This window comes from Desulfobacterales bacterium (assembly GCA_034003325.1).
In the GTDB taxonomy this organism is placed as follows: domain Bacteria; phylum Desulfobacterota; class Desulfobacteria; order Desulfobacterales; family JAFDDL01; genus JAVEYW01.
The window spans coordinates 264,523-322,193 of record JAVEYW010000001.1 but is presented as its reverse complement, the minus strand read 5'-3'; the positions used below and the strand labels follow the sequence as shown (position 1 = coordinate 322,193).

The following is a 57,671-nucleotide window of genomic DNA, read 5'->3' as shown; positions in this document are numbered from 1 at the left end:
GGGCGCTTGATATTTTCCGATTCCAGCCAACGCAATACGCGGCTCATATCAATGCGCGTTTTTAGATAGTAGTGGGGGATTTCCCGTTTGGAGCGGGTCATGGCGGCGGCAATGGCCCGACGCATGGCAGCCGTATAATCTTTATTGACGGGTTGTTCTGCGATCCGCGGTTGAGGGGCTTTTCCCGCTGTCTGAGACAGGGCCTTTTGAATGTCCGCCGCGCGGATGGCGCCGTCCGGGCCGGTTCCCGCAAGGGCGGCAAGGTCAACGGCACCCGCGGCAGCCAGTTTGCGTGCATAGGGGGAGGCTTTGATTCGCCCGGTGCCTGCGGCCGTGATGGACGGAGGGGTGGTCGCTTTGCGCGGGAGGGGAGGATTTTCTTTCCCTGCCGATAACCGAGGCATATCCGCCACGGACGCCTGATCCGGCGATGGGGCCTGTAACGCGGTCTCTGTTCGAATAATGGCCATGACCGCACCCACGGGGACTTTTTGGCCCGGCTGAATCAGAAGCGTTTCAATGATGCCGTCTTCGTATACCTCGATCTCGATGGCCGCCTTGTCCGTTTCAACGACGGCAACAACATCCCTTCGACGGACGCGATCACCGGGCTTTACCCGCCATTCTATGAGCGTGCCCGCCATCATGTCCGAGCCCAAACTGGGCATGCGAAATTCAGCCATGGGCGCCTACCATTTTTTGGATGAGGTTCACGATCTGATCGACCTGGGGCAGCATGGCCTCCTCCAGGTGCCTGGCATAGGGCACGGGCGACTCAACACTGCAAAGGCGTTCGACAGGGGCGTCGAGGTCGTAAAAAACGCCCTCCATGATCCGCGCGCTGATTTCGGCTGAAATACCCCCGCTGCGCCACCCCTCATCCACGATGATGGCACGGTGGGTTTTGACGACCGAATCCAGAAAAGTCTTTTCATCCAGCGGGCGCAGCGAGCGAAGGTCGATGACTTCCGCTTCAACCCCCTGTTTGGCGAGGATTTCCGCCGCCGCCAGCGATTTATGGAGGCTTGCCGAGTAGGTGATGAGCGTAATGTCTTTTCCGGGCCTGCGTACACGGGCCTTGTCGATATCCACCGGACCGGCGTCGGCGGCAAGTGTTCCCTCCATGTTATAAAGGCTGCTGTTTTCAAAAATCAGCACCGGGTCCGGGTCCTGCAAAGCGGTCCAAAGCATGCCGCGTGCGTCCTCGATGGTGGCCGGGCTTATGACTTTGATGCCGGGGATATGGGCATACCACCCCTCGAGGGACCGGGAGTGTTGGGCCGCCAGTTGCCGGCCTCCGCCGGTGGCCATGCGGATAACGATGGGGACATTGAACTGTCCGCCGGACATATACAGATAGACGGCAGCATTGTTGATGATCTGGTCGGCGGCGAGCAGGCTGAAGTTGACCGTCATGATTTCCACGATGGGGCGCATGCCGCCCAGGGCCGCGCCGATGCCCGCGCCGACGAAGCCGGATTCGGAAAGCGGGGTATCGCGAATCCTCTCCGGACCGAATGCCTCGAGCAGTCCCTTGGTCACCGCGAAGCAGCCCCCGTAACGGCCCACATCCTCTCCCATGAGGAAAACCCGTTCGTCTTTTTGCAGGGCCTCTCGGATCCCTTCGCGAACAGCTTCACGGTAAGTGATCTTTTGCAGATTCGTTTCATCGCTGCTCATGGCGTCCTCCGTTCCGAATGGACAAAACGGGTCATGTCCTCTATGGGCTCCCAGGTGCATGCCTCGGCAAAAGCCACTGCTTCGTTGATTTCCCGAGCAACGTCGCGCTCGATGGTTTCAATGTCAACATTGCCGATGCACCCTTCGGTTTTCATTTTCCGAGCAAAGGTCGCAATGGGGCAGGACTTTTTCCATTCCTCAACTTCGGATTTGGGGCGATAGAGCTCCGGATCATACATGGAGTGGGCCCGAAAGCGATAGGTGCGGCACTCCAGAAAAAATGGCTTTCCTTGGGTGCGAACCGTCTGTGCCGCCTTTTTTGCGGCCGTCTCGACAGCCAGCACGTCCATGCCGTCCACGGCTGCTGAACTCACGTCGTAGCTTGCGGCCTTGCGGGTGATATCCTGAACGGCCTGCTCGAATTTCAGCGCCGTGCCCATGGCATACAAATTGTTTTCGCATACGAACAGCACCGGCAATTGCCAGAGGGCCGCAAGGTTCAGGCTTTCATGAAACTCCCCCTCGGCCACGGCCCCTTCGCCGAAAAAGCAACAGGTAACCCGCTGTTTGTGCTGCATTTTGTCTGCCAGAGCGAGACCGACGGCAATGGGAAGACCGCCGCCCACGATGGCATTGCCTCCGTAAAACCGAGTTTTGTTATCGAAAAGATGCATGGAACCGCCTCGACCGCGGCTGCACCCCTCCTGTTTGCCGTACATCTCCGCCAGAATAGCGCCGGCCGAAACCCCCCTTATGAGTGCATGGCCGTGCTCCCGATAGGTCGCCACGACGGCGTCGTCCCGGGTCAGCGCTTCGAGGATCCCGACGGCCACCGCCTCTTCGCCATCGTAGAGGTGTAAAAATCCCCGAATTTTCGTGGCGCTGTAAAGCTCTGCGCACTTTTCCTCCAGCCGGCGGATGCGAATCATGGACCTCAGCAGGTGCAATGCGTGATCGCGGTCAACGGTGGCCCCATTTAGGTTAACGGCATCTTGAGTGTTCATCCTGAATCCTCCAATGTGGAAAGATCGCCTTCGGGCAAACCCAACTCACGGGCTTTGAGCAGTCGCCGCATAATTTTTCCCGCCTTGTTTTTGGGAAGGTCCGGCTTAAAATCAATTTCCTTGGGCGCAACGGCCGAACCGAGCTTTTTACGGGCAAAACCGATAAGTTCCAGACGTAGCGCATCGCTGGGGGGGATGCCTGGCTTCAAGGCGACAAACGCCTTTACGATCTCCCCGATGAGCGGGTCCGGTTTTCCGATGACCCCTGCCTCGGCAACGGCGGGGTGTTCCATGAGGGTGCTTTCCACTTCAAAGGGCCCCACCATGTGCCCGGAGGTTTTGATGATGTCATCGGCCCGGCCCACAAACCAGAAATATCCGTCTTCATCACGCCTGGCCAGATCCCCCGTCAAATACCATCCGCCGACGAAGCACTTGCGGTAGCGCGCCTCGTCGTGCAGGTAGCCCCGAAACATGGATGGCCATCCCGGCCTGAGCGCCAGATCGCCTTGAACGCCGGGCGTCTCGATCACCTGGACGGCATCGGGATTCACACGCTGGACGATGGCCGCCTCGATGCCGGGAAGCGGACGCCCCATGGAACCGGGCCGAATTTCCATGGCGGGAAAATTGGCGATCATGATGCCGCCGGTTTCCGTCTGCCACCAATTGTCATGGATCGGCAATCCCATGGCCTTTAAGCCCCACACCACGGCCTCGGGGTTAAGGGGTTCACCAACGCTGTGAATGACACGCAGGTGACGAAGGTCGTACTTTCGGGCCGGATCGAGTCCTAGTCGCATGAATCTGCGAATGGCTGTTGGCGCCGTGTACCAGACGCTGATCTTCTGGGATTCCAAGATATGACACCAGCGCAGGGCGTCGAAATCCCCTTCATCAACCACGTTGGTGATTCCATGCAGGAGCGGCGAAATGATGCCGTAAGAGGTTCCCGTGACCCATCCGGGGTCGGCCGTGCACCAGAAGATATCCTCCGGGTGAAAATCCATCACATATTTGCCGGTCATATAGTGGGTCAGTACGGCGTTGTGCGCATGGAGCGCGCCTTTGGGCATGCCGGTGGTGCCGCTGGTAAAGTGCAGGACCGCGATATCCTCCGGGTCGGTCGGTGGAATGATAAAAGCGTCGGAAGATTGGGCCATGAGCCTGGGCAGCGACAGAAGGCCGTTTCCCGGATGATCTTTGACGTCAATCAAGAGCACCTGCTTGAGCTTGGGCAGGTTGTTCATCAACGGACTTACCTTTTGGCGGTAGTAATGTTCGGTGGTCAGCAGAATTTTGGCATCCCCGCGGCTGAGGCGCTGGTAGATGGGTTCCGGACCGAAAGCCGAAAACAGGGGACAAAAGATGCTGGTGTTTTTGAAAGTCCCCAGAGCTGCGATGTAGAGTTCGGGAATTCGGCCGACCAGTGCGCAAACCGTATCTCCCTTCCCAATGCCGAGTTCCTGGAGAATATTGGCGAAGCGATTGCTTTGCGATCTGAGCTCGGCGTAGGTGAAGGCGCGGATTGTGTCTTCACTGCCAAGCCATTGCAGGGCCACGTGGTCGCGAAGATGTCCCTCCGCATGACGGTCAACCGCTTCGTGCGCAATGTTCAGCCCTCTGTTTTCGGGAAGCCCTTGCAACTCACTGCGAATGGCATTCCAGGAAAAGGCGGCAAAGGTGTCGGCATAATTCAGCAGGTGGGGAATCTTTCGAAAGGATTCCGGATGCTTCTCAATAGGTTCCCAAAGCAAATTCGCACTTCCTTTCCATCTGAAAAAAGGCTGCGTTGTTTCGGTTGGTTAAAATGAACGGAAACTTGCTTATTATTAAGTGGAAGTATGGCCGAGAAGGGGCGTTTTGTCAATTTTCACGGGCATCGAGCGCCGCGAAATCTCGGGTGATTTTAAAATAACAAAGTGTTATCATTGATTCAATGGGGCGTCTGGAAAAAATTCGTCGACCCATTATCAAAGAAAAGGCAATGCCATAGGCAAGACCATAATGGTTCGCTTAGTGAACAACCGCGGCATGAAACCCGGGGATGCTGCGGCCGTTTCCTCTGATAGACCGCTTTGATCGCTGTTTTCCGGCGCAACGAGCACGGAAACGATTGGGCGTGCGCAACCGTGATGAACTCGGGTCGGGAAAATCATTTTTTTCTTGATTTAAAATTGACAAGCAAACACAAACTTGATAGGTACCAACCCGTTTCCGGGGTGCTTTTTTTTAGTCCGGGCCGTTAGCTCAATCAGGCAGAGCAACTGACTCTTAATCAGTAGGTTATTGGTTCGATTCCAATACGGCCCACCATTAATTTCAACCGTTAAAACCTCCAAAAGAGGCAGTACCTTTCACATTCGGAAATCCTCCCGATTTTGCCACCGTTAAATATAGGCGGCTTGATGGCCTTCTCATCGGCAAAGCGGTAATGCGCCATATTGCAACCCACTTGACCAAACAAACTTGCACAGCATACCATCGAAATGCCTACTTGTTTTGGCTGTGTGTTTTTTTTTGCAGCTAAGCCATGCTTTATAAGGGGGTTTTTTATTATGGGATTACTTTTTTACGTTTACGGCATTTTTGGACAAGCGTGTTCATCAATAAAAAATTATTCTACCACCCATACGGTGCAGTTGCGGGCGGTTCTTACTATTTTGTTTGAGACGCTTCCGAAAAGAAATTCTTCTTTTCGCGAAAGACCTTTTCTGCCCACAACCAGCGTGCCGTATTCAAGCTTGTCCCGCTCTGCCAATATACATTCCGCCATAGAAGGACAATAGCGGAGTGTTGAGCGTGTTGAAACATCCTCGGTGGCAAACCCTGCGGCTATAAGTATCTGCCTGTATTCTTCCATCACCTTGTCTATATTTTCCTTGTATTCCTTATACCATTTGTCTTTTTTGGCATCATCGGGGAAATAGTCTTCTTCGGGCTCCCTTATAATATGAAGTACTGTTACCTTAAAGCCTTTCATGCCGCCTAACAGTTTTGCCACATACAAAACGGCTCGTTTCGCATTCTCGGATTCATCTGCGGCGATCAGGATATTTCTATTAATATTCAAATTCATTTCTTACCCCCTTTAAAAAAAGCAGCCCTGAATTCATTCAAATCATCAATAAACTGAAACGTTTTATCATAAAAAATATTGGCGCTTTTTGAAAAATGCATAAGCACACGGTTAAGGCTGTCCGGTATATAGGGATAAATCTTTTTAATATTTGCAACCCGGTTGTTAAATACGATGTTCATGTCTTCTTCACCAAGCGTAGAAAGCGCCGGATGATTTGTCTTGACTATATCTGCGATCAGAATATCTCCCATTCCGGCAAGATAAATCAAAACATTGCCCAAGCCGAACATATCGTAGCCGAACATATTCTCCCGGTGACGAAAATTGTAGTCAAAATCAATCCAGCGCCAGCATCCGGCATCCCTGTCTATCAATATGTGATCCCTGCGTATGTCACCATGTTTTTCTCTGTTTTCGTGAAGGAAACGGATTGCCTGAGCGCATTCCATGAAGTTTTCAAGAATTTCAGGAAAGTGTTTGTAGAAATAAGTTTCATGTTCCATCCCTGATGACAACCCCCTTATATAATCTGCCAGAGTTTTGCCATAAATGAAATCAATTATCCTGACGACATTGTCTTTCTCGTCTTGAACCGAAAAACCGTGCATGAAATTGTCATGGTCCTTAACGATGCTAAGAATGCGGGCCTCTTTACGCGGACTCCTGAAACATTCAAAATCAACACCGCCTACGCGGGCTATAAACTTTTCGAAAAATACAAGTTTAATAATCTTTGTTTCACCGGTATTTAAGTCTATCGCGCGCTTGACCCAGAACTTTTCTTCATCATCAAGACCGAAACGTCCTTCTTTGGCATTATGCCGGATAAGATACGGGACATCATTTAAAACAACAATGTCACCATATTGTATGCGATAAAACTCGCTGGTATCTGAATAAATATTAAAAACATACCCCGGGTTTGGCGGAGTAAACCACGGGTCTGTGAGTTTACGGATTGATTCCTGAGATAAATAGTTGCTCATTTTTCACCGTTACCGATATATGTTATGTTGATTCCTGCTTTCAATCTTCAATCAGTTAAAGGCCCTTTATCAGAAACATGCACAAAAAAGCGTGCATAACTGGAGAAGGTCGTTGGAAGCCCAGCTTTCGGCTTTGCCGGTTTAGAGCCGCTTTTTATAACAATTCGTGCACGGTTAAGCACGCCGGTATTTCCTCCTTGATAGGGGCGTGTTGGCTATGGCACCGGAAATTAACCCGAAACGATGTTTCGGCGGACATTGACGTTTTCGATATCATAGGTTCTGAATACGAGTTTTTCCCGCTCCCGTTTGTTTTCCGGAAAAGCAACCGGCTCGGCGTCTTTTAATAACTGAACTGCCTGCGCTTTGGTGGGCACGGCGTCCATGCCGTCGCTGATCTTTTTGCCGGTTAGGGTATCGAGCACTATGGCCTGCGCGCCGTCCGAGACCACGGCCAGCGGAATTTGGCAGGTATCGATAAGCCGGGCCGCCGCAACGATCTCCCTTTCACGGGACGATAGTGAGCCGGCCGCGCATTTGATGGCCATGATTCGTTGGCCGTTCGTGCTCACCACCAGATCGATTCTGGATTCGTAGGGTTCCCCTGCGATGGTCACTTCGATAGCGGCATCTACTTCAATATCGGATTTAAGAAAGCCTTTTTCCTGCACCAGCACCTTTTCCATTGCCTGGCGATTGGCCTCGGCTCCCACATTCGGGACTTGTTGCCCGGTCACAAAATCTTCTATCAGGGTATATGGCTTTTGAATGGTTGCCATGGTAGCTCTCCATGCTTTTTGATTATACGTCTTCTATTAAGAGGGATGTGCCCGTCATTTCAGAAGGTTGCGATATGCCTAAAATTTCCAGAACGGTCGGAGCGATGTCGCCCAGCACCCCTTCGCGCAACCGCTTGGTTTTCCGCGTATCATCCACCAGGACAAAGGGAACCGGATTTAAGGTGTGAGCGGTGTGAACCGAACCATCGTCCTCCAGCATTTTTTCCGCATTACCATGATCCGCTGTTACCATCACCGCGCCGCCCATGGCTTTGATTTTGGCGACAATTTCTCCCACGCAGGTATCGACCGCCTCGCAGGCCTTGATGGCTGCCGCCATGACACCGGTATGCCCGACCATATCCATATTGGCAAAGTTGAGCACAATAAAGTCGTAGCCTTCATTTAATGCGGATAACAGTTCGGCTTTGATCAAAAACGCGCTCATCTCGGGTTTATGGTCATAGGTCGGTACATCGCGCGGAGAGGCAATGAGGCGCCGGTCTTCATTGGGGAACGGGGTTTCCTCTCCGCCATTGAAAAAATAGGTCACATGGGCGTATTTTTCCGTTTCGGCGATGCGAAGTTGGTGCAGCCCATGGCGGCTGATCACTTCTCCGAGAATATTTTTCATATGACCCGGCGGAAAGGCCACCGGCAAGGGAAAGCTCTCATCATAGAGCGTCATGCAGACCCATCCGCACAGGTTCGGCATGCGGGTTCGCCAGATCTCGCTGAAATCCGGATCCGTCATCGCCCGGGTGATCTGGCGAACCCGATCCGCCCTGAAATTAAATACGATCACGCCGTCATTGTCCCGAATGCATGTGCGGGGCCGCCCGGTGTCCGTTACCAGAATGATTGGTTTAATAAATTCATCGGTTTCTCCCCGGGCATAGGCATGGGTCACTGCCGCGGACGGCTCGGTTTCCGGAATGCCTTTTCCGTTGGTATACAGGTCAAACGCGATGGCCGTTCGATCCCAACGCTTGTCCCGGTCCATGGCGTAGTAACGGCCGCAGATGGTGGCGATTTCACCGATGCCCAGTTCGCGGATGTTGCGCTCTAACGCTCCTATGTACCGGATACCGCTGTCTGGTGGACTGTCCCGTCCGTCCATGATGGGATGCACATGCACCTTGGCTATTTCATTTCGTTTGGCCATTTCCAACAGGGCATAGAGATGATTTAAATGGCTGTGAACCCCGCTATCCGAACACAATCCCATCAGGTGAAGGGCGCCGTTTTTTTCACGAACCTGCTGCATCAGTGTCATCAGCGCCTCGTTGGTAAAGAAGGTGCCGTCTGAAATGCTCCGGTTGATTCGCATCAATTCCTGGTACACGATGCGGCCGGCGCCGATATTTAAGTGTCCGACTTCCGAATTTCCCATATAGCCATCCGGGAGCCCCACCGCCTCGCCGGAACAGCGCAGCCGGGTAACGGGGTACTCAGCCAATAGTGCGTCCAGGGACGGGGTGTTTGCCTGAAAAATCGCATTGCCTCGTGAATTCGGGTTGATGCCCCATCCGTCTAAAATCATCAGCAGCAAGGGTTTAGTCATCGTCATCGCTTGGCTCCATTTCGGGGTGCGTTTCGGCTATGGCCTTAATCATGCTCGGGGTGTTAATTCGTTTGGCATCCGCCCATAATCCTTCGATGTCATAAAAGGTTCGGGTCGGCTCATAAAATACGTGAATGATGACATGCCCATAATCCATCACGACCCAATGCCCCTCTTTTAACCCTTCGACACTCAAGGGGCGAAGTTTGTTTTTTTTCAGTTCTACCTGAATATGCTCGGCAATGGCCGTCACCTGGCGGTTGGATTTCCCGCTGCAAATCAAAAATACGTCCGTCACCGAACTCAATGCATGAACATCGAGCATGACCAGTCCGAAGGCTTTTTTCCCGAGCGCTGCTTTTGCAAACACATCGAGCGAATCAGTGATAGCCTTCCCGGAGGATTGCGTCATCGATAAAGTCCTTTCCGTTTAATATATTCAGCGACCCGCGCCGGGACCAATGGGCCGATATCGGCATTTGAACGAATCCGTTCCCGAACGAAGGTGGCGGACAGTGCCTTAAGCCCGCCGCTCAGCAGATACAGCGGTGGCCGATTCGCACACTCGAACCGCTTGTTTTCAATAGAGAAATCATATGAAGCGGAAATCTTGGATTGAAGATAATGTTGCAGTATATTTTGAGTGTCATTTTGCCGTTTCGGCTGAAAATCGGGCCTTGCCAATACCACGATTGGAATGAGTTGCAGGAGCGTTTGATAAGATTTCCAGGTGTGTATCTCTAAAAAAGCGTCCAGGCCGACCATGAGATAATATCGGGTGTCCGGGGAAGCATCGGCCAGAAAATGGCGCACCGTATCAATCGTATAGCTGGAGCCGCCGGTGCGGGTTAATTCAACCTCCGAGACGGCGAGGCCCGGCACCCCTGAAACGGCCAGACGAAGCATTTCCAACCGGTCCGCCGCCGCAACCACATGTTCCGGGGATTTATGCGGCGGCAGGGCCGCGGGAATAAACAAAACGGTGGTCATCGCGAGCCGGGCCATCGCCGTTTGGGCCGCCAGAATATGGCCCGAATGGACGGGATTGAAGGTGCCGCCAAAAAGTCCGATGCCTTTTTCAGCGCGGCTATTTTCCGCTGGTTCTCCGGACGGTTTCATTCGGCCTCAGGTCCGTATCTGGCCGCTGCCGTACACGATAAATTTCGTCGTGGTCAGCTCTTCAAGACCCATGGGGCCGAATGCATGAAGCTTGCTGGTACTGATGCCGATTTCAGCCCCCAGCCCCAGCTCTCCGCCGTCATTAAATCGGGTCGAGGCATTGACCAGCACGACCGATGAATCCACGTTGCGTAAAAACCGGCGCGCGCGGTCGTAATCCCGGGTGACAATGGTTTCGGTATGGCAGGAGCCATGCGCGCTGATGTGTTCTATGGCGGCTTGCATATCAGGAACGATCTTCACGGCGCATATCAGATCCAAATATTCTGCCGGCCAATCCTGCTCGGTAGCGGGTGTTACATCGGGAAGGATTCGTCGGGTTTCGGCGCATCCGCGTATTTCAACGCCGGCGGCGTCAAAGCAGGCTTTTAGCCGGGGAAGAAAGGCCACGCTGACGGCTGAATGCACCAGAAGCGTTTCCATCGCATTGCAGACACCGGGGCGCTGCACCTTGGCATTAAACGCAATTTTCTCCGCCATGTCCAAATCCGCGCCGTCATCGACATACACATGGCACACCCCTTTATAATGCTTCAAGACCGGTATCTTGGAATTTTCCACCACAAACCGGATCAGGCCTTCGCCGCCGCGGGGAATGATGAGATCGATCGATTCTTCCTGGGCCAGAAGCACATTCACCGCGTTTCTATCCCGAATCGGGACAACCTGGACCGCCGCTTCGGGCAATCCCGATGCCTTTAAAACCGCGCCGATTTTTGCCGCCAGCGCCTGATTGGAGTGAAGGGCCTCCGAGCCTCCCCGCAGAATAACGGCATTTCCGGCTTTTAAGCAAAGGCCTGCGGCATCAACCGTCACATTGGGGCGCGATTCATAAATAATACCAATGACGCCCAAGGGAATTCGCATTTTGGCGACTTCCAGGCCGTTCGGCCGACGCCAGGCTTTAACGATCGCACCTACCGGGTCTTCAAGCCGGGCGACATCCCGAAGTCCCTGCGCCATGGACAGGATGGTCGCATTTGTAATGGTCAACCGGTCGATCATGGCCTCGGAAAGCCCGGCTTCTCTTGCCCGGACCAGATCTTTTTGGTTTTCCACCTTTATTTCATCGGCATCGGCCTCGATGGCATCGGCAATTTTCAGCAGTACCTCGTTTTTAAGCGATGAATCGATTCCGGCAATCTTGAAAGACGCTTTTCTTGCCGCTATCGCCATTGCCTGAATGGTTGTTTCAACGGACATGATCATTTCCCCCATTGAAATTGATTGAAAGGGTTTAAAATTGGCTTGTTGGTCTATTATTCATTGATTTATACACGAAATTGCGGGCCACTCAACCGGAAAACACGAAAGGGCGAAAAAGCGGAAATTGCGTTTCAAGCATCTTGAACGGCCGTGATGGCCAGATTGTCCCGGTGAATGATCTCGTCATAGGGTTTGCTGCCCAGCAGTCTTTTGATCTGGTTCGTTTTCAACCCCTTGATCAAGCGAATATCGGCTGCGCTGTAGTTGACCAATCCGATGCCCAGAACCTCATTTGCCTCTGTTTTGCATTCCACCGCGGCGCCCTCACCGAACTCCCCGTCGACGTTCACGATACCGCTGGGAAGCAGGCTCTTGCCATTGGTTAACAGTGCCCGGGCCGCGCCGCTGTCGACGGTGATACTTCCCGTCGGTTTTATCGAAAAAGCGATCCAGCATTTTCGGCAGGCAAGGCGCCGCGCCTTGGGCGCAAAATAAGTGCCGTGGGTTTCGCCGTTAAAAAGCCGAATCAGGACATCGGGTTTGTTTCCCTTGGCAATGATCATGGGAATGCCGGCGGCGGTGACTTTTTTAGCGGCTTTTATCTTGCTGGACATGCCGCCCGTGCCGAGCGCGCCCGGAATATCACCGGCCCACTTTTCAATGTCCCTGCTGATCGAGGAAATGATGGGGACCAGGCGGGCATCCTGGAATACGCGCGGATCTTTCGTGTACAGGCCGTCGATGTCCGTCAGGTTAATCAGTAGATCGGCATCCATCAACAGCGTAATCATGGCGGAAAGGTTGTCGTTGTCCCCGAATTTAATCGATTCCACCGCCACGGTGTCGTTTTCATTGATGATGGGCACGACCCCCCAGGCGAGCAGGGCATTAAAGGTGTTTCTCGCATTCAGATACCGTTTGCGGTTGGAAAGATCCTCGCCGGTGAGCAGAATCTGGGCCACCTTTTTGCCTTGCTGCCCAAAGGCCGTGTCATAGGCCAGCATCAGCCCCGGTTGGCCTACGGCCGCAATCGCCTGACGTTTGGGAATTTCATCGGGCCGGCCGGGTAATCCGATTTTTCGGACCCCTGCCGCCATGGCGCCCGAAGTCACCAAAAGCACTTCCAGACCCTTGTCCATCAGGGAACAGATCTGGCGGCTGATGGCAAAAATGGTTTCCATGTTAAGCCCGTATTCGGCGGTTAAAACATTGCTGCCGACCTTGACAACGACGCGCTTAATGGAAGTCAGTGCAAGGGCTTCAGACGGATTCATGGGGAACATCCAGCAATTGAACGATTCTTGTCAAAAGCAAATCCAGTCCGTCGCCGCTTTGGGCTGAAATGTGGAGAACGGGCTTATCGCCGAGCGCGTTTTCAAAGACATCAGCGAGTTTGTCGGTACCGGGAATATCCATTTTATTCAGCACAATGAGCTGGGGTTTATCCGCGGTTTGCTCGTTATAGAGTCGCAGTTCGTTTAAAATTGTTTCATATCCTGCCAGCGGCGCGTTGATATTCAAGGCCGACACATCGATCAGATGAACGAGCACCTTTGTTCGCTCAATATGGCGAAGAAATTGAGTGCCGAGCCCGGCCCCCTGATGCGCGCCCGCGATCAACCCTGGAATGTCGGCCACCACAAAGGGCTCCGCCCACTGCAAATGCACAACGCCCAAAACGGGCGAAAGGGTTGTAAACGGATAGTTTCCGATTTTGGAATGGGCGGCGGAAAAGGCGCTGATCAAGGTGGATTTTCCGGCGTTGGGCAGCCCGATAAGGCCGACATCGGCCAGCAGTTTCAGCTCTAAGGCAAGGGTTTTGCTTTCAGCGGGCTCACCCGTCTGCGCGTGCCGGGGGGCGCGATTGGTTGAGGTTTTAAACCGGGCATTGCCGCGACCGCCGCGACCGCCGCATGCCACCAGAAAGCTTTGATCGGGCTGCGTGAAGTCGACCAGCGTTTCTCCCGAGTCCGCATCCTTGACAAGCGTGCCGGGAGGAAGCTCAATGATTAGATCATCGCCGTTTTTGCCGGTTTTCCGGCTTCCCAGGCCGGGTGCGCCGTTTTTTGCCTTGAATTGTTTTTCAAATCTGAATTGTGAAAGCGTACGCCGGCGAAGGGTGGTTTTTAGTAATATATCACCGCCCTTACCGCCGTCACCGCCATCCGGTCCGCCTTTGGGGATAAATTTTTCGCGCCGAAAACTGACGCATCCCCGGCCGCCATGACCGGATTGTACGATGATAATTGCTTCATCAATGAAACTCACGCGCCATATACGCTTACTTTTTTACGGGTTTTGCCAAACCGTTCGTAGGTGACCACGCCATCGACCAGCGAAAAGAGGGTGTAATCCTTACCCATGCCCACATTTTCGCCCGGATGGATTCTGGTCCCGAGTTGGCGAACCAAAATGCTGCCGGCGCTGACACTCTGGCCGCTGTAGCGTTTTACGCCGCGGCGCTGGCCGTTACTATCACGGCCGTTTCTTGAACTACCACCTGCTTTTTTATGTGCCATCTGAAAACTCCCGAAATCTTAATTCTCAAACTTATTGACCCATCGAAAACGCGTTTAGCATTCGATCTGGTCAATTTTGATTGCTGTAAATTGCTGGCGATGACCGTTTTTCCGACGATAGTGTTTCCGGCGTTTATATTTGAACACGATGATTTTTTTTGCCTTGCCCTGCTCAACGATGTGACCGCGTACCGTGACACTCTCCAGAACCGGTGTGCCGACCTGGACGGTTTCGCCATCCGCAACCATCAGCACCTGATCAAAAGAAACGGAAGCGCCGACTTCGCCGTCGAGGTTTTCAACCCGCAAGACCTCGCCTTCCTGGACCTTATATTGTTTACCGCCCGTGGCGACAACAGCATACATGGATTTCGCCCTCCTTCACATGGACTGAATTAACCCCATCATTTGAAAAATGTGAAATATTAACTTTTCATGCTCAATTGTCAAGGAGAAAAATTGGATTTTTAAGGCCGTTGCATGGATAAGGCAATTAATTAAGCGCGCTTTGGTAAAGAATTGACGTAACCGATAAAATAATATAGTAAAAAATCATCTGTCTGTTCAAATGATAAAACACCATGACTAAGGTTTTGTTCATGCAAAACGAGAGTGACAAGGCACCCATCAAGTTTTTTGTGGACAGTCAAAACAAGGCCGCGATCAGATGCCCCAAATGCGGAGCGAGTCGAACCGTTGACACTGCAACGCTCAAAGATGCCGCAAAACAAATCAAAATCACCTGTAAATGCGGCATGGTGTTCAAAGGTGTGATTGAATTTCGCAGGCGCTACCGAAAAGCGGTGAGGTTGCCCGGAAAATACAAAGATCTCAACGGGCCGAAAAGGGGCGCTGTTGTGATCAAAGACTTATCCATGGGGGGGATCGGGTTTACTTGCGATCCCACGCATAAGCTCGAGCCGGGAGACCACCTGGAAGTGGTGTTTCAGCTTGATGATGCCCAAAAATCGGAAATAAGGCTCCTAGTCACGGTCAGAAGTGTTAAGGGCGATTTCGTCGGCGCAGAGCGGACCGACAAGCAGGGCTACCAGGGCGCACTCGGGTTTTACCTGATGTAGGTTCGCCTAACATACCAATGCGCCGGTTTTAAACCCTTTCATTTTGCCCCCAGGCGCCGCGTCAGGCTCAACTTTTCTGTTTTTCTTTGGGCTTCGTCTTGAAAACAATCTGCATTTTGGCTTTGCCGACATCTATGATGTCAAATTCTTTCAACATCACCGAATCGTTAACTGCTTTCCCATTGACCTTGGGCTTGGCCACTCCCTCCACGTAACTTAGATAATAACCGCCTGGACGTTGACTGATCGTGGCGGCGGTTTGTCCCACCCATAATCCTGCAACCTGAATATCGTTTTGGGCGTTTTGCCGATTTTGAACAGTTTTTTGGAAATACCCACTTCTCCGGAGCCACCCGATAGAAATGATAAGGCGGCGACGACATGACTTCCGGCGTTCCGGGCTTGCAATTCACTGTTTTGCACCATGTCGTGATACTGGTCTGTGTCCATCACCATGGTCTTATCCAAGCCCGCCGCGGACAAGTCGGTTCGGGACGCCCCTTCTCCATAAGCAAACATCAGCAGGTGCTTGCCGATGGTCAGTGATTTTCCCGTTTCAATTGGATGTTCCGCAGTAATGGTATCCTTGAAAGTTACGGTGATGGTCGGCATTTCAAGTCCTCCTTTCTTTTGGTAATAGGAGAGAAACCAACTAGTCTCGCCACAAAAGCTGATTGAATCGTTTAATTATGCTGATGAGAAACGATGGTTTCGGTGGTGTTTTGATCACGATGACCGTGACATTGTCATCTCCGCCGCGTTGATTGGCCAGGTCGATCAGTCGGCGGCAGGCCTCGGTTGGAACAAATTGTTGTGCGATTTGCCTGATTTCTTCCATTTCGACCCGGTTGCTCAACCCGTCGGAACCGATGACCAGAATATCTCCGGGAAACCGCTGCAATTCGCACACGTCGGATTGAACCGTTTCCCGGGTACCGACCGCGCGGGTCAGAACATGTCTATAACTGGGGGATAGCTGTGTTTTACCCTTCGGCTCCGCCGCCGCATGTTCGGCCACAAGGGTGTGGGCAACGGATAATTTTTCAATCCGGCCCTTGTGAATCAGATAAATCGGGCTGTCTCCCACATTTGCGGCGATAAATGTTTTTTCAGTAAATAACACCGCTGATACGGTGGCGCCCATCCCCTGGTAGACGGCGTTTTCCCGGGCGGCCTGGTACACCTTTTGGTTGGCAGCCGAAATGGCATGAATGAGCAAGTTGGCATGCCGTGACAGACTTTGGCTGGTATCGGCGGCTTCAAGGCTGCCGAATGTGTGATGGCCGATAACATCTATAATGGCCTCTATGGTCAGCCGGCTGGCTACCTCGCCGGCCTGATGTCCTCCCATGCCGTCTGATACCATATAAAGCCCCAACCCATCATCTATAAGCAGCGCATCCTGATTCTCTTTGCGTTTCAGCCCGACATCCGTCAGGCCTGCCGATTCAACATAGTCCATGGGCAGCTAGCTCCTGTCTTGAGTTCCCGTTGCCTTTCTTTTGGCGATGATTGTGCTGATTTTTTGTCCGATTTGGCGTAAATGGAGCGCCATTTGCGCGGCATCCTGATAACGATCGGTAATCTCTTTTGCCAATGCTTTGTTGAGAACGGTCACTAACGGGCTGACAATGCCTGGATTAAGACTTTGAGGGTTTGGATGGGGATCATGAACGATTTTGTGCATGAGCGCCCCCGGGTTGGCCGCCGTAAACGGCAATTGGCCGGTCAACAGTTGAAAAAAGACAACGCCCAATGAAAAGATATCACACCGGCCATCCACCTTTTTTCCGGTAATTTGCTCCGGCGCCATATAATAGGGTGTTCCCTTGACCACACCGGTCAGGGTTTTGGAAGTGGCGATAATCCGTGCAATGCCAAAATCCGTTATTTTGACGGTTCCGTTTCTCAGCAGCATGATATTGGCCGGTTTGATGTCCCGGTGCACAACGCCCTGGCTGTGCGCATAGGCCAGCGCATCAGCGATGTCCGCCACATAATCGATTACCTTTCTCATGGGCAAAAGGGATTCTTTTTTTACAAAGGCGCGCAGATCCTTTCCTTTCAGAAATTCCATGGCGATATAGGCCAGCGGCCCCTGTTCTCCCGCATCAAAGATGGTAACGATGCCCGGATGGGACAACCTGCCGGCGCTTTCCGCCTCCCGGAAGAATTTTTTTTTCATTTTATCGGTGTCCTCGGGACTGTATGCCTCGGCAAAGCGATAGGTTTTGATGGCGGTTTCCCGCCTGATTCTCGGGTCCATGCCAAGATATACGGTTCCCATGGCGCCAAAGCCGATGGGACGGATCAGCTCATAACGGCCAAGTTTGGCCGGCATTGCATTTAAATCCGGTTTGGTTTGGGGTTCGGCATTTGATGGGGCTGTTTCAGGCACTACCGGTGGGCATGTGTCTTCCAGCCGGCTCATTCGCGTCGGAATATCCCTGAATTCCGCGTCGTGAGCTTCAATGTGTTCATAGACCATTAGCGCTTTTCGGGGTTGTTGTTGCTTTTCGAACGTGATGGCCAGCTCATAGAGAGCACTCTTCATGGCATCATCCACCGGCAATAAGCGAAGAATATCCCAGGCGTCATCGGATTGCCCTTGCGCCAGAAAGGAGAATCCCTGAAGACGCCGCATTTCTTCGGCGGCTTGTTCTGCCCGGGTGGGTGGTGCGGCCTGAGAAAACCCCATGATGATGGCCGTCATGACGAAAGCAATCACCACCTCGGTGGCCGGAAACAGGGTCTGAATCCATATGTCTTTGAATTTCAAAAAATATAAGCTTCCTCCAGCCAGGATAAGCACGAAGAAAAAGGAAACCGCCATTGCCTTGAAACCCGATAATCGCGGCAACAAGAGAATGATTACCAGCCCGGCCAACGCGATCAGGAGAAAGGAAAGAAGAGAATCGAATGCCAATCGGCTGATAGGCGTTCCCTGAAGGAGGGTCAACAGGGTATGGGCGGTTAGCTCGCCGATCGGCATGTCGGCACTGATTGGTGTGGCAACGCGGGGCGCCAAGCCCGTTGCGGAAAGGTTAAATATTACCACTTTTCCGGAAAAATCCTGAGGCGGCACTTTTCCGGTGACAAGGTCCGCAAATCCATACCGGGCAAACGGCCGGACGTTGGAATCGAATTTTATCAGAATGTCCATCGCTTCGGAAAGGGGCATGCGATGCCCATTGAAAGCCAACCTATTATCCGGCAGCAGCCGAAGCTCTTGCTCGGGAACGCCCAGATAAGCGGCCGCCAAGGCTAGGGCGAAAGAGGCGATGGGGCGATTCTGAACCCAATAAATTGGCTGGGTTCTGCGAACCGTATGGTCTTTGTCCCGAACGATGGACAGGTGTCCCAACAGCCGTGCGGCATGCAAATATTCTGGCAAGGGAAGAACGATTTGCGCTTGATGGGCAAAAAGTGCGCCATGAGGGATACCGTACACGCGCCGTGATCGCTCGGCAAAAGCCTTCACTGCTTCGGGGGAATTGATTTTTTGATCGGGCGATGCCGAAAAACCGACCGGCAACGCGACACAGCCGGCCTCGGCAATGGCAGTTGCCAGTAATTGATCCTGGTCCAACTGCCGTTGCAGGTCTTGCAGGGTTTGGTAAAAGGCACCGAATTTGGTATCCTTAACCGTTCCGAAGGTCGTACTAAATGCATCGGCAAGACCGGCGAGCGCTTCTTTTGTGACACTTTCCTGAGGGGTATTTAATAAGGTAGGCAAGCCGATGAGGCGAGCGCCTTGAGCAGCTGCCTTTTTTATTCCCTCAGCCAACCGGGTTCGGGGCCATGGCCATGGTCCTAATGTTTCCAGCGCTTTATCATCAATATCGATGAGAACGATCGGGGAGGAGGGTTGCGGCGAAACCGGCAGGGCCATCATTGCATCGTAGCCCGTAAATTCAATCCATTCCCTTAACGGATTTGAAGAGACGGTGAGCCAGATGAATAAGAGCGCGAGTCCCAAATTACACAAAGAGGCGAAGTGTTGTTTGCGCATGGGGTGTTCCGAGTAAAATAATAGGCATCAGGAGCGAAAAAGGCGCTATACTATAAGATATACGCTTTTAAAATCACTTAACCTAATGAGAACAAGGCATTTAGTCAATAGATAATGATGAACTTAACGCCTATGAAATTCTTCGAAAAGATTTCTCAATGCCGGACAACTCCCATCGTATCCAGGTGGGTCTGCCGTGGGGGCAATGAGATGGATCCTCACATGCATCAAGCTGCCTCAGGAGTGTTTTGACTTGGCTATCGGTCAGTTTTTGGTTGGCTTTCAGTGCGCTGTGACAGGCCAGGAGTTTTTTGACCTGATCAAGCGTGCCGGCGATACCGGGATGAATACCGATATCTGCCGTTTTCTCGGCAATTTCACGAATCAGCGGTGCGATTTGCTTTCCGGAAAGCATGGCCGGGACGGTCTTTATGACGACCGTGTTGCCGCCAAACGGCGCAATCTCCAGACCGAACCGGGCCAGTTCATCCATCAGCGCATGCACTATTCCGGCCTCCTCATGGCCCAATTCAAGGGTTTCCGGAATAAGCAGCCGTTGAACCGCACCGGGTTCCCGGGATTTTTCCGCGCACAACTGCTCGTAACGGACACGCTCATGCGCCGCGTGTTGGTCAATCAGAATCAGATCCTTGGTTTCAGATTCACAAAGAATGTAGGTATCTTGAAACTGACCGATCACCCGAAGGTCTGAAAAGCGGTTTTTAGGCCACAAGGCTGTTTGCTGTTCGCTGAAAGATGCTTGAGCCGGTTTTTTATCATGGCCTAAGGGCGGCCCTTCCAGCCTTTCGGGGTTGAAAGCGGGTCCGGCGGACACGGCAGCCGGCATGAACGGGGGGCCGATGGTGCTTTCGTAGTGACCGCCGGCTTCAGCGGCGGGTATCGGCGCAATGGGGGGGGCGGTCCATTTGGGGGTTTCAGCCGCAGCCACCGCATGGGCGGTGGCTGCTCGAATCAACCGATGAACGGCCTGAGTATCGGCAAACCGGACTTCCTGCTTGGCGGGATGCACATTGACATCCACTTGATCAAAGGGGACGGCTAAAAACAACACCGCGACCGGAAACCGGCCTTTCATCAACCGGTTGGCATAGCCATCCATGAGGGCGTGCTGAATCATGCGGTTGCGGACATAGCGATGGTTAACATAAATATAAATGCTGCGGGGCGTATTTCGGGCCATGTGCGCGGACGCCACCCAGCCACCGACACGCAACCCGCCGTATTCGGCAGAAAGGGGGAGTAATTCCCCCCTGAGATTGCCGCCCACTACATCGGCCACGCGTTCTTCCGGATCCGCGGCGGGCCAGTCTTTTACGGTTTTCCCATTATGAATCAAGCGAAACATGACCCCAGGCCAGGCCAGAGCGATTTTGGCCACGGTATCGGTGATATGGCCCATCTCGGTATCCGCGGTTTTCAGAAATTTGCGACGGGCCGGCGTGTTAAAAAAAAGATCCCTTACCGATACCTGCGTGCCGATCGGCGCGCCGATGTCGGTTACGTTCTGAATTTTTCCGCCCTCAATTCGAATACGGGTGCCCCCCTCGCTATGTTTATCCCGGGACTCAATACAGAAGCGGGAAACCGATGCGATACTCGGAAGCGCTTCTCCTCGAAAGCCCAGGGTTTTGATTGCAAGGAGATCTTCATCCTTAAATATCTTGCTGGTGGCGTATCGCTCCACGGACAATAGCGCATCATCCCGGTGCATGCCGATTCCATTGTCCGACACCTGAAGCAGTGATTTGCCGGCCTGTTTGAGCTCGATCAGAATGCGCGTGCTTTCAGCATCCAGCGCATTTTCCAATAATTCCTTTACCACGGAGGCTGGTCGCTCAATCACTTCACCGGCCGCGATCTTATTGGATAGGATTTCCGGAAGAATTCTTATTCTGGGCATGAATCGGCACTTTTCTGCCTATACATCTTTTTTATAAAAGGCGGTCAAAAATTCCCCCTCCAAAGGGGTCAGGTCGAATTTAAGACACGCTTGCTGAATCAGCGAAGTGATGGATTTTCCTGCATCGTCCTTCAGCATTTCCGATATCCATTTGACGGCATTTCGAACCGCATCGCCTTCCGGCATGATGGTCATGGGTTTCTCCTGTGAGCAGTATTTATATATCCGCAACGGTCTTTCCCGGTTCGATATAAAAGCGGCGCTATAGCATCGGCTTTATATGATGAATGTTCGCGGATTGTTCAAAATTATACGCAACTTTTAGCATGGTGGCCTCATCAAAATGATTTCCCTGCAGTTGAAGCCCGATGGGAAGCCCTTCAGGTGAAAAGCCGCAAGGGACGCTCATTCCCGGTACACCGGCCAAATTGGCTGCCAGCGTAAAAATGTCGCTTAGATACATGGTCAGCGGATCATGGCATTTTTCGCCGATCTTAAAGGCGGGTGTCGGTGCCACCGGTGATACGATGACATCGCAGTGTTCAAAGGCCTGGTTAAAATCTTCCCGAATCAGGGTTCGCACCTGGGATGCTTTGCCGTAATAGGCGTCGTAATAGCCGGCCGACAGGGCATAGGTGCCGATAATGATGCGACGCTGGACTTCCGGGCCGAATCCCCTGGAGCGCGTGCGCTTGTACATTTCTATCAAATCCTCGGACGCGGAATCCCGAAAGCCGTATTTCACACCGTCATAGCGAGCCAGGTTCGAGCTGGCTTCGGCCGGCGCCACCACATAATAAGCGGCAACGGCATATTGGGAGTGCGGGAGCGATACGTCGACAACGGTTGCTCCCAGGGATTCGATCCTCCGGACGGCATTGGCGACAGCTTCGGCTACCGAAGGATCAAGGCCGGCAGCGGTGTTGTACTCTTTGGGAATTCCGATTGTTATTCCCTCAAGCCCTGGCCGGCAGGCGGCGGTATAATTTGGCACCTCTCTGGGAACCGATGTGGAATCGTTCGGATCGTGCCCGGCAATGGCGTTCAGCATCAAAGCGCAATCGGTTACGGTTTTTCCCACCGGGCCGATTTGGTCCAGGGAAGACGCATAAGCGACCAACCCGAACCGGGAAACCCGTCCATAGGTCGGTTTTAGCCCCACAACGCCGCAATGAGAGGCCGGTTGACGAATGGAGCCGCCGGTATCCGATCCCAGAGAGCCCAAACACATATCCGCTGCCACTGCTGCGGCCGAGCCGCCGCTGGAGCCGCCGGGAATACGGGTTAAATCCCACGGATTGCGTGTCGGCTTCATTCCTGAATTTTCCGTGGATGATCCCATGGCAAATTCATCCATGTTGGCCTTGCCCACCATAACGGCGCCGGCCTTCCCGAGCAGGGTCATGACGGTGGCATCGTAGGGGGGAATGAAATCCGCCAGAATTTTCGACGCGCAGGTGGTTCGAACCCCTTGCGTGCAGATAAGATCTTTGATGGAAAGGGGAATGCCGGTAAGCGGCGTTATGTTGCCCGAGGCGATACGTTTGTCCGCCGCTTGGGCCTGTGCCGTCGCTTTATCACGGCAAAAGCTGATATAAGCGCCGATTCGATCCTCCACCTGATCGATGCGCTCATATACGGCATTGACCAGTTCCACGGATGAGATCTCTTTATCTTTTAGGAGCTTGTGAGCCGCATCAATCGTCAGTTCATAAAGTTTCATGCCGTCGTCCCCTTTCAGCCGATTACCCGTGGCACAATAAAACAACCCTCGTCACTTTCCGGTGCATTGGCCAGCACGGCGTGGCGGTCCAAATGCGGGTGCCCTTCGTCTTCCCGAAACGCATTGGTAAGGGATATGGCATGGGAAGTTAATGCAATGCCCTCGGTATTGACCCGGTTGAGCTGATCAATATAATCGAGTATCTTGCCGATTTGCACGGCAACGGCATCAACGGCAGTTTCATCCATTTCCAGCCGGGCAAGATGAGCGACTTTCAGCACGTCTTCTCTGGTGATTTTCATGGTAACTCCTTGACGGCATGAAGGGTGATTCAGCCGCCCGAATGTTATGGTTGCGGATTCATCACGGCTTTGTTTCACCCGTATTGATGGGAATCGGCCTATACTGGTCAGTGGCCAACCGGTTGATAACCGCCGCTGTTTCCTCACGTTGCCGGTATCGTCCCACACGGACCCGGTGCCATACGCCTTTCCCGGGGACTTCCCCTGTCAGCTTATAGGCCGCATAGCCCTTTTGTGATAATTGTGACACCATTCTGTCGGCTTCCGAGGCGTCTTTTAGCGCCGCAACCTGAATGGTCCAGGCTGCCGGGGATGACGGTGACGATGTTTTGATGTCGGGCTTCACTTTTTTAAACGTTTCTGCGCGAACCTTGATTGGGGCAGTGGTGCCCGTGCTTTTGCTCCCTTCGGAAACTTCTTTTTGTTCGACAGATGCGACCGTGTTGGTTCCGGAATGCACGGTGGCCGGGCTAAGCGGTGATTGCTTTTTCTCAGGCGGCTTGATCGTGTCCGCTTTCGAAGATTTGATGGGCGGCCGTGGTGAATCCTGAGTGCGCTTCAACGCCTCATAAAACTCAAGCTCGGTTTTGCCATCCGCCTTTTTAGAGTCCGTTTGGTAGCGTTGCAGGGTTTTTTCAAGCGCCACCCTTTTTAATTCCGATAGCTCTTTTTGAAGTGCTTGAATATCAAATTCAACCGGTGCCTTGCCGCGGCCCACCAAAATGCCCAGGCAAAACATCCAAAAACTGATTATTAGACAGATGCTCCCCCAAATCAACGTCCCTTTTCTCTTTAAGGGCTTTTCAGCGACCTTGTTTTTTTCCTGCATCCGTCTACCGGTCGATTTTTGTTCCATGGTATTGCATACCGTTTCTTCATCCTGATAAATTCAAAATACGCCCAATTCATAAAGATATTTATCAAGCAAGTCAAGGCGGGAAGACGATTGGAATCCGAGGTGAAAGCGGCCGAATTTTCGGATCGGAATGGGGGCACCGCCTCATGAGTCTTTCGGATTCACCCATCACCTTAAAAAATTGATGTTGGGTTGACGGGCAAGGCCCGGATCGGTGTGAAAGAAGTGCTCGATAACCGTTTTTGCCCCTTCTATATTCATGGCGTTCATAATGCCGGTATGAAAGGTATGACCGAAGTGAAAATTGGCGGCAAAGTACAAGGCAAACTTTCTGAATCGCCTCAGCGCGTTTATTGGATCATAATGTTTTTCCAGCAGCTCGGCCATTCGAAGGGCGGTATGGCGGAAAATCGAATTTCCCACCGATTGATGGCGGGTCCATTCCGCGAACAGCCAGGGCTTTGCAACCGCCATGCGGCCGACGGCCACCCCATCGCACCCCGTAATCCGAATCATGCGCAGGCAATCGGTCGCATCAAACACATTTCCGTTGCCGAACACTGGAATGGAGACGGCTTTTTTTATTTCTCCGATATAGGCCCATTTCGGATGATGGGCCCGCCGGTCCGGCGCGACTCGCGGGTGAAAGGTCAGCGCATCGGCACCGGCCGCCTCGAAACGTTTGGCCATATTCACCGCAAAATCGGGGTCATCTTTCCAGCCGGTTCGAAATTTGACAAACAGGGGAATGGTTATTGCTTCGCGAACCGCCGAAACAATTCGGCATGCGAGTGCTGGATCCTTTAACAACGCGGCCCCGCCATTGTGCCGGCAGATATCACTGGCGGCGCAGCCGAAATTAATATCAACGCCGAAAAACCCTTCTGTTTCGATTCGGTGCGCGGCGGCGGCCATGATGTTCGGATCCGATCCGAAAATCTGGCATACCAATTCAGGCAGTTCTTCATTCCGCCACCGAAAATAAGGAGAGAGATATCGGTTTTCATGCAGAATTCGTTTGGCGCTGCACATCTCGGAAAAAAGGAGCCCGTATCCGCCGAATTCATTCACCAGCTCGCGAAACGCCACATGTCCCAGCATGGCCATGGGCGCCAATACCAATCTGGAACGAATGGTGCGTGTCCCAATGGAAAGCGGCGTGCAAAGATAGTCTGAAAGATCTTTCATGACCCCTTGTTTGTGCCCGGCAAGAAAAGGCCTCGGGCCGATTCCGCATCGGTATACAGAACCCGATGTTGCCGCAATAAAAAAGCCGTCCCGGCATTATTGCCCGGGATCGGCTTATTTAGTTCATGGCGGAGAGACCGGGATTCGAACCCGGGGTGCAACTTTCGCCACACACTCGCTTAGCAGGCGAGCGCCTTCAGCCGGCTCGGCCATCTCTCCTTCATTTTCAACATTACCTCGGCCATCACCTTTTTTTGCCATCGGGGGAGAGCAGCAAAAGGGTTGCCTGTTTTGGCGGAGGGAGTAGGATTCGAACCCACGGAGCTTTCGCTCAACGGTTTTCAAGACCGCCGCCTTAAACCGCTCGGCCATCCCTCCTAAAAACCGGTGGATTCTGTTATCATTTAACCCGGAACAGGTCAACACCTTTAATTGGGGCTTTTAGTTTGGTGTGCACCCCTGACGGATCATTCAGGTCCCGTATTCCGGTGATCCATAGCCGTGTGCTATGGGGGCTCGGGTTGGCATCGAAGCCAATAAATATTAAAAATATATATTATTATACCTGTAACGCCGGGAATTGCCGTTGCCGTCTTCTTTATTTTTTCAACTCTTTGGCTTTGTTGCTTGACAGAACATTTTTTTTTGGTTACCCCCCCTGAATAAAAATTTGTCCGGATGCCCAAAAGATGTACCAAGAGGAGAGCGTGCATGCGTCATAAGTATGTCATTACGTTAGACAATGAAAACGAAAAAATGGTTCTTCAAGAGTATGGTGAATTGGATAAGGATATCTTTACCATCGTTAGTGAAGAAAGATATCAACGTTCGGTTATTCAAGGCGCCATGGGACAGGGAATAGATCCGCTCATCCATGCGATGAGAACCAGAGACTTTTACCCTTGCGGAACGGTGGCCGCGAAAATTGCATCGTCCGTCATCACGTTGCTTGAAGGCCAAAGTGAGACGGCTATTGAAGTGATTTGCGATGATTCGGATTATCTGACCAAGAAAGGCAGCCCGGTGATATTTGTCGAAGACGTCGAGGATGATGCCCCGGATGTTGCCGATTTGTTGGAGGATGATTTTGTTCCCGACTTTGATGATGATATCGATACCAAAGGGGTTGATTCTTCCATCAGCATCGATATGAGCAGTGAAGCCGATATTGATGAGGACATTTGACGGGATTTGTGCCGATTTTTAATGTCGGCGCATGGCCTCACGCCCTGGAAAAGTGCGTGGGGCGTGTCTCTGCCCGATAGTCAGTTGACAGCATTGACGCAACCTGATACCGGTACGGTAGTATAGTAAAAAACTGCCTAGTGATCAGGAGTACGAAATTTGACTCAAGATTCGGTTTTATTATACGCCGTATCCCTCGCCTATTTTAACACCACTATTCGGCCCTGGTTTTTTCTACCCAGCAAAGGCAGCGCGGTTATCCCTAAAAAAGATGTGAGCAGGCCATCGACTGCTTTGTACGATATGGTTGCCCAAAACATGACTCTTTGTTGTTAAGAATAGAAGCGTATCGGCTTCCACAACCGTTTTATTTATATTTTTCCGTAACAACCGGCGCATCGCGCCGGTTTGAGGGGGATATCATTTGATTCCGTCAGGGGGTAAATTCGTGTCCCGCATGATTCCGTGTCATGGTTGCGTGCGGGCGCAATGGCTTTAATCTGAAGAAAAATGGAGAGATGGTATGGAAAAAGAGCAGGATTTTTACCAAAAGCTAGCCCAGAGAGGCGTATCCCGCCGGGATTTTATGCGCTACTGTACGTTTCTGACGGCCACCATGGGATTATCTTCTTCTTTTGTCCCGAAAGTGGCCGAGGTGTTTGCAGCGCCCAAAACCCGGCCACCGGTGGTTTGGCTGCATTTCAGTGAATGCACGGGGTGTTCGGAAGCGGTATTGCGTTCGCAGTATCCGTATGTGGACGTGCTGGTTCTCGAAACGCTCTCCATGGAGTACCATGAAACCATCATGGCGGCTGCCGGTCATCAGGCAGAGGACAACTTGAAAGCGGCCGTGAAAAAGTATGCGGGCAGTTTCATCTGCGTGATTGAAGGGGCTATTGCCACTAATTTTGATGGCGGCTACGGCAAAGTTGCCGGAAGAACCTTTCTGGAAATCGCCAAGGAAGTGGTTCCCAAAGCAGCTGCCACCATCGCCATCGGATCATGCGCGTCTTTCGGCGGTATTTCCGCCGCCAAGCCGAACCCAGGCGGCTACAAGGGGGTGGGGGAGGCGCTTGGAATAAAAACCGTGAATATCCCGGGCTGCCCCCCCAACCCGGTGAATTTTGTCGGTACGGTGCTCAATTATATTTTGTTGGGTCAGTTACCAACCCTGGATAATCTGGGCCGCCCGCTGTTCGCCTACGGGAAAACCATTCATGATCAATGCCCTCGCCGATCCCATTTCGAAAACGATGAGTTTGTGACGCAGTTTGGTTCGGAAGAAGCAAAACTGGGCTACTGTCTGTATAAAATGGGATGCAGGGGCCCCGAAACCCACAACAACTGCCCACTTGCCAAATTTAATCACGGCACCAGCTGGCCCGTTGAAGTCGGACACCCCTGTATCGGCTGCAGCGAGCCGGATTTTTGGGACAAGATGACTCCCTTTTATGAAGAAATCTAATCATTATTTCGAACGGTTGATATTACTATCGGCAGTAGCCGGTGGGGATACTTGCCGGAACCGGCGATTTTATCATTTAAGTTCGCAAGAACAGTGCTCAACAGCATAGGGGGAGAAAACCATGGCGAAAAGAATTACGATTGACCCGATTACCAGAATTGAAGGTCATTTAAAAATCGAAGTGGAAGTGGAAGGGGGAAAAGTCACCAATGCCTGGAGTTCCGGGCAGATGTTCCGGGGCATCGAGATGATGTTAATCGGACGTGATCCGCGAGATGCCCATCATTTTGTCCAACGCTCCTGCGGGGTTTGCACCTATGTTCACGCGGTGGCGTCCGTGCGCGCCGTGGATGATGCCGTCGGGGTAAAAATTCCCCAAAACGCGCGTCTGATCAGAAACCTCCTCCATGGCGCCCAATACCAGCATGACCATCTGGTTCACTTTTATCATCTGCATGCCCTTGACTGGGTCGATATCATCAGCGCGCTGAAAGCGGATCCGCAGAAAACCGCTACCCTGGCCGATAATGTCAGTAACGCCCAGTTGGGCGGCGTCAAACACTACCGCGGGGTTCAGCAACGACTTAAAACCTTTGTGGAAAGTGGTCAGTTGGGGCCGTTTAACAATGCCTATTGGGGACATTCAGCGTATAAGCTGCCGCCTGAAGCCAACCTGATGGCGGCGGCTCATTACATCGAGGCACTCAAGCTTCAGGCACGAACGGCAAGGCTTCATGCCATATTCGGGGGTAAAAACCCGCATCCCCAATCCCTGGTGGTGGGCGGGGTGACCTGCGTGGAGGCCCTTTCCCCGGACCGGCTGGCCGAATTCATGTTCATCACCGAAGAAACCCAGAATTTTATTACCAACGTTTATTTGCCGGACCTGATGGCCATTGCCGGATTTTATAAGGATTGGGGCGCCATCGGTGGCTGCACCAACTTTCTGGGGTGGGGGGATTTTCCGGCGAACGAAAAAGAACCGGAAAGCCTTTATTTTCCAAGGGGCATCATCAAAAACAGAAATCTCGGCGATGTTCAGATGGCCAAGCAGGAAGCGGTCACCGAACATATTCACCGCTCCTGGTATGAGGGAAATGCGTCCCTTCACCCCTTTGCCGGAGAGACCAAACCGCTTCAGGAAAACCCGGTCTATAAACCGGATGACGGGAAATATTCCTGGATAAAGGCCCCCCGGTATGAAAATCTTTCTTGTGAAGTGGGTCCTCTTGCCCGAGTGCTGATCGCTTACGGCAAATCTCACAAGGAAGTTAAACCCTTGGTGGATAAGGTGTTGACGGACTTATCGATTCCGGCAGCGGCCCTTTTCTCCACACTGGGACGAACAGCCGCCAGGGCCATCGAGACCGTTGTGATCGGTGAGGCCATGAAAGGCTGGCTCAATGAGTTGATTGGAAACATTAAAAACGGGGACACCAAGATTTATGAGCCCTATGAAATGCCGGCAGCCGGCCAGGGCATCGGGTTAAATGATGTGCCTCGGGGGGCGCTCGGGCATTGGGTAAAAATAAAGGATAAAAAGATCGAGAACTATCAATATGTCGTGCCCTCTACCTGGAACTTGGGTCCCAGGGACGCATCCGGCCAGAAAAGCCCCGTAGAGGAAGCGCTGATCGGAACTCCCATCGCCGATCCCAAACAACCCCTGGAGGTGCTTCGAACTGTGCATTCCTTTGATCCTTGTATTGCCTGTGCGGTTCATGTGATTGATCCGAAAAGCAATGAGGTCTACAAGGTCAGGGTGGTGTAGCCGCAAGACACGGTGCAAAAGAGAGGGTAAACCTGTTTCATCTTGCGCCGGTTCAAAATGACGGCTAATAGGTTATGAAAAGCTTGCAGACATGGCCGATGCCGCCCGGCACCGGCCGTGTTTGCTTGAGCTGCTGTAAGCCATAAAGGAAGTCATGATAAATAAGCCTGTTGTAACGATTCTTGGCGTGGGGAATCTTCTTTATACGGATGAGGGCTTTGGCATTCATGTCGTTCAACGACTGGAAGCACGTTACCTTTTCCCGGAAGCGGTGTCGGTGGTGGACGGCGGTGTCTTGGGAATCAACCTGCTGGGAATCATGTCGCAGCCCGAACACCTGATTGTGGTGGATATCATTCGAAACGGTCAATCGCCCGGCACCTTTTACCGGCTGGCGGGTGCGGACATTCCCAGACGGATTCGAATGAAAAACTCGCTGCATCAGGTGGATTTGCTGGAAGCGTTAACCCTATGTGAGGCCCTGGATCATGTGCCGAAAACGGTGATCGTGGGGGTTGAGCCGGAGGATATGCAAACCCTCGGCATTACCCTTACCGCTACCCTGCAACAGCAGGTTGATCCCGTGGTGGACCGAGTGTTGGCCGAGCTCGATCTGCTTAATGTCACCTATGAAAAGAGGACCGATGCGCGATGTGCTTAGCCATTCCATCCAAAATCGTACATATTGATAACGAAATGGCCATGATCGATGTGGACGGCGTTCAGCGGACAGCCTCTTTGTTGCTCATTGAAGACGCGCAGGTGGGCGATTATGTGATCGTGCATGCCGGCTTTGCCATTCATAAGATCGATGAAGCGGCTGCCAGGGAAACGCTCGATTTGCTGAGGCAAGCCGTGGCGCTATCCGCGTTCACGGGCGAGTCCGGGCAAGGCGGGCCTACTGAAACAGGTTCATGAAAGCTACCCCCACTGCCTTGGGCGTTGAAGTGCGCGGAATTGTTCAGGGCGTCGGATTTCGGCCCTTTGTCTACCAATTGGCCAATAAACTGGCGTTGACCGGAACGGTGGCAAACAGCACCACCGGTGTCATCATTCATATCGAAGGGGCGCCGGAGCGCATCGAATCGTTTTGCACGACTCTGCGCACCCAGTGCCCGCCGTTATCCCGCATCACCGACATTCGCTCCCGGGCCGAAGCCCTCACGCATGCGCGGGCCTTTACCATCATTCCCAGCGAAACACAAAACGACGCGGCAACCTTTGTCGCGCCGGATGTTTCCGTCTGCGACGATTGCCTTGGCGAGATGCAAGACCCCCGGAATCGGCGGTTTCGCTATCCCTTTATCAATTGCACCAATTGCGGCCCCCGGTACACGATCATTGAAGATATTCCCTACGACCGGCCCAAAACCGCCATGAAAGGCTTTTCCATGTGCCCCTTGTGCCGGGCCGAATATGAAGATCCGGCCAACCGCCGGTTTCATGCCCAGCCCAACGCCTGCCCGGATTGCGGCCCGCAGGTGAGGCTTTTTGACAACCGGCGACGCGCCATGCTTGCAGAAGATCCCGTGGGCGAGGCACAGAAGCTTCTCAAAGAAGGATATGTGCTGGCGGTCAAGGGCCTGGGCGGTTTTCATCTGGCGGTCGATGCCGAAAACGAAGAAGCGGTCCAAACCCTTCGAAAGCGAAAAAACCGGCCGGACAAACCCTTTGCCCTGATGTCCCGCGATATGGCTGCGGTGCGCCGGTATGCGCATCTATCGCCTGCGGAAGCCGCGCTTCTCACGGCCATGGAGCGGCCTATGGTGCTCCTGCAAAAGCGTTTTCCCGATTTGCTTGCCGAGGCGGTGGCGCCGGGAAATCGCTATTTCGGCGTGATGCTGCCCTATACGCCGTTGCATCATCTGCTTTTGAATGCCGCGTTTATCGCGCTGATCATGACCAGCGGCAATCGCGGCGGTGAGCCGCTCTGTATTGACAACGAAACGGCCTTTACACAGCTATCCGATATCGCGGATTATTTTCTGATGCACGATCGACCCATTTATCAGCGAAACGATGATACGCTTGTGCAAGCGGCCGCCGGCACCACCCGGTTCATTCGACGTGCCCGGGGATATGTGCCGGCGCCGATTTCCCTGGCCCATTCCCTGTCGCCGACCCTGGCCTGCGGCGGTGAGCTGAAAAATACCCTGTGTCTGGCTCGGGATCACCATGCCATTGTCAGTCAACACATCGGCGACATGGGGGCCTTGAGTTCTCTTGAGTTTTTTAAAGAAACCGTTGATCACCTTAAAAAAATATCGAAAATAACGCCCCGAATCGTTGCGCATGACCTGCACCCCGACTATTTGAGCACGCAATACGCCCTCGGACTCTCCGATGTCCGGACGGTTGCGGTGCAACACCACCATGCCCATGTGGTCAGTTGCATGGCCGAGCATCACCTGGACGGCCCGGTGATCGGGCTGGCGCTGGACGGCACCGGTTTTGGTCCGGATGGCGCGGTGTGGGGCGGCGAGGTCCTGATAGCAAAACGAGCAAGCTTTATTCGGGCCGCGCATCTGGCCTATGTGCCCATGCCGGGCGGCGAGGCGGCCATTCAGGCGCCCTGGCGAATGGCGCTCAGTTACCTTTATCATGGGTTCGGTGCGGACATTCCGTTTGATGCCTTGCCGTTTTTAAAACAGACGGGTCCGGATCAAACTCACGCCGTGCTGGAAATCCTGTCCAAAAATGTGCGAAGTCCGGCCACATCGAGCGCGGGCCGACTTTTTGACGGCATTTCCGCCATGGCCGGCTTCTGCCATACAATCAGCTTTGAAGGGCAGGCCGCCATGGCCCTGGAGGCCGCCGCCGGTGGGGCGGCTATTGACGGCTGGGCGCCGTATGCGTGGGAGATACGCCACGTCGGTGATGTTCGGCAAATCGGTATCGCGCCCATGATTCGGCAAGTGGCCCGGGACGTGGCTGCCGGAGCGGCCGTCGGAGAGATCAGTTGCCGATTTCATGCTACGCTCATCGAGATATTCGGCGGTCTTTGCCGGGAGGTTCGAAAAGAAACAGATCTTAACCGAGTGGTGATGAGCGGAGGGGTGTTTCAAAACAAACGCCTGCTGGAAGGCCTGAATGCCTTTTTGTCTGCGCAAGGCTTTGAGGTTTATACCCATCATAAGGTGCCAACCAATGACGGCGGGCTTTCGCTGGGCCAAGCGGTTGCGTCGGGAGCGATGGTGGCAGTTTGAGAGAAAGGGCAGGGGACCATGAATTATACGAACGGGTATCGGGACCCCGGGATTGCCGGGCAATTAGCGGATCGAATTCGGCGCATTAGCCGCCGGAAAGTCCGGCTGATGGAGGTATGCGGTACGCATACGGTGTCGATCTTCAGAAGCGGCATTCGTTCCTTGCTGCCGGATACCGTCACGTTGATTTCCGGTCCCGGATGTCCGGTGTGCGTGACGGATCAGCGGGATATGGATGCCTTTATCGCGTTGGCGGGTTTTGACGATGTAATCGTGGCCACCTTCGGCGATCTGATGCGCGTGCCCGGCACGCATAGCTCATTGCTTAAGGAGCGGGCCAAGGGAAGCGATATTCGAATCGTTTACTCGCCGCTGGACGCAATCACCATCGCAACGGAAAACCCGTATAAACGGGTGGTGTTTCCGGGCGTGGGCTTTGAGACGACCGCGCCGACGATTGCCGCGACCTTGAACCTGGCGCGGGACCGGGGGATTCACAATTTTTTTGTGTATTCAGCGCATAAGCTGGTTCCACCGGCCCTGACGGCGCTGATGGCCCTGCCGGAGATTCATCTGGACGGCTTTATGTTGCCGGGGCATGTTTCCGTCATTATCGGTGCGGGTGCTTACCGGCCGTTTGTCGCGCGGCATTCCATTCCCGCGGTCATTGCGGGTTTTGAACCGACGGATATTCTGTTGGCGATTGCCATGCTCGTGGAACAGATTGAGTCCGGCGCCTCCCATCTTGAAAACGCATATTCACGGGTGGTATCTGAAGCCGGAAACCCGAAAGCCCTGGCGCTGTTAGCGGACGTGTTTGAGGTGAATCATGCTGCCTGGCGCGGGTTGGGTGTGATCGCGGACAGCGGCTTGAAGCTTCGAAAGTCGTATGAGGCCTTTGACGCGGAACAGGCGTTTGATCTGGTGATTCCGGAATCATTCGATCCTGCCGGTTGCGCTTGCGGCGATATTCTGACGGGCCGAAAGCTGCCGTCGGGTTGCCCGCTGTTCGGGAAAATTTGCACGCCGGAGCACCCCGTCGGGCCCTGCATGGTATCCACCGAGGGTACCTGCGCGGCGTATTACCGATATGATAACGACAGCGGGGCGTTCTGAGAGAGGTGAGGCACACCTTGGATTGTCTTGCGTTGAGACGGGGCGGTTTGATAAACAAATGGCTTGCGTTCATTCGAATCCACGGCGAAGGGGGAAAATGAAACCGGACAAGATATTACTGGATCATGGGAGCGGAGGCGCCATGTCCCACCAGTTGGTGATCCAAACGCTGCTGCCCGCATTTGACAATCCCTTGTTGTCCACCCTGCACGATGGGGCGGTAATCGACATCGGTAACGGCTCCCGCCTGGCGTTTTCAACGGATTCGTTCGTGGTGGACCCGATTTTTTTTCCCGGCGGCAGCATTGGTGACCTGGCCGTGAACGGCACGGTCAACGACCTGGCCATGTGCGGGGCCGAGCCCGCGTATCTCAGTGTCGGACTGATTCTTGAGGAGGGCTTTCCCTTTTCTGATTTTGAACGGGTGATATCGGACATGAAGGCCGCGGCCTTGGCTGCCGGCGTGATGATCGTGACCGGCGATACCAAAGTCGTTCCGAAAGGGGCCGCCGATAAAATCTTCATTAATACAACCGGGTTGGGGTATATTCAGCCCGGCATTGACGTGGGACCGTCCCGCGTGGTTTCCGGCGATCGGATTATCCTCAGCGGCACCATGGCGGATCACGGTATGACGATATTAAGCCGCCGGGAAAATCTGTCTTTTTCCGGCCCGGTGCAAAGCGATACGGCCGCCCTGAACCATCTGGTTAAAAAGATGCTTCAAATATGCCCGGATATTCACATGCTTCGAGATCCCACCCGGGGCGGGGTCGGCACCACGCTCAACGAAGTGGCCGGCAGCGCCGCGTTTGGTATTCAAATCGATGAGGCGCATCTTCCCGTGAAAGGGGCTGTGGCGGGAATGTGCGAATTGCTGGGATTGGACCCCCTCTATGTGGCCAATGAAGGAAAATTCCTCGCATTTATTCCTTCGAATGAGACGAATGCCGTGCTGAAAATCCTGCAATCCGATCCGCTGGGCAAAGACGCGGTGATCATCGGGGAGGTGGTGGCCGATCATCCCGGACAAGTGGTGATGAAGACCCGTATCGGCGGCAGCCGGATGGTTCGCATGCTGACAGGGGAGCAGCTGCCTAGAATATGCTAAACCCATAACCTCCTTAGTTTCCAATGATACCGGATGGGGTGTTACCGCATGATCAAAAAGAAATTTTTATCTATTCTATTTGCTGCCGGCATACTTTTGCTGGCGGTCGGTTATTACGATAAAAGAGAGGTCGTGATCGAGGGCAAAACCATGGGGACGACCTATCACATCAAGGTCATAGCCAAATGGTTGAAAAGCACCAAGGGGTTGCCCGAAAAAATTGAAGCCCGCTTAAAAGAAGTCAACCGGAGCATGTCGGTCTTTCAGAAAGATAGTGAAATCAGTCGGTTTAATCGCATGACGGCTGTTGGAGAAAGATTTCCGATATCGGAAGATTTTTACCAGGTGATGGCGCAAGCGCAACAGCTTTACCAGTGGACGGACCATGCATGGGATGGAACCGTGATGCCCCTGGTCAATCTGTGGGGGTTCGGGTATGAAGGGCCGAAAAACGTTCGTCCCGATGCGGACGCGATTCGGGTTGCTGAAATGAAGGTCGGGTTCAACCACATCAAGGTAAATGAGGACCGAACCCTTGTCAAACGGAATGCCGATGTGACGGTGGATCTTGCCTCCATTGCCAAAGGGTTCGGCGTGGATACAGTGGCCCGATTAATCAGAGAAAACGGGTTTTCAAATTTTTTGGTGGAAATCGGCGGAGAAGTCTTTGCGTCGGGCCTGCGAAAGGACGGCTATCCGTGGCGGGTCGGCATCAATCGTCCGGATAAGAATGCCGGCGCCAATGAGGTGTATCGGGCGCTTCCCCTTGAGGACCGGGCGTTGGCCACCAGCGGAGATTATCGTAATTTTTTTGAAATCGACGGGGGGTATTATTCCCATGTTATAGATCCCAGGACCGGTTATCCGGTTACAAACGGCGTGGTCAGCGCTTCCATTCTGGCGGACAATTGCACCCTCGCGGACGGCCTGGCCACCGCCCTCATGGTGATGGGGCATGAAAAAGGGCTTTCACTCGTCAACCGGTTGCCGAAGGTGGAATGTCTCATTGTGGTTCGGAAACCGGACGGCACACTGACCGACTATTTTTCCGATGGGTTCAAAATGATCGAAAAATAGGATTTGCCGATATGGTTCCGGTCGAACCATGTGAACGCGAAAAGAACCCGATGAACCTTTCAGACCCAGCTACTCCCAAGGCTTCCGGCGTTACCCGGTGGATCATTCGGCATCCGGTGCCAACCCTCGTGATACTGGCAGTTTTGACCCTTGCCTTTTCCTGGTATCTGCCGAAACTTTCTTTTCGAACCTCCGTGTACGATCTGGTGATCGAGGATTTACCGGAAACCGTTGCGTTTAAGGCATACCAGGAAACCTTCGGGGCCGATGACCTGATTCGCATCGTTTTTTCGGGGAAAAATGTGTTCGATCCGGTTGACTTTGCGCATCTGAAAGCCATTTCGGAGAAGGTCGGCAGCGTGAAAGGGGTTCGTCGTGTCATCAGTCTGCCTGAAATAAAGAAGGTGATCGATCTGGCCGGCGAGCAATCCCTTGAGACCTTTGAGGCGCTGATTACGCCGGTGCCGATGTTTGAAAAAAACCTTATTTCAAAAGATCACCGGCGAACGATCCTGACCCTGGTGCTGGCCACCGACGCGGATCGGGACCAGGTCATTTTGAATATTGAAAAAATCATTCAAGCGTCTCCCGCCGGAACCGGCCTTTATCAGATCGGTATGCCGCTGGTCTCCCGGGCGCTGGTTCAACTGACGCAAAAGGACTTTCTTCGAATTCCGCCGCTCACCCTCTTGATTATCGCCCTTCTGGTGTGGGTGCTCTACCGGAATTTTCACCCCGTGTTTTTGTCGCTGGCCTGTGTGGCCATGGCCCTGGCCTGGACCTTCGGTCTCATGGCCGCCACCGGCGTGCCGCTGTCCATGATGACGATGATTGTCCCAGTGTTTATCATTGCGGTGGGAATGGCCTATTGCCTTTATATTTGTTCGGATTACCTTCTTTCGGCGCGACAGGCGGCCTCCCCGGCTGATGCGGTTCAACTCACCTTTGCCAATGTCACACTTCCAACGACCCTGGCGGTAATCACCACGGTGATCGGTATCGGGTCCATGCTGATTAATAAAATGACGGCGGTCCGGGAATTTGCTCTTTTTTCCTGCTTCGGCATGACGAGTTTGCTCGTGATTACCCTGACACTGTTTCCGGCAATGCTAGTGTTGATTCCCTTACCGAAGCGGGGCGATGGGAATCAAGCGGTGAGCGGGCTCTTTGATCGTTTTTTGGCAGTTATGATTCATATGGATTTAAATTACCAAAAAATCACGCTGCCGGTGTTGGGGGCAGTGGTCGTTTTTTGCGCGGCCGGGGCTTTTCGCGTTCGCGTGGAAACCAACCCGCTTCAGTATTTTAAGGAAAATACGGACATACGGCGGCATTTTTTCGATATATACCAGGACCTTTCCGGCAGCTTTCCGGTCAACGTCGTGCTGGTAAGTCCCGAGGAAGATTATTTTGAAACACCGGCGCATGCGGTTAAAATCGAACAGTTGCAAAAGTATCTCGATACTCTGCCGGGCGTGGACAAGACCCTTTCCTTTGTCGATTACCTGAAACTGGTTAATTATGCCTCAAACGGCTATAATCTATCTTTTTATGCGCTGCCGGGCGAAGATTTTGAGATGCGCATGCTCATCAATAATTTCAAATCCCTGCTCGGCGAGGATATGCTTCGGCAATTCATGAGCCCCCCGTTTAATGCCGCCAATATTCTTCTATTGACCCACATATCGAGTTCGGAGGAGTTCCTGCGGCTTCGGGCGCAGATTGCCGGGCAGTTGAAAGCCCCCTCTTATCGAGGGGTGCTGGGGGAGGTCACCGGGTTTTCCATGGCTGTTTCGGCCAGCTCTCATGTCCTGACCACTGGACAGACCAAAAGCCTCCTGCTTTCTCTGGGGCTGATATTCGCTATCATGCTGCTGCTATTTTTATCTTCCAAGGTCGGGCTGATTGCGATGTTGCCCAATTTTTTCCCCATTATTGTGAATTTCGGCTTCATGGGATGGCTCGGTATTCCCTTGTCCATTGCTACCAGTCTTGTTTCTGGTATTGCGATCGGTCTGGCCGTGGACAATACCATTCATTATCTGGTGCGGTACAACAGGGAATTTAAAAAGGATCTGGACAAGGACCGCGCCTTAACGGATACGGTGCGCCATGTGGGGAAACCGATTATTTTCACCACCCTGACCATCAGTGTCGGCTTTTCCGTTCTGATCTTTTCCAACTTTCAACCAACGGCCGTTTTCGGCATGCTGATGGTAGTGACCATGGTCTCAGCGCTGGTGGGGAATCTGATGCTGCTGCCGTCCCTGATGCGGCATGTGGAACTAGTGACCGCATGGGATCTACTCAGAATGATTCCGACCCTGGGCGGCATGTCGGCCGGAATGATTCATGAGTTAAACCAGCCGCTTAACGCCATTAAAATGGGTAGCGATTTTTTAAGGATGATTACCCGAAAGGGCGCGATGGTGGCTCCAGAGCAGATCTACCAGGTGGCGGATGAGATCAGCCGCCAGGTGGACCGGGTGTCCGGAATGATTCGGCGATTGGGGGATCTTGAAGACCGGCAGGAATTTACGCGGGGAAAAATCGATATCAATGAACCGGTTCGGGAAACCCTGGCCATCATCGGTCACCAGTTCGCGTTGGAAAATATTGCCGTTACGCTGGACCTGGGCGCGCCATTGCCGCCCATTTATGCCCGAAAACCCAGACTGGCGCAAATGGTATACAATCTCCTGGTCAATGCCGGCGAGGCGATTATGGCCAAGCCGCAGTCAGGCGAGGCGGCAGCGGATCGAACCATCACGATTCGAACCCATGCCGAAAAGGACCGGGTGGTGCTCACGGTGACGGACACGGGCTCTGGGGTTCCGGCGCATCTGATCGATCGGATCACGGAGCCCTTTTTCACGACGAAGGAAACCGGAAAAGGCAAGGGTCTCGGGCTGGCCATCAGTCAGGAAATTGTCCGGGCTCACGGGGGCCGAATGAAAATCGAGAGCGTTGAAGGCAGCTTTACACGGGTTCGCGTTTCTTTTCCCGCCTGGCCGGAAAAGGAGCGTCGGTGATGCGTTTTCGAGCCGACTGGAATGGCCCAAAGCGGTTTTTCCCGCTCCTTTTGGGTTTCCTGTGCGGTGTTCTGTCTTGTTTTTCTTCAGAAGATGCGCCCACCATTCCGGAATCCATTGCCGGTGTAAGCGATACGCAAATTATGGTGGGAGCCTCCCTGGCCCTAACGGGGCATGCCAGCTATTTGGGCACGCAAAGCCTTCAGGGCGCCATGAGTTATATTCGCCACATTAATGAGTTGGGAGGCATTTACGGCCGAAGTATAACCGTCATCGCTCACGATGACGGCTATGACCCCTCCCGGTGTCTGGCCAATACGCAACGCCTGATTATCCAAGATAAGGTATTTACGCTGTTTTGTTATGTCGGTACGCCCACGACCCTGAAGATTATTCCCGTGATCACCGAAGCCCGCATTCCGGTGGTGGGCATGCTTACGGGCGCTGATGCGCTCCGCTCCCCGGTGAACCGGTATCTGATCAACGTGCGGGCCTCCTATTACCAGGAAACCGGTGCTGCCGTCGGGCACATGGTCGGGGACTTGGGGATAGATAAAATTGCCGTTTTTTATCAATATGACGCCTATGGCTTTGACGGCTTGCGCGGCACCGAACTGGCTTTGAAACAATATGGTCTGGTGCCGGTGGCCAAGGGTACTTATATTCGGGGAACCCTGGCCGTGGAAAAGGCAATGGCCAGTATTGCCGATTCTGGGGCCGAAGCCGTCGTGATGATCGGCACCTATGATCTTTGCGCGAATTTTATAACGCTCGCCAAGCATCGGGGGTATGCGCCTCTTTTTTATTGCGTCTCTTTTGTCGGGGCGGATGAATTGGCCCGGCGGCTCGGTGCGGACGGGGATGGGGTGATTGTGTCTCAAGTGGTGCCCCCTCCCCGGCAGCCGCCCGATGCGTCCCCATTGTGGGGAATTGCCGAATACACGGCTCTCCTATCGAAATATTATCCGGAGAGTCTTCCCAATTTTGTCGGCATGGAAGGATACCTCAATGCCAGGGTCCTGGTAGAAGGGCTTCGGCGGGCAGGCAGAAACCTCGATCGGGAAGGGTTTATCGATGCGATTGAATCCATACAACATTACGACGCCGGTACCGGCACCCCCCTGAACTTCGGACCGGCGGATCATCAGGGATTCGACCGGGTCTATTTTACTCGAATTGAAAACGGAAAATTCGAATTGATAACGGACTGGCGCGGTATTCCCAGAAAAGCCGGTAGCATGGAGACACCCTTTCAAGCATTGAATGACGAGAAAAGCGGTATGAATGGATCTGTTCAGGCAAATAAGCCTTAAAAACAAAATCTTTTTTTCGACCCTCGCCGTTATTTTGCTGTTAAGCATCGTGATTGCTTTGCTGGCGCGCTGGTCCCTGGTGTCGAGTCTCACAGACGGGCTCAAGCAACAGGGGCTCGGCATCGCCTATGCTGTCGCTGAAAACTGCCGACGTCATATTCTCACGGAAAATATTCCGGAATTAACGAGCCTGATGTTCGATGCCCGACAGGGTGAGGAAAGTTTGCTGATCGCCTATGTGTTTGTGGTGGACAAAGAGAACCGGGTGCTGGCGCATTCCATGGTGACGGCGTTACCGAACCAATTGCCCGCCGCAAACCCGATTGCTGCGGAAAGTTTTTACAGTATCAAGGCGTTGAAGATTCATGCCGCCACCGTGTACGATATCGCCGTTCCGGTCAAGGAAGGGATCTATCGAATCGGCACCGTGCATGTCGGCCTTCAGAAAAGCCATATAGATGCCCTCATCGGCCGGTTGCGCACCACCTTTCTCGGGTTTATTGCCGGCATCACCATTCTTTTTTTCTGGATCAGTCACCTGTTAGCCAAACAGGTGACCCGTCCCATCTTGCAACTGGTTCGCGTGGCGGATGAAATCAGCCGGGGAAATCCCGATATCGCGCCGGATACAGACTGTCCGATCCGACCTCGCTTCGCCGGCGATGAAGTTATTCAACTGGCCAATTCTTTTACGAATATGACTGCGCGACTGAAACACACCGAGGCTGAAATCAGACGATCCGAGGACAAGTATCGCTCTCTTTTTAATTCCGGTCCCAATCCTATTTTCGTCCTGGACAAAGAAACCTTAAAAATTCTCGATGCCAACCCGAACGCTGAAGAATTTTACGGATATTCGAAAAGCGAATTGAGGGACATGGTTTTTTCTCAGTTGGGCACCTTTGATCACGATCGTATCAACCAAATGGCGCATGGCGATACGGCCGGGCCGATCGATTGCGTGGTCATGGAAAAAGAGCGTCATATCAATAAGGAAAACCGGTGGTTTTTTGTCAAATTAAAGGCCTGTCCGGCGCGATATCGGGACCGGGAGGTCATTATCGTGGCGGCAACGGACATCACCGAATTCATTGAACAGGAAGCCCATCTCGTGCAAGCGAGCAAGATGACCACGCTCGGGGAAATGTCGGCGGGCGTCGCGCATGAGCTGAACCAACCCTTAAACGCCATTCGCATGGGCAGTGATTATCTGAAAATGATGGTCTCGGAAAACCGCCCCATTCCGGATTCCGATCTGAAAGAGCTTGCGGAGGCGATGTGTGCGCAGGTGGACCGGGCATCCCGAATCATCAATCACTTGAGAAATTTCGGCAGAAAACCGGACCTGGCCCAACACCCGGTCCGGTTCAAGGAGCCCATCGAATCGGTTCTCGCCATCATCGGCCAGCAGCTATCCCTTCAAAATATCGAGGTTCAACTGGCCCTGGAGGACTCCCTGCCGCCGATTCTGGCCAACCGGAACCATTTGGAGCAGATTTTCTTCAACTTGATTTCCAATGCCCGGGATGCCATTATACAGTCAAGAGCCACTACACCGGCGGCGCGTTCGGGCGTTATTCGCATCGGCTCTTTTCGTGAAAACGATTCTGCCGTTCTAACCGTTACGGATAACGGCACCGGCATACCGGAAGACATCAGGGACCGGATTTTCGAACCCTTTTTTACCACCAAGGATGTGGGAAAAGGGATGGGACTGGGACTGTCGATCATCTATGGGTTGGTTCGCGATCATGGCGGCCGGATCGATATTGAAAGCGAAACCGGAAGCCACACGACCTTTAAACTCTCTTTTCCACTGATGGTGCGGCAATGAACACCCATGTGACGCAACAAAAGGCAACCGCGCATGAAAAAGATTCTGGTAATTGATGATGAAAAACCGACCCTGGCCATGTTCCGTCTGTTGCTGACGGCTTGCGGATACGAGGTGATGATGGCGGAAACCGGGGCTGCCGGCATCGAATTGTTTAAAGTCGAAAAGCCGCCCATTGTGATTACCGACATTAAAATGCCGGGAATGGACGGGTTGACGGTTCTAAAGGAAATTAAAGCCGAGCACCCGGCCACGGCAGTCATTATGATCACGGGCCACGGCGACAGCGAGTTGGCCCAAAAAGCCTTGGACCTTCACGCCATCGCCTTTATTCACAAGCCGATTCACAAGGAAGCTTTGGATGCCGCGCTGGAAAAAGCAGCGGCTTGGATTGCCACTTTATGACTGCTTTATTCATCTTATGAAAATCGATTTACACTGTCACAGCAGATACTCCCACGACAACTACCTGGAGCCGGAGGATTTAATTGCCGCGGCTATCGACAGGGGGTTGGACGGGGTTTGTTTTACCGAGCATTATTCCGTGGAAGCGTCCAGGGAAGTGGAAAACATCAAGGTTCCAAGAGGCTTTTTTGTTTTCAGAGGCGTTGAAATTGCTACCGCCTGGGGGCACCTTCTGGCTTTCGGGCTTAGGGATGACCGATGGAACCGCTGGGGCCGGGATAATTATCTGGATGCCCGCGAAGTGATCGAAAGCGTTCACTCCCTGGGTGGCATTTGTGTGCCGGCCCACCCCTTTCGTTCCTTTGCGTCCTTTGGAAACAGATTGGCGCAACTGGACGGCCTGGATGCCGTGGAAACCCATAATGGATCCAACTCAGTTTCTGAAAACAATCTTGCGCGCGATTTTGCCCGACAGCGGGGGCTGGTGTCCGTGGGCGGAAGCGATTGCCACCGGAAAGATCAGGTGGGTCGAGCCTTTACCCGGTTTGACCAACCGGTTACAAGCATAGCCGAAATCGTTGCACAAATCAGACAAGGACGCTGTCGCGGCGTTTGCCATGAAAAAACTACAAAATTGTAATTTTTTAGGGGTGATTTATACAATTTTGTAGCTTTGCCACTCTCCGGCCCGTTTGTCAACAACGGGCCTATCTTTCTGAATAACCATAAAAAAAGTTAATTGTCGGCCGCTTGGCATGGCAATTGCTATCTTTTAGGGGCATTGAGCCGATGAAACGATCTGACCCGTCAATTCGACGAACAAGCGAAAAAAGTAACGACCGGAAAATTCAAATGGACCCTCTTTACCAGGACAAATTAGACCGACTGGTTCAGGAAAAAGCCGTTCTGGTGGACCGCTTTTTAAGCGGAAAAGCCATGAATTTTCTGGCTGCGCATGCGCGCCTTTTGGATGATTATTTTCAGGAGGCCTTTTTGTCCAGCCGTGTGGGGCCGCAATTGCTTAAAGAGAAACATCCCTATGCCATCATGGCGTTAGGCGGTTATGGCCGCAGGGAGCAGTGCATTCACTCGGATGTAGATCTGTTGGTTCTGTTCGACAAAAAAGTGCCGCCCCGGGCCGAGGAATTGGTGCGGGAAATCGTTTATCCCTTATGGGATATCGGGATGGATGTGGGGCATGCCACGCGCTCCATCCATGAATGCGTGCAGTTGGCCGGCGAGGATTTTGAGATTTTAACCCCCCTGCTGGATGCACGGTTTATTTGCGGCATGTCGCCGTTGCACAGTCGGCTAATGGAGCGGCTCGGGCAAAAGCTGATCGCCAAACACAGCAACAAAATTGTAACATGGCTGGTCAAACGAAACGAGCTGCGCCATGACCGGTTCGGCGATTCGACTTATCTTCTGGAGCCGAACCTAAAGGAAGGCCAGGGCGGGCTTCGGGATTATCATACCATGAGCTGGATTGCCCGAATCAAATACAACCTTAAACAGACAAGGGACTTGGAATACTTGGGGCTGCTCTCTCACGGGGAATTTCAACGACTGACCCAGGCGCTGTCATTTATCTGGCTGGTGCGCAATCGGCTTCATCACCTGACATCCCGAAAATCCGACCAGCTGCGATTCGAGTATCAGATTGAGATGGCCAACGCCATGGCCATGAGTGAGAAAAAGGGCCTAGCGCCGGTGGAACGATTCTTGGGCGAGCTGCACAGCCAGATGGGGTTTATCAAGCAGCAATACCTGATGTTCCTTAGTGAGCACGGCCGCGTCAGAAAATCAAAGATACTGTCACTGGCAGCAAAGCCGTTTACCGTGCAGGGCTTGGGGATTCACAACGATCTGTTAAGCTTTCAATCCCCCGAAGCTATCGTGGAATCGCCGATTTTGCTCATCAAAATTTTCGAGGAAAGCGCCCGGCTGAAGATGCCGCTGAGCTCGGAAGGGCGGCGCTTGGTGCGGGAATTCCTGGGGCTTATGACCTATGATTTTATTACATCGCCGGTTGCGGTCAAATCGTTTGAAAAGGTCCTGACCTTGGCGCCGCGCTCCTTCAATGTCCTCAATGACATGCTCATCACCGGGTTTCTGGAAAAATGGATTCCCGAAATGCGCCATATCGTCAACCGGATTCAATACGATGACTACCACCTGTATCCGGTGGATCTGCATTCGATTCAAACGGTTCATACGATCAAAAACTTCGGCTCCGTGCTGGATGAGACCGGGGATTCCTTGTGTGCGAGCTTTTACAAGGAGATCAAAAACCGAAAACTGGTTTTATGGGCGGCGTTGCTGCACGATATTGGCAAGGGGAAACCCGGCGAAGATCACTCGCACAAAGGGGCGGAGATCGTGCGACGGGTGCTGACCAAAAAGGGCTTTCCCCCCAAGCAGATCGATACCATCGCCTTTCTGGTACGGGAGCATTTGCTGCTGAGCAAAACCGCTGCTCGCCGGGATCTGAACGATGAAGAGACGGCGCTTCTTTGCGCACGAAAAATCAATGATCCGGAATTGCTGAAAATGCTCTATCTGCTGACCGTGGCCGATTCCGTGTCCACGGGCCCAAAGGCGTGGAATCAATGGACGCTGACCCTGATTCGGGATCTGACGCTAAAGGTATTGCGGGTTCTGGAAACCGGTGAGCTGGCAAGCCGAAAGGCTGTTCAACAGGTCGAAAATAAACAAAAAGAGCTGCTTCAAACCGCGGACACGGCGGAAGCCCGCGCACTCTTTGAAACCCTGCTGCCGGCCATGTCTCCGCGATATTTGCTCTATACGGATGTATCTGAAATCGCTACTCATATCGAATTATACCGGCAGTTAAAGGGTGCCCCCTTTGTTTGGCGTGTTACCGCGGCCGCATCCAAAGAGGTCCGTACCGTCACGGTTTGCGCCAAAGACCGGCCCGGCCTTTTTTCCAATATGGCCGGGGTGTTTACCTTGTGCGGGTTTGATATCTTGAACGCCAGAGTTTACACATGGCGAAACAAGATCGCACTGGATATTTTTGAAGTCAGGGCACCGAATGATACGGAGTTCGAGCCTGAACGATGGGAACGCGCTGCAACACGGCTGCAAGCCGCGCTTAACGGGGAACTGAATCTCGGGGTGGCACTTCAGGAACGCATGCAAACCTATCAAACGGCAACCCGGCAATCGCTCAAGCGACCCCATAAAGTTAAAATTGATAACCACAGCTCCAGTTTTTTTACGATCATTGAGGTATTCACTTACGATTTCCCGGGTCTGCTTTACCTGATCACCCATACCTTATTTCAATGCCGGCTGGATGTATGGGTGGCTAAAATTGCTACCAAAGTGGACCAGGTGGTGGATGTGTTTTATGTGCGTGATTTTAACGGGCAGAAGGTTCACCTGCCGGATCAGGTGGCGCTCATTGAACAAACGATACTCAGTGTGCTTCAACATGCTGTGGAAAGCGAAAACCAATGGCCATCCGAAATGGCAGCGTGTGGGGATAATGTCACTTACGAGACGGGAGGGAACCAATGAAAAAAATAGAGGCCATCATTAAACCGTTCAAACTGGACGATGTGAAGGAGGCGTTAAACGAAATCGGCATTCAGGGCATGACCATTACCGAAGTAAAAGGGTATGGCCGCCAAAAGGGACACAAGGAAATTTACCGGGGTGCGGAATATGTGGTCGATTTTATACCGAAATTAAAAATTGAGCTCGTGGTGAATGTCAAACAAGTGGATCAAGTGACCGAAACCATCCGGCAGGCGGCCAATACCGGCAAGATCGGAGATGGGAAAATATTTGTATTGCCGGTTGAAGCGGCCATTCGGGTACGCACCGGAGAAAAAGGGCCGGATGCCATATAACTCCGTCCGGGAAATCAATTGGAAGAGCATTTATTTGAATTATTTTTTTTAACACGGAGGCGTTTGATTATGACACCAAAAGAAGTACTTGCGTTTGCAAAGGAAAAGGAAGTTCGCGTCGTTGATATTCGGTTCATGGACTTTCCCGGCATCTGGCAGCATTTCACGGTCCCCATCGGCGAGCTGGATGAATCGAGTTTTGATGACGGATTCGGCTTTGACGGTTCGAGTATTCGAGGGTGGCAGCCGATCAATGCCAGCGACATGCTGGTGATCCCCGATCCGACTACCGCCAAGATCGACCCCTTTTTTGACGTCCCCACCCTGGTTCTGATTGGGAACATTTTCGATCCCATGACGCGGGAACCCTACTCCCGGGATCCGCGCTATATCGCAAAGAAAGCCGAAGCCTATCTGAAAAGCACCGGTCTTGGCGATACGGCCTTTATCGGCCCGGAAGCGGAATTTTTCATCTTTGATGAGGTCCGGTTTGATTCTACAACCAACTCCGCATTTTATGAACTTGATTCCGTTGAAGGCATCTGGAACTCCGGCAAGGATGAATGCCCCAACCTGGGCTACAAACCGCGCCACAAGGAAGCGTATTTTCCGGTACCGCCCATGGATAAATTTCAGGATCTTCGCACGGAAATGCTCCTGACCCTGGAAGACCTCGGAATTGATGTGGAGTGCCAGCACCATGAAGTGGCCACCGGCGGGCAGGCGGAAATCGATATGCGCTTCAAGCCGCTGCTTCAGATGGGCGATCAGATGGTCTGGTTTAAATATGTGTTAAAAAATGTGGCCACCCGGGACAACCGGACCGTGACCTTTATGCCCAAACCGCTGTTCGGAGACAACGGCAGCGGCATGCACACGCACATCAGCATCTGGAAAGACGGCAAGCCGACCTTTGCCGGTGATAAATACGCGGGCGTCTCCCAGGAAGCGCTCTGGGCTATCGGCGGTATTTTAAAGCATTGCAAAGCGTTGTGCGCTATTACCAACCCGACCACCAATTCTTATAAACGCCTGGTTCCCGGATTTGAAGCACCGGTCAATCTGGCCTATTCAAGCCGAAACCGGAGTGCCGCCATTCGTATTCCCATGTATTCCGCGTCCCCCAAGGCAAAACGGATCGAGTTCCGGACCCCGGACCCCTCCTGCAACGGATACCTTGCTTTTTCCGCTATATTGATGGCGGTTATCGACGGCATTCAGAACAAAATCGATCCGGGTGATCCGCTGGATAAAAATATTTACGATCTGCCGCCGGAGGAGTTGGCCGAAATTCCTTCCGCGCCGGGTGCTCTGGACGAAGCCTTGCAGGCGCTCAAGGAGGATCATGCCTTCCTGTTAAAAGGGGATGTATTTACCCCGGATGTCATCGAACGGTGGATTGAATATAAAATAGAAAACGAAGTTAATCCCGTTCGGTTGCGGCCGCATCCGCATGAGTTTTTCCTCTATTATGATATTTAATGCCGGCATTTTTGTAGCAGCGGGGTAAATTGAAGCGCCCGGGCGGTAAGCATACGCACGGGCGCTTTGTGTTTTCAACCGTAAAGGAAGAACCAGCTTCAAAGGCCCCTGGATTGCATATTTACAAACTGATAAGCATGCGGTATCAGCATCGGTATGGCGTTTTGGATTCAACTGAATCGATGACGAAAAGTTTCTTTTTACCCTTATAAGGCAACACGCTAATGAAGCAGATAATTCACCTATTGCTGATCGGACTGGCGCTCCTTTTGTGCGTAACGGCGAATGGGCTCGCCCAAACCGCGCCGGCGCCGTTAGACCCGGGTACCGCCCCGAGCTTGGATGACATCATGGATCGGGTGGAAAACCGGTATTCGGGCCCGGGGTTTTCGGTTCATTTTTTTCAAATATCCACATTGAAAGCGATGAATGTATCCGATTATGCCGGCGGCAAAATGCTTGTCAAGCGTCCCGGCAAAATGCGCTGGGACTACGAAACCCCGACGCCTCAGCTGATCATTGCGGACAACAAAGATCTCTGGATCTACCGTCCCGAGGACAATCAAGTGTCGCACGGGGCAGCGCCGCAGTTTTTTAGCGGCGGCAACGGTGCCGGGTTTCTTGCCGACATGGCAAGCATACGCAAAGATTTTAATGTGTCACTGGAAAGTTCGGATCAAAGCGATAGCTTTCGAATCAAACTGATTCCCAAAACCAGCTCTTATGAAGTGACGGCAATTTATTTAACGGTGTCGGCGGTGACCTTCGAAATTAATGTTTTGAGCACGCTGAATGCCTACGGCGATGAAACGCGGTTTGAACTGAGCGGCTACCGGTTTGACCCGGTTTTGGATTCAGAATTATTTCAGTTTAAGATTCCTGAAGGGGCCGAGGTGTTAACCCTGGACAATAATTAAGGGCAATATCCATGGAAGCGATAAAACGACTAAAGCGGGAAAAAAACGCCATTATTCTGGCGCATAATTATCAACCCCCTGACATTCAGGACCTGGCGGATCTATGCGGCGATTCCCTGGAATTGAGTATTCGGGCATCCCGGACCGACGCCGAGGTGATCGTATTTTGCGGTGTCCACTTCATGGCGGAAACCGCATCCATCCTCTCGCCGGGGAAAACGGTGCTTCTGCCGAATTTGACCGCGGGATGCCCTATGGCGGATATGGTGACGCCCGAAGCGCTGAAAAAGAAACTGAAAGAATTGCCCGGCGTGCCGGTGGTCACCTATGTGAATTCGTCCGCCGCGGTCAAAGCCCTCAGCACGGTTTGCTGCACCTCCGCCAATGTGGTTGCGGTGGTCGAGAGTATCGATGCCGACGAGGTGCTCATGGTTCCGGATCGAAATCTGGCCCGATATGCCGCCGCCCGAACCAGAAAAAAGGTTCATTTCTGGGACGGATATTGCCCCATTCACGATCGGCTGACCCCGGAACAGGTGGCGGTGGCCAGAAAAGCGCATCCGAACGCCGTTTTTATGGCCCATCCCGAATGCCGCCCCGAAGTGCTGGCCTTGGCCGACGAAATCCTCAGCACCTCGGGAATGATTCAATTTTCCGTTCAATCAAAGGCCGCGCAGTTTATTGTCGGCACCGAGGCGGGGTTGTTATATCCGCTTCAAAAGGCCTGCCCGAAGAAAGCCTTTTTTCATGTCGATTCACAAATGGTGTGCGCCGATATGAAAAAAATAACGCCCGAGGATGTGATACGAAGCCTTACTGATTTTTCCGGAAAAGTACGTGTGCCCGAGGAAATTCGGGTGCCAGCCTTAACGGCTGTGACGCGAATGATTGCGCAACCGGGTGCGGCCTTCGCTTGCGAATAAAATTTTTGCCCGGCCGGTTCCAGCCCGGTGCCTGAGAATAAAATCGCCGTCTTCCTAACCGGGAGACGGCTTTTTGGGTTTAGCCGTAGTGCCTGAATTCACACTTTTCGATAACGTATTAACGCGCACCAGCTTCGTGCTCTTCGTGCCCTTCGTGGTAACGAAATACCGGTTCACCCACGAAGAACACGAAGGACACGACGTTGAAGTGATGAAAAAGATTCGTCATCGTATTCATGAGCCCATGCTCTTAGCCCATCAATTCTTCCGGAATATCGGCATTGGTATACATTTTTTGAACATCTTCACAGTCTTCGAGCATTTCCATGAGCCGCAGCATCTGCTCCGCCTCTTTTCCCGAAAGGTTTGAGTAGGTTTTGGGGATCATGGTGACTTCGGCCAGCTTGTAGGTGATGGCGGCTGAATCCAAAGCTTCTTTTACCATCTCGAAGGCCTGGGGCTCCGTGATGACCTCAAAGGTGTCCTCTTCCTCGCGAATATCCTCAGCGCCGGCTTCAAGAGCGGTTTCCATCAGCACGGTTTCATCTATCCCTTTTCGGGGAACTTCGATGATGCCTTTTTTATCAAACATGTAAGAGACACAACCACTTTCTCCGAGGTTCCCGCCGCATTTGGCGAAGATGTGACGAATATCGGCTACCGTTCGGTTTTTGTTATCGGTCAGCGATTCAACCATAACGGCCGCGCCGCCCGGCCCATATCCCTCATAAATCATTTCTTCGTAATTGACGCCTTCGAGTTCACCGGTGCCCTTTTTGATGGCCCGGTCCCAATTGTCCTTAGGCATGTTCTCGGCTTTTGCCGCCAAAATAGCGGTTCTGAGCCTGGGATTGGCATTGATGTCTCCGCCTCCCATTCTCGCCGCCATGGTGATTTCCTTGATCAACCGGGTAAAAATCCGGCCTCGCCTGGCGTCCGCGGCCCCTTTTTTGTGTTTGATATTTGCCCACTTACTGTGCCCACTCATAGGCTCCTCCTATTTTTTGCCAATACCGATGATATATATTTCTTTGCTGGCCTTTCGGCTACTCTGAGGTTTAAAAATTTTCTGATGCCGAAATTCGGCCCGAACCGCGTCGGTAAAGATTTTAAAGTCTTCCCCCTGAAAGATTTTGCACACGAACGCACCGCCCGGCGTCAGGTGTTGACGGGCGATGTCAAGGGCGGCTAAGCACAATTCATAGGATCGGGCCGCATCCACATCCTTTGCGCCGGTGGTTGCCGGTGCCATGTCGCTTAACACCACATGAAATCCACCTTCCATTTCGCGGAGAACAGGGGGGGCACGGTCCAGTATATTCCCCACAACCGCCCGCACATGCCTTGGTAATTTCACGGTCACCGGCTTGAGGTCTATTCCCATCACCGTGCCTCCCGGCCCGGTCACCTCGCCTGCATAGAGTAACCAGGCGCCGGGCGCGCATCCGAGGTCGAGCACCTTTTGCCCTTTATGCATCAGGTTGAATTTTTTCTGTATCTCCTGAAGCTTGTACACGGACCGGGCGGGATAATGCTCTTTTTGTGCCTGCCGCGTATAATGATCCTGCCATGTCTGAGATGTTGCGGATCTATTTTTCATAAAATTATTGTTTTTTCAAGATATATAGTGCCCACTCCGGGGATATGCCGAATCTTAAAACAGGGCTTCCACGGCCTCGGACACATGGCTGATGCCGATCAGTTCGATTCCGTCGATACTGCTGCTCATTCGAATTAGGTTGCCCCGCGGAATCAGACACCGGGTAAACCCCATTTTTTTGATTTCCGCCACCCGGGTTTCGATATGGCTGATGGCGCGAATCTCGCCAGTCAGTCCGACTTCTCCCATAACCACGGTTGCTTCCTGAACGGGCCGATCGAAAAAGCTTGAGGCAACAGCCGCCACAACGCCCATATCCACGGCCGGCTCCACGATTTTCACTCCGCCGGCCACATTCATAAAGATGTCGTGGCTCATCAGGTGCATTCCCAGCTTTTTTTCCATCACGGCCACCAGCAGGGCCACGCGGTTGGCGTCCAATCCGAGAATGGTCCGTCTGGGCGTTCCGAAATTGGTGCTGCTGGCTAGTGCCTGAAGTTCAAGCAGAATCGGCCTTGTCCCTTCCACACTGGTGGTTACGATGGAGCCTGGCGTCCTTTCAGGCCGCTCGGATATGAAGACGGCGGAAGGATTGGGCACCTCGGCCAATCCTTTTTCTTTCATTTCAAAGACGCCGATTTCATTGGTGGAGCCGAACCGGTTTTTTACGGCCCGCAAAATCCGGAACACGTGGTTTCTATCCCCCTCAAAATACAGTACCGTATCTACCATATGCTCAAGCAGACGGGGGCCTGCGATCGCGCCGTCCTTGGTGACATGCCCCACCAGAAACACGGAGGTATTGGTGCTCTTGGCCATGAGCATCAAGCGCATGGCCGAATCGCGCACCTGACTCACGCTGCCGGGCGTGGAGGCGATATGGGGGCTGAATAAGGTCTGAATGGAATCCACCACAAGCACATCGGGTGTGTGAGCGGAAACCATGGCCAGAATCGCTTCCACATCGGTTTCAGATACGACCCACATTTTCTCCGTGACCGTTCCCAGCCTTCGGCTTCGAATCATCAACTGCCGAACCGATTCCTCACCAGACACATACAGGACTTTGCGGTCCAGCCGGGCCATACCGTAAAGCGCCTGAAGCATCAAGGTTGATTTTCCGATACCCGGATCACCGCCGATCAACACGAGGGAGCCCAGTACGAGTCCGCCGCCCAGCACCCGGTCGAACTCCGCGATGCCGGTGCTCATGCGTTCCTCATAGGCGGGCGTGTCCGAGTCGATGGATATCGGTGTGTTGGCGGTCGTAGTGGCTCTTCTGGGGTCCGGCGGCCGGGATACCTCTTCCACAAAGCTTTCCCATTGATCGCAGTCCGGGCATTTCCCCATCCACTTGGGGGTCTGATACCCGCAGGATTGGCAGGTAAATACCGTTTTGGCCGTTTTCTTGTTCACCGGTTTCCTATGCCTGAAAAATTCGCTTGCCGATTGACAAAAAGACTCATAGCATGCCATTTTTGCTCAATCAAGGAAAGCGAATCGATATGCGGATCAATTACCATATTCATACCCCTCTGTGTAATCATGCCACCGGCACCATGCCGGAATACATTCGGCAGGCCATCGCGCTCGGGTTCACCGAGATCTGCTTTCTGGATCACCTCACGCTAAATGCCGCGGACAGAGGCCTGACCATGAGCATTGAGGAAGTCCCTTTGTATTATCATAGCGCCCGGCGGCTGGCGAATCAGTTTAGAGACGACATTCTGGTTAAAGTCGGACTCGAAATCGATTATCATCCTGATGTTGTCGGTTCTATTGATGATATTGTGAATACCTTTGACTTTGATGCCATCGGTAGTTCCATTCATTATGTGGGGGATTTTGACATCGTGACCCGGCGCAGCGGCTGGCGAAATGGAGAAGGGAATACGGATACCATTTATGCGCAATACCTGGCGCTCATGGACCGCATGCTGAATGAAGACTATTTTGATCTGATTTGCCACTTTGATTTGCCGAAAAAATACGGTCGGCTACCCAGCCGATCGTTCAAAGGTGAGATCGATGCGTTATTGGCTAAAATCAAGACCAAGGGGATTGCAATCGAAATCAATACCAGCGGTTTTGACAGCCCAATACGGGAAATGTATCCCTCCCTGGAAATACTCCGATCCTGCCAAGCGCTTGGAATTCCGGTCACCCTCGGATCCGATGCGCACCGGCCGGATCAATTGGATCGATGCTACGGCCGGGCGTATGAAGCACTAAACCGCATCGGCCTTACGCAGTTGACCACCTTTACCAAGCGGCGGCCGGGCCGAATTGCCATAAATGATACGGTCCAACCCGAAATCGGTGCCTATGACCCGGAAAAATCAGCACCCCAATTTCCCATAGTGCCGGTATCAGGAGATAGATGATATCTTTTTTTAACTGTTGCGCTCTGGTACGATAACCGCGGCAACTATCATGTGAACACCGTCCTGAATGTGGCGGAATGGTTGAAAGGTCGATAATGGATTTGAACACCTTGTTGGTCGTGGGTTGTCTTTGCATTCCCTTTGTTCTGGCAACCTTCTGGGCGGTTCTGGATGCCGCGCAAAAGGAATTCGGCTGTTTTGGCCATAAAGCGGCCTGGATGCTTGTTGGCGCAGTTCCCTTTATCGGGTTTGTCATTTATCTGATATTCGGATTTAAAAAAGGAAAACCACCCGGTAGCGCGCCGTCGCCTGAAAAATAAGCCTAAAAAAATAAGGATTGACAAAAGAGCCCCACTTTTATATTCACCACTCATCAAAACAGGTCCCATCGTCTAGCGGTTAGGACGCTGGCCTCTCACGCCGGTAACCCGGGTTCGAATCCCGGTGGGATCACCAATAATGATATTAAAGGGTTATGCTTAATGCATGGCCTTTTTTGGTTTTGTCATCCTTTTGTTTTCCAACCCTATTTCCAACCTACAGAGTAACTTTCACCAATAGCGACTTAAATGAAGCCCCGGCTTCTATTGGCGGATACCATAGTTATACGGCTTCATGAGCATAGCCGGCCACCGTTTTGATCTTAGCGCAACTAACAGCGAGAATATAATTGTGTCGTTAAACGTCGATGGGGGGAATAAACCGTAAGAATCGACGGGGTTGGCGCTCACAAATTTTGCGGAAACTTTCCCCGATATAGCTCGTTGAAACAATTTTTCCATGAATGCCTAGCGATTCCATCGATAGCGATATTTAAAATATGTTCAGGATACATTAACCCACTTTAATCTATATAACTAGCAGTAAATACACCAAAAATTACATTGACCACCAAAAAATAATAGTATAATATTGAATCATAATAATTCCTTATAATAATCAACAATATAGTACAGAAGGAGGGGGAATGGAACACCAAAACAGATATTTAACCGAAAATCAGGTGGCTGAAATCACGGGCCGTGCCGTTCAAACATTGCGTAACGATCGTTTTTTAGGAAAGGGTTTTCCTTATAGTAAAATAGGGCGATCTGTAAGGTATTCACTTAATGATATCCATGATTTTATGAAATCACGGGCGGTCAAAACTTCGGGAATATGAATAACATTTCCGGCAGTTTTTCACGGGAAATTTTTATCCACTTTTAAAAAAACCATAATTAAAGGGGCGTTACATGAATAAAGAAAAGCTTTTCAAAATTGGTTTAGTATCTCAAAGCAACGAAACAAAATTTCAATATGTAATCGTTAATAACGATGCAGTTGCTTGGAATCATGCAAAAGGGCTTTATGAAAATTTTAGCTTTCGAAATGTTTCGGTGGAGAAACTGCAATATGACGATTTAAGAAGGGTCCCGTCACCTACAAAATCGAATTAATTATTGATTAATGGAAATTTATGAAAACCTTCCCTCTTAAAGATGATAACTCACTGGGTACAAAGCTTTGCCCTTGCCCTAGTTTCGACACAGGGAAGCTTCCGAAAAAGATTCAACGCTATGTTGATTCAATCGTTGCCACAACCGATGCTGAGCCGATCATGATTGTGGTGAGTGTGCTGTGCATGGTGTCCGCTTTTGTAAAACATTCGTGTTTTATACCTGAGGCAAAGGAGGAGGGAGAAGGATATTTTCAAACTCTATACCCAAACCTCTGGACGCTATGCGTAAGTCGATCCGGCTCTTTCAAAACCACTGCATTGAACAAGGGCTTTAACCTAGCTTATGAGCATGATTCGGGGAATGTGTCAGATCTTTATGAGAGGGCAAACAAAAAGGATGTGATCCTTCCAAACCGGACAACTTCAGAGGGATTACTTGAGGATTTAGTTAATGGTCATGCCGGGGCGATCATATGTTCAGAATTCGGAGCGTGGCTTCAAACGCTGGAACGTTCATACAATCAGGGATTGAAACAGTTGTTCACGCATCTTTATGATGTTCCGTCGGTTTACAGCAGTCGGACAAAGTCCGGTGGACGCCTTACTATTAGGGAACCCTTCATCACCATTTGCGGCGTTTCAACCGTTGAATGGGTAAAAAATAATATTGGCGTGGATGACATTTCATCCGGCTTTTTTGCACGGTTTTTGATTTTTTTCCCGCCTCATAATGACAGGGTCCCCCCTGCCTTGCCCAAGGCCGGGCCTGTCATCGAAAGGGAAGCAGAAAAGGGCGTTAAAGCCGTTATCGAGTCCCTTCAGGCCTTGCCAGGGTCGAGAGCTTACCGCCTGAATGCCAAAGCAAAGGAAGCTTTTGAGCAGTTACATAAAGAGTTATACGAGAAAGTTACAGATCGCCTGGAAAATTCGCAGCGAATACTCGAACCTTATTTAAAACGGTGGTCGCCTTATGTGCTCAAAATTGCCATGCTGCTTCAACTGTTCGTGGACGAGTGTGCTGATGAGATCGGCATGGATGCATTAAATGGTGCCATTGCGATAATGGAGCAAGCCGTTGATTCGACAATATGGCTGTTTGAAAATGATTTAGGCGAGTCACCGCATCAAAAAAAGGTGCGCAAGGTTAGAGATTATATTTTTAAACGGGGCGGCAGTGTATCCCGCAGACAACTTATTCAATCAAGGGTCTTGGAAGGTGGCTCGAAGGATTATGATTATGTTTTACAAACCCTTGAAGAATCAGGTAATATTGTTCTGATCAATACGGATCACAAAAATGGGACCATGATCACGTTGGTCGATGAAAAAGAAAATGTTGTTGAAAATGTTGAGTAAATGTTGAGCGTGAAACTAAACATCTAACAATCTAATTATATTAATAATATTTTATATATAATATATTTGTTGAGTAATTTGAGTGTGGCTGTATCGAGAGGCAGAATGGGAAAAGGTGGAAAAATGGAAAATAGCACTCAAACTACTCAAACACTCAATAAATTACAGTTAATAATATTATATCAATATGTTATATGCTGAGTGCGCTACTCAACAAAAATTCAATACGCAACAAACATCTTTTGGGTTGCTCCGGATACTCAACAACGGATTTAACCGAACGAAATTAAAAAAGCGTGCAAACAAAAGCATTCCCAAGGCCATCATTTCCAACCAAATCGATGAATTATGCACAAAAAAGGAACCATAAATGACCGACAGACAACTTATGCAACTTTCACCGCGCCATCAGCAACTAGCGCGCCTTCTCGTCGGCGGGCATTCGCAATCTGAAATTGCAAAATTGTTAACCTTACATAAATCAACTGTTTCAAGGATAGTTCGTGATCCGAAAGTTTTGAATGAGGTAAAACGGCTTCAGGAGTTTGCGAACGTCAATGCCGTTGTTTGTGTTCCCGGCATTCCAGAGAAAATCGCTGAAGGGGCGCAAAAGGGTACTGAAGTGCTGCTGGAAATTTTGGCTGATGAACGGACAACGCCAGAAATGCTAAAGCTGAAGGCAAATGTTGCGCTGGAACTTTTAAGCCGCGCCGGTTACGGGCCTACGAAACAGATGAAAATCGAATCGGCAGCAATATCGGCATATTTTACAACTGATGAAATAGAGGCGTTTAAAGAAAGGGGCCTTAAAGCTATGGCAGAATGCGGCTTAGTGGTTGATGGCGTCAGATTAAATCGAGACTGATCCAATTTAATTTGATCTCCTACTTCTTTCCCGCTCTTTAAAGTTCATTCCCCTTTAGCGATGATTTTGACCAATTTGGTTCCTTAAATTTGTTTCTAAATTCAAAAAGGGAGTCCCTTTGGTTCTATGTAGCCGACTGAAATAATATTTAAAATTGCCCCGATATTTAAAATTGCCCAGAACCAGATCGGGCACAATGTCCATCCCCATTTCCACTCAACTTTTTTTAA

At 52.1% G+C, this 57,671-nt stretch carries 55 protein-coding genes and 4 tRNA genes (2 of these 59 only partly in view); 28 read left to right on the top strand and 31 right to left on the bottom strand.

The window, feature by feature from the left end; genetic code table 11:
* The 4 genes in view from RBT11_01495 to acsA are tightly spaced (each overlapping or abutting the next) and all read right to left on the bottom strand, a layout consistent with a single transcriptional unit that may run on beyond the window.
* A protein-coding gene (locus tag RBT11_01495; protein ID MDX9785421.1) for a dihydrolipoamide acetyltransferase family protein crosses the window boundary here: on the bottom strand, positions 1-683 show its 5' portion. It extends 529 nt beyond the left edge of the window; the window shows 683 of its 1,212 coding nt (coding positions 1-683); its start codon is at positions 681-683; its stop codon lies beyond the left edge, outside the window.
* A complete protein-coding gene (locus tag RBT11_01490; protein MDX9785420.1) occupies positions 676-1,680 on the bottom strand; it encodes an alpha-ketoacid dehydrogenase subunit beta in 1,005 nt (334 codons plus the stop codon). Before RBT11_01490 ends, RBT11_01495 begins: the two co-directional genes overlap by 8 nt.
* Positions 1,677-2,684 (bottom strand): pyruvate dehydrogenase (acetyl-transferring) E1 component subunit alpha, encoded by a 1,008-nt coding sequence (gene pdhA / locus RBT11_01485; GenBank protein ID MDX9785419.1) that lies wholly within the window; start codon positions 2,682-2,684, stop codon positions 1,677-1,679. Before pdhA ends, RBT11_01490 begins: the two co-directional genes overlap by 4 nt.
* Positions 2,681-4,441 carry an acetate--CoA ligase gene (acsA, locus tag RBT11_01480; GenBank protein MDX9785418.1) on the bottom strand — a complete coding sequence of 587 codons (1,761 nt, stop codon included), beginning with the start codon at positions 4,439-4,441 and terminating at the stop codon, positions 2,681-2,683. The genes pdhA and acsA overlap by 4 nt, the downstream gene beginning before the upstream one ends.
* Before the next feature lie 482 nt (positions 4,442-4,923).
* Here acsA and RBT11_01475 point away from each other — a divergent pair.
* A tRNA-Lys gene (locus RBT11_01475) sits at positions 4,924-5,000 on the top strand.
* Positions 5,001-5,301: 301 nt separating this feature from the next.
* Here the strand turns inward: RBT11_01475 and RBT11_01470 are convergent.
* The 11 genes from RBT11_01470 to rplU form a co-directional block, all read right to left on the bottom strand.
* Positions 5,302-5,763, bottom strand: a complete 462-nt coding sequence (locus RBT11_01470) for a universal stress protein (GenBank protein MDX9785417.1) — start codon at positions 5,761-5,763, stop codon at positions 5,302-5,304.
* Positions 5,760-6,752 carry a serine/threonine protein kinase gene (locus RBT11_01465; GenBank protein ID MDX9785416.1) on the bottom strand — a complete coding sequence of 331 codons (993 nt, stop codon included), beginning with the start codon at positions 6,750-6,752 and terminating at the stop codon, positions 5,760-5,762. The genes RBT11_01470 and RBT11_01465 overlap by 4 nt, the downstream gene beginning before the upstream one ends.
* Before the next feature lie 230 nt (positions 6,753-6,982).
* Positions 6,983-7,531 carry a type I restriction enzyme HsdR N-terminal domain-containing protein gene (locus RBT11_01460; protein MDX9785415.1) on the bottom strand — a complete coding sequence of 183 codons (549 nt, stop codon included), beginning with the start codon at positions 7,529-7,531 and terminating at the stop codon, positions 6,983-6,985.
* 22 nt (positions 7,532-7,553) lie between these two features.
* Positions 7,554-9,101: a 2,3-bisphosphoglycerate-independent phosphoglycerate mutase gene (gene gpmI, locus RBT11_01455; protein MDX9785414.1), complete on the bottom strand. Its 1,548-nt coding sequence runs from the start codon at positions 9,099-9,101 to the stop codon at positions 7,554-7,556.
* Positions 9,088-9,507, bottom strand: a complete 420-nt coding sequence (gene rsfS, locus RBT11_01450; GenBank protein MDX9785413.1) for a ribosome silencing factor — start codon at positions 9,505-9,507, stop codon at positions 9,088-9,090. Before rsfS ends, gpmI begins: the two co-directional genes overlap by 14 nt.
* Entirely contained in the window at positions 9,504-10,214 is a 711-nt protein-coding gene (gene nadD, locus RBT11_01445; protein MDX9785412.1) for a nicotinate-nucleotide adenylyltransferase, read from the bottom strand. The genes rsfS and nadD overlap by 4 nt, the downstream gene beginning before the upstream one ends.
* A 6-nt stretch (positions 10,215-10,220) precedes the next feature.
* On the bottom strand, positions 10,221-11,534 hold the full coding sequence (locus RBT11_01440; GenBank protein MDX9785411.1) for a glutamate-5-semialdehyde dehydrogenase: 1,314 nt from the start codon (positions 11,532-11,534) through the stop codon (positions 10,221-10,223).
* Positions 11,535-11,611: 77 nt separating this feature from the next.
* Positions 11,612-12,754 (bottom strand): glutamate 5-kinase, encoded by a 1,143-nt coding sequence (gene proB, locus RBT11_01435; protein MDX9785410.1) that lies wholly within the window; start codon positions 12,752-12,754, stop codon positions 11,612-11,614.
* Positions 12,741-13,748, bottom strand: a complete 1,008-nt coding sequence (obgE, locus tag RBT11_01430; GenBank protein ID MDX9785409.1) for a GTPase ObgE — start codon at positions 13,746-13,748, stop codon at positions 12,741-12,743. Before obgE ends, proB begins: the two co-directional genes overlap by 14 nt.
* Positions 13,745-13,999 (bottom strand): 50S ribosomal protein L27, encoded by a 255-nt coding sequence (gene rpmA, locus RBT11_01425; protein MDX9785408.1) that lies wholly within the window; start codon positions 13,997-13,999, stop codon positions 13,745-13,747. Before rpmA ends, obgE begins: the two co-directional genes overlap by 4 nt.
* Before the next feature lie 54 nt (positions 14,000-14,053).
* Positions 14,054-14,365 (bottom strand): 50S ribosomal protein L21, encoded by a 312-nt coding sequence (rplU, locus tag RBT11_01420; protein ID MDX9785407.1) that lies wholly within the window; start codon positions 14,363-14,365, stop codon positions 14,054-14,056.
* A gap of 215 nt (positions 14,366-14,580) precedes the next feature.
* Here rplU and RBT11_01415 point away from each other — a divergent pair, with 215 nt between their 5' ends.
* Positions 14,581-15,078, top strand: a complete 498-nt coding sequence (locus RBT11_01415) for a PilZ domain-containing protein (protein ID MDX9785406.1) — start codon at positions 14,581-14,583, stop codon at positions 15,076-15,078.
* 67 nt (positions 15,079-15,145) lie between these two features.
* On the opposite strand, the gene RBT11_01410 is transcribed toward RBT11_01415, so the two are convergent.
* From RBT11_01410 to RBT11_01355, 12 genes are all read right to left on the bottom strand, one after another.
* Positions 15,146-15,280: a hypothetical protein gene (locus RBT11_01410; protein ID MDX9785405.1), complete on the bottom strand. Its 135-nt coding sequence runs from the start codon at positions 15,278-15,280 to the stop codon at positions 15,146-15,148.
* A 14-nt stretch (positions 15,281-15,294) separates the two neighbouring features.
* The gene (locus RBT11_01405; protein MDX9785404.1) at positions 15,295-15,690 is read right to left on the bottom strand and encodes a hypothetical protein; all 396 of its coding nucleotides are present in this window, start codon (positions 15,688-15,690) and stop codon (positions 15,295-15,297) included.
* Between the two features lie 40 nt (positions 15,691-15,730).
* Positions 15,731-16,540, bottom strand: coding sequence for a protein phosphatase 2C domain-containing protein (locus RBT11_01400; protein MDX9785403.1), 810 nt, complete (start codon positions 16,538-16,540; stop codon positions 15,731-15,733).
* A 6-nt stretch (positions 16,541-16,546) separates the two neighbouring features.
* Positions 16,547-19,090, bottom strand: coding sequence for a serine/threonine-protein kinase (locus tag RBT11_01395; GenBank protein MDX9785402.1), 2,544 nt, complete (start codon positions 19,088-19,090; stop codon positions 16,547-16,549).
* Between the two features lie 130 nt (positions 19,091-19,220).
* Complete coding sequence (gene mutL / locus RBT11_01390) at positions 19,221-21,011, bottom strand: DNA mismatch repair endonuclease MutL (GenBank protein ID MDX9785401.1); 1,791 nt, start codon at positions 21,009-21,011, stop codon at positions 19,221-19,223.
* 18 nt (positions 21,012-21,029) lie between these two features.
* Positions 21,030-21,206 carry a hypothetical protein gene (locus RBT11_01385; protein MDX9785400.1) on the bottom strand — a complete coding sequence of 59 codons (177 nt, stop codon included), beginning with the start codon at positions 21,204-21,206 and terminating at the stop codon, positions 21,030-21,032.
* Between the two features lie 67 nt (positions 21,207-21,273).
* A complete protein-coding gene (gene gatA / locus RBT11_01380; GenBank protein ID MDX9785399.1) occupies positions 21,274-22,734 on the bottom strand; it encodes an Asp-tRNA(Asn)/Glu-tRNA(Gln) amidotransferase subunit GatA in 1,461 nt (486 codons plus the stop codon).
* Positions 22,735-22,748: 14 nt separating this feature from the next.
* The gene (gene gatC, locus RBT11_01375; protein ID MDX9785398.1) at positions 22,749-23,036 is read right to left on the bottom strand and encodes an Asp-tRNA(Asn)/Glu-tRNA(Gln) amidotransferase subunit GatC; all 288 of its coding nucleotides are present in this window, start codon (positions 23,034-23,036) and stop codon (positions 22,749-22,751) included.
* A 61-nt stretch (positions 23,037-23,097) separates the two neighbouring features.
* Positions 23,098-23,892: an SPOR domain-containing protein gene (locus RBT11_01370; GenBank protein MDX9785397.1), complete on the bottom strand. Its 795-nt coding sequence runs from the start codon at positions 23,890-23,892 to the stop codon at positions 23,098-23,100.
* A 168-nt stretch (positions 23,893-24,060) separates the two neighbouring features.
* Positions 24,061-25,080, bottom strand: a complete 1,020-nt coding sequence (locus RBT11_01365; GenBank protein MDX9785396.1) for a tRNA-dihydrouridine synthase family protein — start codon at positions 25,078-25,080, stop codon at positions 24,061-24,063.
* A 126-nt stretch (positions 25,081-25,206) separates the two neighbouring features.
* Positions 25,207-25,299: transfer RNA gene (locus tag RBT11_01360), tRNA-Ser, on the bottom strand.
* Positions 25,300-25,372: 73 nt separating this feature from the next.
* A tRNA-Ser gene (locus tag RBT11_01355) sits at positions 25,373-25,458 on the bottom strand.
* A 333-nt stretch (positions 25,459-25,791) separates the two neighbouring features.
* Here RBT11_01355 and RBT11_01350 point away from each other — a divergent pair.
* From RBT11_01350 to nadA, 19 genes are all read left to right on the top strand, one after another.
* A complete protein-coding gene (locus tag RBT11_01350) occupies positions 25,792-26,265 on the top strand; it encodes a hypothetical protein (protein ID MDX9785395.1) in 474 nt (157 codons plus the stop codon).
* Between the two features lie 523 nt (positions 26,266-26,788).
* Positions 26,789-27,730 (top strand): hydrogenase small subunit, encoded by a 942-nt coding sequence (locus tag RBT11_01345; protein ID MDX9785394.1) that lies wholly within the window; start codon positions 26,789-26,791, stop codon positions 27,728-27,730.
* 121 nt (positions 27,731-27,851) lie between these two features.
* Positions 27,852-29,501 carry a nickel-dependent hydrogenase large subunit gene (locus RBT11_01340; protein ID MDX9785393.1) on the top strand — a complete coding sequence of 550 codons (1,650 nt, stop codon included), beginning with the start codon at positions 27,852-27,854 and terminating at the stop codon, positions 29,499-29,501.
* A gap of 154 nt (positions 29,502-29,655) precedes the next feature.
* Positions 29,656-30,162: a HyaD/HybD family hydrogenase maturation endopeptidase gene (locus RBT11_01335; GenBank protein ID MDX9785392.1), complete on the top strand. Its 507-nt coding sequence runs from the start codon at positions 29,656-29,658 to the stop codon at positions 30,160-30,162.
* Positions 30,153-30,419: a HypC/HybG/HupF family hydrogenase formation chaperone gene (locus tag RBT11_01330; protein ID MDX9785391.1), complete on the top strand. Its 267-nt coding sequence runs from the start codon at positions 30,153-30,155 to the stop codon at positions 30,417-30,419. The genes RBT11_01335 and RBT11_01330 overlap by 10 nt, the downstream gene beginning before the upstream one ends.
* Positions 30,416-32,707, top strand: coding sequence for a carbamoyltransferase HypF (hypF, locus tag RBT11_01325; GenBank protein ID MDX9785390.1), 2,292 nt, complete (start codon positions 30,416-30,418; stop codon positions 32,705-32,707). The genes RBT11_01330 and hypF overlap by 4 nt, the downstream gene beginning before the upstream one ends.
* 18 nt (positions 32,708-32,725) lie before the next feature.
* Complete coding sequence (gene hypD, locus RBT11_01320) at positions 32,726-33,823, top strand: hydrogenase formation protein HypD (GenBank protein ID MDX9785389.1); 1,098 nt, start codon at positions 32,726-32,728, stop codon at positions 33,821-33,823.
* A 97-nt stretch (positions 33,824-33,920) separates the two neighbouring features.
* A complete protein-coding gene (hypE, locus tag RBT11_01315) occupies positions 33,921-34,934 on the top strand; it encodes a hydrogenase expression/formation protein HypE (GenBank protein ID MDX9785388.1) in 1,014 nt (337 codons plus the stop codon).
* A 48-nt stretch (positions 34,935-34,982) separates the two neighbouring features.
* On the top strand, positions 34,983-36,011 hold the full coding sequence (locus RBT11_01310) for an FAD:protein FMN transferase (protein ID MDX9785387.1): 1,029 nt from the start codon (positions 34,983-34,985) through the stop codon (positions 36,009-36,011).
* An 11-nt stretch (positions 36,012-36,022) separates the two neighbouring features.
* Positions 36,023-39,043 carry an MMPL family transporter gene (locus RBT11_01305; GenBank protein ID MDX9785386.1) on the top strand — a complete coding sequence of 1,007 codons (3,021 nt, stop codon included), beginning with the start codon at positions 36,023-36,025 and terminating at the stop codon, positions 39,041-39,043.
* Positions 39,043-40,356, top strand: a complete 1,314-nt coding sequence (locus RBT11_01300; protein ID MDX9785385.1) for an ABC transporter substrate-binding protein — start codon at positions 39,043-39,045, stop codon at positions 40,354-40,356. The genes RBT11_01305 and RBT11_01300 overlap by 1 nt, the downstream gene beginning before the upstream one ends.
* A complete protein-coding gene (locus RBT11_01295) occupies positions 40,328-42,190 on the top strand; it encodes an ATP-binding protein (protein MDX9785384.1) in 1,863 nt (620 codons plus the stop codon). The genes RBT11_01300 and RBT11_01295 overlap by 29 nt, the downstream gene beginning before the upstream one ends.
* 33 nt (positions 42,191-42,223) lie before the next feature.
* On the top strand, positions 42,224-42,595 hold the full coding sequence (locus tag RBT11_01290) for a response regulator (protein ID MDX9785383.1): 372 nt from the start codon (positions 42,224-42,226) through the stop codon (positions 42,593-42,595).
* Entirely contained in the window at positions 42,552-43,235 is a 684-nt protein-coding gene (locus RBT11_01285) for a CehA/McbA family metallohydrolase (protein ID MDX9785382.1), read from the top strand. Before RBT11_01290 ends, RBT11_01285 begins: the two co-directional genes overlap by 44 nt.
* Positions 43,236-43,447: 212 nt before the next feature.
* Complete coding sequence (glnD, locus tag RBT11_01280; protein MDX9785381.1) at positions 43,448-46,138, top strand: [protein-PII] uridylyltransferase; 2,691 nt, start codon at positions 43,448-43,450, stop codon at positions 46,136-46,138.
* Entirely contained in the window at positions 46,135-46,473 is a 339-nt protein-coding gene (locus tag RBT11_01275) for a P-II family nitrogen regulator (GenBank protein MDX9785380.1), read from the top strand. Before glnD ends, RBT11_01275 begins: the two co-directional genes overlap by 4 nt.
* A gap of 69 nt (positions 46,474-46,542) precedes the next feature.
* A complete protein-coding gene (gene glnA, locus RBT11_01270) occupies positions 46,543-47,955 on the top strand; it encodes a type I glutamate--ammonia ligase (GenBank protein ID MDX9785379.1) in 1,413 nt (470 codons plus the stop codon).
* 224 nt (positions 47,956-48,179) lie between these two features.
* Positions 48,180-48,872 (top strand): outer membrane lipoprotein carrier protein LolA, encoded by a 693-nt coding sequence (locus RBT11_01265; protein MDX9785378.1) that lies wholly within the window; start codon positions 48,180-48,182, stop codon positions 48,870-48,872.
* Positions 48,873-48,883: 11 nt separating this feature from the next.
* Positions 48,884-49,795 (top strand): quinolinate synthase NadA, encoded by a 912-nt coding sequence (nadA, locus tag RBT11_01260; GenBank protein ID MDX9785377.1) that lies wholly within the window; start codon positions 48,884-48,886, stop codon positions 49,793-49,795.
* A 250-nt stretch (positions 49,796-50,045) separates the two neighbouring features.
* On the opposite strand, the gene RBT11_01255 is transcribed toward nadA, so the two are convergent.
* Genes RBT11_01255 through radA form a run of 3 tightly spaced genes read right to left on the bottom strand, consistent with a single transcriptional unit; the run spans position 50,046 to position 52,811 of the window.
* The gene (locus RBT11_01255) at positions 50,046-50,783 is read right to left on the bottom strand and encodes a YebC/PmpR family DNA-binding transcriptional regulator (GenBank protein MDX9785376.1); all 738 of its coding nucleotides are present in this window, start codon (positions 50,781-50,783) and stop codon (positions 50,046-50,048) included.
* 9 nt (positions 50,784-50,792) lie between these two features.
* Positions 50,793-51,395: an RlmE family RNA methyltransferase gene (locus RBT11_01250; protein MDX9785375.1), complete on the bottom strand. Its 603-nt coding sequence runs from the start codon at positions 51,393-51,395 to the stop codon at positions 50,793-50,795.
* A 54-nt stretch (positions 51,396-51,449) separates the two neighbouring features.
* Positions 51,450-52,811: a DNA repair protein RadA gene (gene radA, locus RBT11_01245; GenBank protein ID MDX9785374.1), complete on the bottom strand. Its 1,362-nt coding sequence runs from the start codon at positions 52,809-52,811 to the stop codon at positions 51,450-51,452.
* Between the two features lie 89 nt (positions 52,812-52,900).
* Between radA and RBT11_01240 the strand changes: the two genes are divergently transcribed.
* The 7 genes from RBT11_01240 (at position 52,901) to RBT11_01210 (ending at position 57,441) form a co-directional block, all read left to right on the top strand.
* Positions 52,901-53,779, top strand: a complete 879-nt coding sequence (locus RBT11_01240) for a histidinol-phosphatase (protein ID MDX9785373.1) — start codon at positions 52,901-52,903, stop codon at positions 53,777-53,779.
* 77 nt (positions 53,780-53,856) lie between these two features.
* Positions 53,857-54,099 (top strand): PLDc N-terminal domain-containing protein, encoded by a 243-nt coding sequence (locus RBT11_01235; GenBank protein MDX9785372.1) that lies wholly within the window; start codon positions 53,857-53,859, stop codon positions 54,097-54,099.
* A gap of 61 nt (positions 54,100-54,160) precedes the next feature.
* Positions 54,161-54,235: transfer RNA gene (locus RBT11_01230), tRNA-Glu, on the top strand.
* 511 nt (positions 54,236-54,746) lie between these two features.
* Positions 54,747-54,941: a helix-turn-helix domain-containing protein gene (locus tag RBT11_01225; GenBank protein MDX9785371.1), complete on the top strand. Its 195-nt coding sequence runs from the start codon at positions 54,747-54,749 to the stop codon at positions 54,939-54,941.
* A 73-nt stretch (positions 54,942-55,014) separates the two neighbouring features.
* Positions 55,015-55,218: a hypothetical protein gene (locus tag RBT11_01220; protein MDX9785370.1), complete on the top strand. Its 204-nt coding sequence runs from the start codon at positions 55,015-55,017 to the stop codon at positions 55,216-55,218.
* Positions 55,219-55,238: 20 nt separating this feature from the next.
* Positions 55,239-56,576 (top strand): DUF3987 domain-containing protein, encoded by a 1,338-nt coding sequence (locus RBT11_01215; protein ID MDX9785369.1) that lies wholly within the window; start codon positions 55,239-55,241, stop codon positions 56,574-56,576.
* Between the two features lie 370 nt (positions 56,577-56,946).
* Positions 56,947-57,441 (top strand): hypothetical protein, encoded by a 495-nt coding sequence (locus RBT11_01210; GenBank protein MDX9785368.1) that lies wholly within the window; start codon positions 56,947-56,949, stop codon positions 57,439-57,441.
* A 101-nt stretch (positions 57,442-57,542) separates the two neighbouring features.
* Here the strand turns inward: RBT11_01210 and RBT11_01205 are convergent, their stop codons facing one another.
* Positions 57,543-57,671, bottom strand: the final stretch of a protein-coding gene (locus RBT11_01205; protein ID MDX9785367.1) for a hypothetical protein. Its footprint extends 1,107 nt past the window's final position; 129 of the gene's 1,236 nt are visible here — the last part of the coding sequence; its start codon lies beyond the right edge, outside the window — the gene reads right to left on this strand; the stop codon is at positions 57,543-57,545.

What these genes read in the sequence shown, in the direction of transcription:
- RBT11_01490 (MDX9785420.1), bottom strand. Translation starts at nt 1,680, where the DNA reads ATGAGCAGCGATGAAACGAATCTGCAAAAGATCACTTACCGTGAAGCT.
- pdhA (MDX9785419.1), bottom strand. Translation starts at nt 2,684, where the DNA reads ATGAACACTCAAGATGCCGTTAACCTAAATGGGGCCACCGTTGACCGC.
- RBT11_01470 (MDX9785417.1), bottom strand. Translation starts at nt 5,763, where the DNA reads ATGAATTTGAATATTAATAGAAATATCCTGATCGCCGCAGATGAATCC.
- RBT11_01465 (MDX9785416.1), bottom strand. Translation starts at nt 6,752, where the DNA reads ATGAGCAACTATTTATCTCAGGAATCAATCCGTAAACTCACAGACCCG.
- RBT11_01460 (MDX9785415.1), bottom strand. Translation starts at nt 7,531, where the DNA reads ATGGCAACCATTCAAAAGCCATATACCCTGATAGAAGATTTTGTGACC.
- gpmI (MDX9785414.1), bottom strand. Translation starts at nt 9,101, where the DNA reads ATGACGATGACTAAACCCTTGCTGCTGATGATTTTAGACGGATGGGGC.
- rsfS (MDX9785413.1), bottom strand. Translation starts at nt 9,507, where the DNA reads ATGACGCAATCCTCCGGGAAGGCTATCACTGATTCGCTCGATGTGTTT.
- nadD (MDX9785412.1), bottom strand. Translation starts at nt 10,214, where the DNA reads ATGAAACCGTCCGGAGAACCAGCGGAAAATAGCCGCGCTGAAAAAGGC.
- proB (MDX9785410.1), bottom strand. Translation starts at nt 12,754, where the DNA reads ATGAATCCGTCTGAAGCCCTTGCACTGACTTCCATTAAGCGCGTCGTT.
- rpmA (MDX9785408.1), bottom strand. Translation starts at nt 13,999, where the DNA reads ATGGCACATAAAAAAGCAGGTGGTAGTTCAAGAAACGGCCGTGATAGT.
- rplU (MDX9785407.1), bottom strand. Translation starts at nt 14,365, where the DNA reads ATGTATGCTGTTGTCGCCACGGGCGGTAAACAATATAAGGTCCAGGAA.
- RBT11_01415 (MDX9785406.1), top strand. Translation starts at nt 14,581, where the DNA reads ATGACTAAGGTTTTGTTCATGCAAAACGAGAGTGACAAGGCACCCATC.
- RBT11_01405 (MDX9785404.1), bottom strand. Translation starts at nt 15,690, where the DNA reads ATGCCGACCATCACCGTAACTTTCAAGGATACCATTACTGCGGAACAT.
- RBT11_01400 (MDX9785403.1), bottom strand. Translation starts at nt 16,540, where the DNA reads ATGGACTATGTTGAATCGGCAGGCCTGACGGATGTCGGGCTGAAACGC.
- RBT11_01395 (MDX9785402.1), bottom strand. Translation starts at nt 19,090, where the DNA reads ATGCGCAAACAACACTTCGCCTCTTTGTGTAATTTGGGACTCGCGCTC.
- mutL (MDX9785401.1), bottom strand. Translation starts at nt 21,011, where the DNA reads ATGCCCAGAATAAGAATTCTTCCGGAAATCCTATCCAATAAGATCGCG.
- RBT11_01385 (MDX9785400.1), bottom strand. Translation starts at nt 21,206, where the DNA reads ATGACCATCATGCCGGAAGGCGATGCGGTTCGAAATGCCGTCAAATGG.
- gatA (MDX9785399.1), bottom strand. Translation starts at nt 22,734, where the DNA reads ATGAAACTTTATGAACTGACGATTGATGCGGCTCACAAGCTCCTAAAA.
- gatC (MDX9785398.1), bottom strand. Translation starts at nt 23,036, where the DNA reads ATGAAAATCACCAGAGAAGACGTGCTGAAAGTCGCTCATCTTGCCCGG.
- RBT11_01370 (MDX9785397.1), bottom strand. Translation starts at nt 23,892, where the DNA reads ATGGAACAAAAATCGACCGGTAGACGGATGCAGGAAAAAAACAAGGTC.
- RBT11_01365 (MDX9785396.1), bottom strand. Translation starts at nt 25,080, where the DNA reads ATGAAAGATCTTTCAGACTATCTTTGCACGCCGCTTTCCATTGGGACA.
- RBT11_01350 (MDX9785395.1), top strand. Translation starts at nt 25,792, where the DNA reads ATGCGTCATAAGTATGTCATTACGTTAGACAATGAAAACGAAAAAATG.
- RBT11_01345 (MDX9785394.1), top strand. Translation starts at nt 26,789, where the DNA reads ATGGAAAAAGAGCAGGATTTTTACCAAAAGCTAGCCCAGAGAGGCGTA.
- RBT11_01340 (MDX9785393.1), top strand. Translation starts at nt 27,852, where the DNA reads ATGGCGAAAAGAATTACGATTGACCCGATTACCAGAATTGAAGGTCAT.
- RBT11_01335 (MDX9785392.1), top strand. Translation starts at nt 29,656, where the DNA reads ATGATAAATAAGCCTGTTGTAACGATTCTTGGCGTGGGGAATCTTCTT.
- RBT11_01330 (MDX9785391.1), top strand. Translation starts at nt 30,153, where the DNA reads ATGTGCTTAGCCATTCCATCCAAAATCGTACATATTGATAACGAAATG.
- hypF (MDX9785390.1), top strand. Translation starts at nt 30,416, where the DNA reads ATGAAAGCTACCCCCACTGCCTTGGGCGTTGAAGTGCGCGGAATTGTT.
- hypD (MDX9785389.1), top strand. Translation starts at nt 32,726, where the DNA reads ATGAATTATACGAACGGGTATCGGGACCCCGGGATTGCCGGGCAATTA.
- hypE (MDX9785388.1), top strand. Translation starts at nt 33,921, where the DNA reads ATGAAACCGGACAAGATATTACTGGATCATGGGAGCGGAGGCGCCATG.
- RBT11_01310 (MDX9785387.1), top strand. Translation starts at nt 34,983, where the DNA reads ATGATCAAAAAGAAATTTTTATCTATTCTATTTGCTGCCGGCATACTT.
- RBT11_01305 (MDX9785386.1), top strand. Translation starts at nt 36,023, where the DNA reads ATGGTTCCGGTCGAACCATGTGAACGCGAAAAGAACCCGATGAACCTT.
- RBT11_01300 (MDX9785385.1), top strand. Translation starts at nt 39,043, where the DNA reads ATGCGTTTTCGAGCCGACTGGAATGGCCCAAAGCGGTTTTTCCCGCTC.
- RBT11_01295 (MDX9785384.1), top strand. Translation starts at nt 40,328, where the DNA reads ATGGATCTGTTCAGGCAAATAAGCCTTAAAAACAAAATCTTTTTTTCG.
- RBT11_01290 (MDX9785383.1), top strand. Translation starts at nt 42,224, where the DNA reads ATGAAAAAGATTCTGGTAATTGATGATGAAAAACCGACCCTGGCCATG.
- RBT11_01285 (MDX9785382.1), top strand. Translation starts at nt 42,552, where the DNA reads ATGCCGCGCTGGAAAAAGCAGCGGCTTGGATTGCCACTTTATGACTGC.
- glnD (MDX9785381.1), top strand. Translation starts at nt 43,448, where the DNA reads ATGGACCCTCTTTACCAGGACAAATTAGACCGACTGGTTCAGGAAAAA.
- RBT11_01275 (MDX9785380.1), top strand. Translation starts at nt 46,135, where the DNA reads ATGAAAAAAATAGAGGCCATCATTAAACCGTTCAAACTGGACGATGTG.
- glnA (MDX9785379.1), top strand. Translation starts at nt 46,543, where the DNA reads ATGACACCAAAAGAAGTACTTGCGTTTGCAAAGGAAAAGGAAGTTCGC.
- RBT11_01265 (MDX9785378.1), top strand. Translation starts at nt 48,180, where the DNA reads ATGAAGCAGATAATTCACCTATTGCTGATCGGACTGGCGCTCCTTTTG.
- nadA (MDX9785377.1), top strand. Translation starts at nt 48,884, where the DNA reads ATGGAAGCGATAAAACGACTAAAGCGGGAAAAAAACGCCATTATTCTG.
- RBT11_01255 (MDX9785376.1), bottom strand. Translation starts at nt 50,783, where the DNA reads ATGAGTGGGCACAGTAAGTGGGCAAATATCAAACACAAAAAAGGGGCC.
- RBT11_01250 (MDX9785375.1), bottom strand. Translation starts at nt 51,395, where the DNA reads ATGAAAAATAGATCCGCAACATCTCAGACATGGCAGGATCATTATACG.
- RBT11_01240 (MDX9785373.1), top strand. Translation starts at nt 52,901, where the DNA reads ATGCGGATCAATTACCATATTCATACCCCTCTGTGTAATCATGCCACC.
- RBT11_01235 (MDX9785372.1), top strand. Translation starts at nt 53,857, where the DNA reads ATGGTTGAAAGGTCGATAATGGATTTGAACACCTTGTTGGTCGTGGGT.
- RBT11_01225 (MDX9785371.1), top strand. Translation starts at nt 54,747, where the DNA reads ATGGAACACCAAAACAGATATTTAACCGAAAATCAGGTGGCTGAAATC.
- RBT11_01220 (MDX9785370.1), top strand. Translation starts at nt 55,015, where the DNA reads ATGAATAAAGAAAAGCTTTTCAAAATTGGTTTAGTATCTCAAAGCAAC.
- RBT11_01215 (MDX9785369.1), top strand. Translation starts at nt 55,239, where the DNA reads ATGAAAACCTTCCCTCTTAAAGATGATAACTCACTGGGTACAAAGCTT.
- RBT11_01210 (MDX9785368.1), top strand. Translation starts at nt 56,947, where the DNA reads ATGACCGACAGACAACTTATGCAACTTTCACCGCGCCATCAGCAACTA.